Source organism: Methylobacterium sp. Gmos1 (genome assembly GCF_053764715.1).
In genome coordinates this window covers 1-56,238 of the sequence record NZ_JBSNCC010000026.1, presented here as the reverse complement: position 1 = coordinate 56,238, position 56,238 = coordinate 1, and the positions used below count along the sequence as shown (strand labels likewise).

The 56,238-nt window shown below is 69.6% G+C and carries 53 protein-coding genes and 2 pseudogenes (1 of these 55 only partly in view); 22 read left to right on the top strand and 33 right to left on the bottom strand.

The features are described from left to right. The 4 genes from ACS5PV_RS29430 to ACS5PV_RS29415 all read left to right on the top strand — a co-directional run. Positions 1-417: the 3' portion of a DJ-1/PfpI family protein gene (locus ACS5PV_RS29430; RefSeq protein ID WP_455398881.1), read on the top strand. The gene continues 276 nt to the left of window position 1, outside the view; 417 of the gene's 693 nt are visible here — the last part of the coding sequence; its start codon lies beyond the left edge, outside the window; it ends in the stop codon at positions 415-417. A gap of 28 nt (positions 418-445) precedes the next feature. After that, positions 446-1,669: an ABC transporter substrate-binding protein gene (locus ACS5PV_RS29425; protein WP_455398880.1), complete on the top strand. Its 1,224-nt coding sequence runs from the start codon at positions 446-448 to the stop codon at positions 1,667-1,669. Between the two features lie 120 nt (positions 1,670-1,789). After that, complete coding sequence (locus ACS5PV_RS29420; RefSeq protein WP_455398879.1) at positions 1,790-3,277, top strand: amidohydrolase family protein; 1,488 nt, start codon at positions 1,790-1,792, stop codon at positions 3,275-3,277. After that, on the top strand, positions 3,274-4,242 hold the full coding sequence (locus tag ACS5PV_RS29415) for a CobW family GTP-binding protein (protein WP_455398878.1): 969 nt from the start codon (positions 3,274-3,276) through the stop codon (positions 4,240-4,242). The genes ACS5PV_RS29420 and ACS5PV_RS29415 overlap by 4 nt, the downstream gene beginning before the upstream one ends. Here the strand turns inward: ACS5PV_RS29415 and ACS5PV_RS29410 are convergent. From ACS5PV_RS29410 to ACS5PV_RS29385, 6 genes are all read right to left on the bottom strand, one after another. Next, positions 4,223-5,455, bottom strand: coding sequence for an NAD(P)/FAD-dependent oxidoreductase (locus tag ACS5PV_RS29410; RefSeq protein ID WP_455398877.1), 1,233 nt, complete (start codon positions 5,453-5,455; stop codon positions 4,223-4,225). The two genes, ACS5PV_RS29415 and ACS5PV_RS29410, sit on opposite strands and share 20 nt — an antisense overlap. Positions 5,456-5,523: 68 nt before the next feature. Next, on the bottom strand, positions 5,524-6,510 hold the full coding sequence (locus tag ACS5PV_RS29405; RefSeq protein WP_455398876.1) for an ABC transporter ATP-binding protein: 987 nt from the start codon (positions 6,508-6,510) through the stop codon (positions 5,524-5,526). Continuing rightward, a complete protein-coding gene (locus ACS5PV_RS29400) occupies positions 6,507-7,499 on the bottom strand; it encodes an ABC transporter ATP-binding protein (RefSeq protein ID WP_455398875.1) in 993 nt (330 codons plus the stop codon). Before ACS5PV_RS29400 ends, ACS5PV_RS29405 begins: the two co-directional genes overlap by 4 nt. Before the next feature lie 5 nt (positions 7,500-7,504). Next, positions 7,505-8,455 (bottom strand): ABC transporter permease, encoded by a 951-nt coding sequence (locus ACS5PV_RS29395; protein ID WP_455398874.1) that lies wholly within the window; start codon positions 8,453-8,455, stop codon positions 7,505-7,507. Continuing rightward, positions 8,452-9,393 (bottom strand): ABC transporter permease, encoded by a 942-nt coding sequence (locus ACS5PV_RS29390; RefSeq protein ID WP_455398873.1) that lies wholly within the window; start codon positions 9,391-9,393, stop codon positions 8,452-8,454. Before ACS5PV_RS29390 ends, ACS5PV_RS29395 begins: the two co-directional genes overlap by 4 nt. Positions 9,394-9,633: 240 nt before the next feature. Next, on the bottom strand, positions 9,634-11,214 hold the full coding sequence (locus ACS5PV_RS29385; protein WP_455398872.1) for an ABC transporter substrate-binding protein: 1,581 nt from the start codon (positions 11,212-11,214) through the stop codon (positions 9,634-9,636). A gap of 322 nt (positions 11,215-11,536) precedes the next feature. Between ACS5PV_RS29385 and ACS5PV_RS29380 the strand changes: the two genes are divergently transcribed. From ACS5PV_RS29380 to ACS5PV_RS29370, 3 genes are all read left to right on the top strand, one after another. Continuing rightward, a complete protein-coding gene (locus ACS5PV_RS29380; protein ID WP_455398871.1) occupies positions 11,537-12,241 on the top strand; it encodes a helix-turn-helix domain-containing protein in 705 nt (234 codons plus the stop codon). Positions 12,242-13,843: 1,602 nt separating this feature from the next. Continuing rightward, entirely contained in the window at positions 13,844-14,089 is a 246-nt protein-coding gene (locus ACS5PV_RS29375) for a hypothetical protein (RefSeq protein WP_455398870.1), read from the top strand. A 44-nt stretch (positions 14,090-14,133) separates the two neighbouring features. Beyond that, a complete protein-coding gene (locus tag ACS5PV_RS29370; RefSeq protein WP_455398869.1) occupies positions 14,134-14,550 on the top strand; it encodes a DUF1236 domain-containing protein in 417 nt (138 codons plus the stop codon). A gap of 102 nt (positions 14,551-14,652) precedes the next feature. On the opposite strand, the gene ACS5PV_RS29365 is transcribed toward ACS5PV_RS29370, so the two are convergent. Then, entirely contained in the window at positions 14,653-15,351 is a 699-nt protein-coding gene (locus ACS5PV_RS29365) for a sigma-70 family RNA polymerase sigma factor (RefSeq protein WP_455398868.1), read from the bottom strand. Between the two features lie 78 nt (positions 15,352-15,429). On the opposite strand from ACS5PV_RS29365, the gene ACS5PV_RS29360 reads away from it, so the two are divergent. From ACS5PV_RS29360 to ACS5PV_RS29345, 4 genes are all read left to right on the top strand, one after another. Beyond that, positions 15,430-15,813 carry an ArsR/SmtB family transcription factor gene (locus ACS5PV_RS29360; protein WP_455398867.1) on the top strand — a complete coding sequence of 128 codons (384 nt, stop codon included), beginning with the start codon at positions 15,430-15,432 and terminating at the stop codon, positions 15,811-15,813. 146 nt (positions 15,814-15,959) lie between these two features. Further along, complete coding sequence (locus ACS5PV_RS29355; protein WP_455398866.1) at positions 15,960-16,544, top strand: phospholipase A2 family protein; 585 nt, start codon at positions 15,960-15,962, stop codon at positions 16,542-16,544. A 462-nt stretch (positions 16,545-17,006) separates the two neighbouring features. After that, the gene (locus ACS5PV_RS29350) at positions 17,007-17,408 is read left to right on the top strand and encodes a PRC-barrel domain-containing protein (RefSeq protein ID WP_455398865.1); all 402 of its coding nucleotides are present in this window, start codon (positions 17,007-17,009) and stop codon (positions 17,406-17,408) included. 218 nt (positions 17,409-17,626) lie between these two features. Further along, positions 17,627-17,845, top strand: a complete 219-nt coding sequence (locus ACS5PV_RS29345; RefSeq protein WP_455398864.1) for a hypothetical protein — start codon at positions 17,627-17,629, stop codon at positions 17,843-17,845. 515 nt (positions 17,846-18,360) lie between these two features. Here ACS5PV_RS29345 and ACS5PV_RS29340 read toward each other — a convergent pair. The 20 genes from ACS5PV_RS29340 to ACS5PV_RS29245 all read right to left on the bottom strand — a co-directional run bounded on the left by ACS5PV_RS29340 (position 18,361) and on the right by ACS5PV_RS29245 (position 37,294). Continuing rightward, positions 18,361-19,224 (bottom strand): hypothetical protein, encoded by an 864-nt coding sequence (locus ACS5PV_RS29340; RefSeq protein WP_455398863.1) that lies wholly within the window; start codon positions 19,222-19,224, stop codon positions 18,361-18,363. 219 nt (positions 19,225-19,443) lie between these two features. Beyond that, positions 19,444-20,382 carry a hypothetical protein gene (locus tag ACS5PV_RS29335; protein ID WP_455398862.1) on the bottom strand — a complete coding sequence of 313 codons (939 nt, stop codon included), beginning with the start codon at positions 20,380-20,382 and terminating at the stop codon, positions 19,444-19,446. A gap of 54 nt (positions 20,383-20,436) precedes the next feature. Then, a complete protein-coding gene (locus ACS5PV_RS29330; RefSeq protein ID WP_455398861.1) occupies positions 20,437-21,894 on the bottom strand; it encodes a hypothetical protein in 1,458 nt (485 codons plus the stop codon). Positions 21,895-21,964: 70 nt separating this feature from the next. Further along, on the bottom strand, positions 21,965-22,228 hold the full coding sequence (locus ACS5PV_RS29325) for a hypothetical protein (protein ID WP_455398860.1): 264 nt from the start codon (positions 22,226-22,228) through the stop codon (positions 21,965-21,967). Between the two features lie 44 nt (positions 22,229-22,272). Beyond that, positions 22,273-22,560, bottom strand: a complete 288-nt coding sequence (locus ACS5PV_RS29320) for a hypothetical protein (protein WP_455398859.1) — start codon at positions 22,558-22,560, stop codon at positions 22,273-22,275. Positions 22,561-22,571: 11 nt separating this feature from the next. Continuing rightward, positions 22,572-23,546: a hypothetical protein gene (locus tag ACS5PV_RS29315; RefSeq protein WP_455398858.1), complete on the bottom strand. Its 975-nt coding sequence runs from the start codon at positions 23,544-23,546 to the stop codon at positions 22,572-22,574. Positions 23,547-23,578: 32 nt separating this feature from the next. Continuing rightward, positions 23,579-24,526, bottom strand: a complete 948-nt coding sequence (locus ACS5PV_RS29310; protein ID WP_455398857.1) for a hypothetical protein — start codon at positions 24,524-24,526, stop codon at positions 23,579-23,581. A gap of 29 nt (positions 24,527-24,555) precedes the next feature. Continuing rightward, positions 24,556-25,398 (bottom strand): OmpA family protein, encoded by an 843-nt coding sequence (locus ACS5PV_RS29305; protein WP_455398856.1) that lies wholly within the window; start codon positions 25,396-25,398, stop codon positions 24,556-24,558. A gap of 105 nt (positions 25,399-25,503) precedes the next feature. Continuing rightward, complete coding sequence (locus ACS5PV_RS29300; RefSeq protein WP_455398855.1) at positions 25,504-26,376, bottom strand: trypsin-like serine peptidase; 873 nt, start codon at positions 26,374-26,376, stop codon at positions 25,504-25,506. A gap of 224 nt (positions 26,377-26,600) precedes the next feature. Then, positions 26,601-27,767: a hypothetical protein gene (locus tag ACS5PV_RS29295; RefSeq protein ID WP_455398854.1), complete on the bottom strand. Its 1,167-nt coding sequence runs from the start codon at positions 27,765-27,767 to the stop codon at positions 26,601-26,603. A 7-nt stretch (positions 27,768-27,774) separates the two neighbouring features. Continuing rightward, positions 27,775-28,299, bottom strand: a complete 525-nt coding sequence (locus tag ACS5PV_RS29290) for a hypothetical protein (RefSeq protein WP_455398853.1) — start codon at positions 28,297-28,299, stop codon at positions 27,775-27,777. After that, positions 28,296-29,702 (bottom strand): hypothetical protein, encoded by a 1,407-nt coding sequence (locus ACS5PV_RS29285; RefSeq protein ID WP_455398852.1) that lies wholly within the window; start codon positions 29,700-29,702, stop codon positions 28,296-28,298. Before ACS5PV_RS29285 ends, ACS5PV_RS29290 begins: the two co-directional genes overlap by 4 nt. 79 nt (positions 29,703-29,781) lie before the next feature. Further along, positions 29,782-30,285, bottom strand: a complete 504-nt coding sequence (locus tag ACS5PV_RS29280; protein WP_455398851.1) for a hypothetical protein — start codon at positions 30,283-30,285, stop codon at positions 29,782-29,784. A 39-nt stretch (positions 30,286-30,324) separates the two neighbouring features. Then, the gene (locus ACS5PV_RS29275; RefSeq protein ID WP_455398850.1) at positions 30,325-31,668 is read right to left on the bottom strand and encodes a hypothetical protein; all 1,344 of its coding nucleotides are present in this window, start codon (positions 31,666-31,668) and stop codon (positions 30,325-30,327) included. Beyond that, on the bottom strand, positions 31,665-33,767 hold the full coding sequence (locus ACS5PV_RS29270; protein ID WP_455398849.1) for a caspase family protein: 2,103 nt from the start codon (positions 33,765-33,767) through the stop codon (positions 31,665-31,667). The genes ACS5PV_RS29275 and ACS5PV_RS29270 overlap by 4 nt, the downstream gene beginning before the upstream one ends. A gap of 202 nt (positions 33,768-33,969) precedes the next feature. Further along, the gene (locus ACS5PV_RS29265) at positions 33,970-34,230 is read right to left on the bottom strand and encodes a hypothetical protein (RefSeq protein ID WP_455398848.1); all 261 of its coding nucleotides are present in this window, start codon (positions 34,228-34,230) and stop codon (positions 33,970-33,972) included. 123 nt (positions 34,231-34,353) lie between these two features. Next, a complete protein-coding gene (locus ACS5PV_RS29260) occupies positions 34,354-34,761 on the bottom strand; it encodes a hypothetical protein (RefSeq protein WP_455398847.1) in 408 nt (135 codons plus the stop codon). Positions 34,762-34,779: 18 nt separating this feature from the next. Further along, positions 34,780-35,367: a hypothetical protein gene (locus tag ACS5PV_RS29255; RefSeq protein WP_455398846.1), complete on the bottom strand. Its 588-nt coding sequence runs from the start codon at positions 35,365-35,367 to the stop codon at positions 34,780-34,782. A gap of 13 nt (positions 35,368-35,380) precedes the next feature. Further along, complete coding sequence (locus ACS5PV_RS29250; protein WP_455398845.1) at positions 35,381-36,139, bottom strand: hypothetical protein; 759 nt, start codon at positions 36,137-36,139, stop codon at positions 35,381-35,383. A gap of 852 nt (positions 36,140-36,991) precedes the next feature. Then, positions 36,992-37,294, bottom strand: coding sequence for a hypothetical protein (locus ACS5PV_RS29245; RefSeq protein WP_455398844.1), 303 nt, complete (start codon positions 37,292-37,294; stop codon positions 36,992-36,994). A 96-nt stretch (positions 37,295-37,390) separates the two neighbouring features. Here ACS5PV_RS29245 and ACS5PV_RS29240 point away from each other — a divergent pair, with 96 nt between their 5' ends. The 5 genes and pseudogenes from ACS5PV_RS29240 to ACS5PV_RS29220 all read left to right on the top strand — a co-directional run bounded on the left by ACS5PV_RS29240 (position 37,391) and on the right by ACS5PV_RS29220 (position 43,021). Further along, positions 37,391-39,487 carry a M48 family metalloprotease gene (locus ACS5PV_RS29240; RefSeq protein ID WP_455398894.1) on the top strand — a complete coding sequence of 699 codons (2,097 nt, stop codon included), beginning with the start codon at positions 37,391-37,393 and terminating at the stop codon, positions 39,485-39,487. 18 nt (positions 39,488-39,505) lie between these two features. Further along, positions 39,506-40,015 (top strand): hypothetical protein, encoded by a 510-nt coding sequence (locus ACS5PV_RS29235; RefSeq protein ID WP_455398843.1) that lies wholly within the window; start codon positions 39,506-39,508, stop codon positions 40,013-40,015. Positions 40,016-40,148: 133 nt separating this feature from the next. After that, positions 40,149-40,622 carry a hypothetical protein gene (locus ACS5PV_RS29230; protein ID WP_455398842.1) on the top strand — a complete coding sequence of 158 codons (474 nt, stop codon included), beginning with the start codon at positions 40,149-40,151 and terminating at the stop codon, positions 40,620-40,622. Between the two features lie 10 nt (positions 40,623-40,632). Continuing rightward, a pseudogene (locus tag ACS5PV_RS29225) lies at positions 40,633-41,265 on the top strand (serine endopeptidase); the annotation flags it as partial. A gap of 97 nt (positions 41,266-41,362) precedes the next feature. Next, complete coding sequence (locus ACS5PV_RS29220; RefSeq protein WP_455398841.1) at positions 41,363-43,021, top strand: ISL3 family transposase; 1,659 nt, start codon at positions 41,363-41,365, stop codon at positions 43,019-43,021. Positions 43,022-43,819: 798 nt separating this feature from the next. Here ACS5PV_RS29220 and ACS5PV_RS29215 read toward each other — a convergent pair. The 5 genes from ACS5PV_RS29215 to ACS5PV_RS29195 all read right to left on the bottom strand — a co-directional run bounded on the left by ACS5PV_RS29215 (position 43,820) and on the right by ACS5PV_RS29195 (position 48,798). After that, on the bottom strand, positions 43,820-44,686 hold the full coding sequence (locus ACS5PV_RS29215; protein ID WP_455398840.1) for a shikimate dehydrogenase family protein: 867 nt from the start codon (positions 44,684-44,686) through the stop codon (positions 43,820-43,822). After that, the gene (locus ACS5PV_RS29210) at positions 44,676-45,866 is read right to left on the bottom strand and encodes a dihydrodipicolinate synthase family protein (protein ID WP_455398839.1); all 1,191 of its coding nucleotides are present in this window, start codon (positions 45,864-45,866) and stop codon (positions 44,676-44,678) included. The genes ACS5PV_RS29215 and ACS5PV_RS29210 overlap by 11 nt, the downstream gene beginning before the upstream one ends. Next, entirely contained in the window at positions 45,863-47,485 is a 1,623-nt protein-coding gene (locus ACS5PV_RS29205) for an acyl CoA:acetate/3-ketoacid CoA transferase (RefSeq protein WP_455398838.1), read from the bottom strand. Before ACS5PV_RS29205 ends, ACS5PV_RS29210 begins: the two co-directional genes overlap by 4 nt. 70 nt (positions 47,486-47,555) lie before the next feature. Continuing rightward, entirely contained in the window at positions 47,556-48,251 is a 696-nt protein-coding gene (locus ACS5PV_RS29200) for a TetR/AcrR family transcriptional regulator (protein ID WP_455398837.1), read from the bottom strand. 58 nt (positions 48,252-48,309) lie between these two features. Then, positions 48,310-48,798: a MaoC family dehydratase gene (locus ACS5PV_RS29195; RefSeq protein WP_455398836.1), complete on the bottom strand. Its 489-nt coding sequence runs from the start codon at positions 48,796-48,798 to the stop codon at positions 48,310-48,312. Positions 48,799-48,867: 69 nt separating this feature from the next. Here ACS5PV_RS29195 and ACS5PV_RS29190 point away from each other — a divergent pair, with 69 nt between their 5' ends. The 5 genes from ACS5PV_RS29190 to ACS5PV_RS29170 all read left to right on the top strand — a co-directional run bounded on the left by ACS5PV_RS29190 (position 48,868) and on the right by ACS5PV_RS29170 (position 54,081). Then, positions 48,868-50,037, top strand: coding sequence for an ABC transporter ATP-binding protein (locus ACS5PV_RS29190; RefSeq protein WP_455398835.1), 1,170 nt, complete (start codon positions 48,868-48,870; stop codon positions 50,035-50,037). 111 nt (positions 50,038-50,148) lie between these two features. Beyond that, positions 50,149-51,426, top strand: coding sequence for an ABC transporter substrate-binding protein (locus ACS5PV_RS29185; RefSeq protein WP_455398834.1), 1,278 nt, complete (start codon positions 50,149-50,151; stop codon positions 51,424-51,426). Further along, positions 51,423-52,367, top strand: coding sequence for a carbohydrate ABC transporter permease (locus tag ACS5PV_RS29180; RefSeq protein WP_455398833.1), 945 nt, complete (start codon positions 51,423-51,425; stop codon positions 52,365-52,367). The genes ACS5PV_RS29185 and ACS5PV_RS29180 overlap by 4 nt, the downstream gene beginning before the upstream one ends. Next, positions 52,367-53,218, top strand: coding sequence for a carbohydrate ABC transporter permease (locus ACS5PV_RS29175; RefSeq protein WP_455398832.1), 852 nt, complete (start codon positions 52,367-52,369; stop codon positions 53,216-53,218). Before ACS5PV_RS29180 ends, ACS5PV_RS29175 begins: the two co-directional genes overlap by 1 nt. A gap of 2 nt (positions 53,219-53,220) precedes the next feature. Further along, on the top strand, positions 53,221-54,081 hold the full coding sequence (locus ACS5PV_RS29170; protein WP_455398893.1) for a sugar phosphate isomerase/epimerase family protein: 861 nt from the start codon (positions 53,221-53,223) through the stop codon (positions 54,079-54,081). Between the two features lie 847 nt (positions 54,082-54,928). On the opposite strand, the gene ACS5PV_RS29165 is transcribed toward ACS5PV_RS29170, so the two are convergent. Beyond that, the gene (locus tag ACS5PV_RS29165) at positions 54,929-55,762 is read right to left on the bottom strand and encodes an SDR family oxidoreductase (protein WP_455398831.1); all 834 of its coding nucleotides are present in this window, start codon (positions 55,760-55,762) and stop codon (positions 54,929-54,931) included. 91 nt (positions 55,763-55,853) lie between these two features. Here ACS5PV_RS29165 and ACS5PV_RS29160 point away from each other — a divergent pair. After that, positions 55,854-56,114: pseudogene (locus ACS5PV_RS29160) on the top strand (LysR family transcriptional regulator); the annotation flags it as partial. Positions 56,115-56,238 lie beyond the last annotated feature (124 nt).

The following is a 56,238-nucleotide window of genomic DNA, read 5'->3' as shown; positions in this document are numbered from 1 at the left end:
GCCGGCGCCCGCTACGTCACCTCGGTCTGCAACGGCTCCCTCCTACTGGGCGCGGCGGGCCTGCTCACCGGGTACAAGTCGGCCTGCCACTGGATGTGGCGTCACTACCTGACGCAATTCGGTGCGGAGCCGGTCGCGGCGCGGGTCGTGCGGGACCGCAACCGCATCTCGGGCGGCGGCGTGACCTCCGGCATCGACTTCGCATTCTCACTGGCGAGCGAGCTGGCGGGCGAGGAGGCGGCCCGCATGATCCAGCTGGGTCTCGAATACGACCCGCAGCCGCCGCTCGACAGCGGTTCGTCCGACAAGGCCGGGCCCGAGCGCGTGGCGCGTGCCCGCGCCGCGCTCGAGCCCTCGCGCCAGCACATCGAGGGCCGCATCGCCGAGGCCGCCCGCCGCCTTTCGCTCGCGCCCTGATCCGAACGCCGGACCCGCCGGAGGCCCCATGAAATTCGTCATTCTCACCTGTCTCGCGGTCGCCGCGGCGCTGACCGCGCTGCCGGTCGCCGCCCAGATCTCGGACGGTGTCGTCAAGCTCGGCGTGATCAACGATCAGTCCGGTCCCTACTCGTCGTTGACGGGGCCCGGCGCGGTCCTGGCGGCTAAGATGGCGGTCGAAGATCTCAAGCCGCGGCTCGGCGACATCAAGGTCGAGATGCTGACCGCCGACCACCAGAACAAGCCGGATGTCGGCTCGGCGATTGTGAAGCGCTGGTTCGATGTCGAGAAGATCGACGCCGTCGTCGACGTCTCGAATTCGTCCGTGGCGCTGGCCGTCCAGTCGTTGATCAGGGAGAAGAACAAGGTCGCCCTCTACGGAATTGTCGGCACCACCGAGCTGACCGGCAGGCAATGCGCGGCCACCGGCTTCTCATGGGTGCACGACGCCTACGCCCTGGTCTCCGGTCCGACGAAGACACTCACCAAGGGAGCAAACGACACCTGGTACTTCATGGGTGCCGATTTCGAATTCGGAAAGAACATGGTGAAGGTCGCCAAGACCTTGGTCGCGGATCATGGAGGCAGGACCCTGGGGGAGATTTTCCACCCGATGAGCGAACTGGACTACAGCTCGTATCTGCTGCAGGCAAAAAGCTCGCAGGCGACATTCGTCGCGTTCGCCAATGCGGGCTCGCAGCTCGTCAACACGATGAAGCAATGGCAAGAGTTCGGCATGCAGGACGGCAGGCAGAAGCCGATCGCGACGCTGCTATCCATTGCCGACGTACACGCGGCAGGGCTCGACGTCATGCAGGGCCTGACGGCGACCACCGCCTGGTACTGGAACCTGGACGACGACACCCGCGCCTTCGCGCATCGGTTCTTCGAGCGCTTCAAGGCCATGCCCACCGAGTCGCAGGCTGGGATGTACTCGGCCGTCACGCACTATCTCAAGGCCGTGATCGCGACCCGGAGCGATGCCACGGACACGGTGGTCCGGTGGATGCGCGCGACGCCGGTCAACGACATGTTCGCCCGCAACGCGAGGCTGCGCGAGGACGGCAAGCTCGCCCACGACTTCCTGCTCGTGTCGGTGAAGTCCAAAGCGGAGTCGAAGGTGCCCTGGGACTACTACAGGATCGACGCGGTCGTCCCGGCGAGCGACGCGTTCCTCCCCCTCGATGCGAGCGATTGCCCATTGGTGGCCGGCGCAGCAAAGTCGCGGTGACGGGCCGGACGCGGCCGGGCCTCGGCGACGAGGCCGTCCGGGCTCCGATCCGACGATCCGGTTCCACCACCGGCGCGGAAGGCCGGGCCGACCTCATCCGCAATCGCGAGGTGCGAGCACATGCATGACCTTGTTCTGAGCGGCGGCCGGATCGTGGATCCGGAGAGCGGCTTCGATGGGATCGCGGACCTCGCCGTTGCCGGCGGCCGGATCGTCGCGATCGGGGACGCGCTCGGCACCGCCCGCCGGACGCTGCCAGTCGACGGGCTCGTGGTCGCACCTGGCTTCATCGACCTGCACGCCCACGGGCAATGCGTTCCGTCCGACAGGATGCAGGCCTTCGACGGCGTGACGACGGCCCTCGAACTCGAGCTCGGGGTCTGGCCCGTCGCGCGCTGGTACGACGAGCAGGCTCTGGCCGGGCGCGTGCTCAATTACGGCGCCTCGACCGGATGGGTCTTCGCCCGCATCGCCGCTAAAACGGCGCAGCAGACGGAATCGAGCATCGCCGGCATGGGCCGGGCGATGCAGGACAGGCGCTGGGCGGACGAGGTCGCGAGCCCGGCCGAGACCGACGACATCGTCGAGCGCGTCCGCGTCGGCCTCGAGCAGGGCGGTCTCGGGATCGGCTTCCCGAACGCCTACGCGCCCGGGGCCGGCGTGAAGGAGATCTCCGCGCTCTGCAGCCTCGCGGCGGCGGCGGGCACGCCCACCTTCACCCACATCGCTTACATGTCCAACGTCGACCCGCTGAGCTCGGTCGAGGCCTATACCCGGCTCATCGGCCTCGCGGGGTCGACCGGCGCCCACATGCATATCTGCCACTTCAACTCGACGAGCCTGCAGGACGTCGAGCGGGCTGCCGAACTCGTCCGCACCGCCCAGGGGCAGGGCCTCAAGGTCACGGTCGAAGCCTATCCCTACGGCACCGGATCGACGGTGGTCGGGGCGGTGTTCTTCGCCGATCCCGCATTCCCGGAGCGCACCGGCGGAGGCTACGACTCCATCCAGAGCCTCGCCTCGGGACGTAGGTTCACCGATCGCGAGGATGTCCTCGCCGCCCAGGCCGAGGATCCGGGTGGGCTGGTCCTCTGGCATTTCCTCGACGTCGCGGCCGATGAGCGGCACCGCGAACTCCTTGACGTCTCCGTGCTGTTTCCCGGCGGGGCGATCGCGTCGGACGCCGTCCCGTGGCTGCTGCCCGACGGATCGACCTATCTCGGGCAGGCCTGGCCGCTGCCGGAGGACGCCGTCTCGCATCCGCGGTCGAGCGGCACCTTCACGCGCTTCCTGCGCGAGTGGGTCCGGGAGCGGAACGCCGTGTCGCTGGCGGAAGGCCTGGCGAAATGCGCTCTCATCCCGGCCCGGATCATGGAGGCCAGCACGCCCGCGCTGCGCCGGAAGGGACGGCTCCAGGCCGGGTGTGACGCCGACATCGTCTGCTTCGATCTCGGCACCCTGACCGACCGGGCCGATTTCCGGCATTCCAATCGCGCGTCCGAAGGGGTGCGCCACCTCCTGGTCGGGGGCGAGCCCGTGATCGCGGACGGCGGCCTCGTGCTCGATGCAAGGCCGGGCCGGCCGGTTCGCAGAACCCCTTCCGCATGACCGTCCCCGTCCTGCTGGTGTCCGGGTTCCTCGGGGCCGGAAAGACCACGCTCGTCAGCCATCTCCTCGCGCATGCGGAGGGCCGGCGCATCGCGGCGGTGGTCAACGATTTCGGTGCGATCGACATCGACGCGGCCCTGATCGCCCAGTCGACCGGCACGGTCGTCAGCCTCAAGAACGGCTGCATCTGCTGCAACCTGCAGGGGGACCTGATGCGCACCCTCGTGCAACTGATCCGGCGCGACCCGGTGCCGGACGCCATCGTGATCGAGACCAGCGGCGCATCGGATCCGGCCGAGATCGTCAGAACCCTCCTCGATCCGGTCATCTACGCCGCCACGCCGCTCGACACCGTCGTCAGCGTGATCGATGCCCGCCACCTCGCCGACCGTCCTGCTCTCGCCGACGATGCCCTGTGGCGTGCGCAGCTCGCCGCGGCGGACTTCGTCATCGTCGCGAAGACCGACCTCGTCGACGCGGCGGAGCTCGCCGGCATCCGCGCGGCGGTGGCGCAGTGGAAGCCGCCGCGCTCGACCTTCGAGGCCGTTCGGGGCGCGGTGCCCCTCGATCTCCTGTTCCACCGCGGCGAGCCCGCGGCGGCGGCGCCGCGAGAAGGGCGACGGCTGCCGGCGGCGGAGCGCTTCGACTCGCTGAGCTGGACGGCCTCCCGTCCGCTGTCGCTCGCGCGCTTCCAGGCCGCCATCGGGCGCCTCACGCCTGGCCTGCTGCGCGCCAAGGGCTTCGTGACCTTCGACCACGCGCCGCACCGGCCGATGCTGTTCCAGCTGGTCGGCGCCCGCGCCACGATCATCGCGAGCCCTGTCGCGGCCCGCGAGGAGGTCTGCGCCCGCCTCGTCCTGATCTGGGAGGCGGGATGCCTCGACCGCGACGACGCGCTCCGCCTCCTCGGCGACGCGGTCGCTCCCGCGGGAGAGGCGGCGGGCCTCAGTACCGCCCGGGCCTGAGCGGGAGGGGCACCACGAAGGGCGGCGTCCCGGACATCATCTCGGCCAGCAGGCGCCCGGTGGTGGGCCCGAGGGTGAAGCCTTGATGCCCGTGGCCGAAATGCAGCCACAAGCCCCGATGACGGGGCGCCTCGCCCACGACCGGCAGCATGTCGGGCATGCACGGCCGCGTTCCGATCCAGGGCGTGTTCTCGCGCGGAGCGCCGAGATCGACGAGTTCCCTTGCCGCGGCTTCGGCGCGCAGGAGCTGGACCGGCGTCCCCTCCGCCTCCGGCGCGGCGAATTCCGCGCCGGTCGTGATCCGCGTACCCTGGACCATCGGGGCCATGACGTAGCCGTTCGCCGCATCCATCAGCGGCAGGTTGAGCCCGCGTCCGGAGCGCCAATGCCGATGGTAGCCACGCTTGCGGACCATCGGGAACGCGTAGCCGAAGCGGCGCAGCAGCTCGGGGGACCAGGGGCCGAGCGCGACGACCGCGGCCGATGCCTCGACCGGCCCGTCCGCACTACGCACGGCCCAGCCGGTGGCGGTCCGGGTCAGGGTCTCCGCTTCGCCCCGCACGAGGCTGCCCCCGCGCCGCCTGAACAGGTCGGTATAGGCGGCGACGAGGCGGCCCGGATCGCTGATGGACCAGGCGTCGAGCTGATGGATGGCGCCTTCGCCGGCGACTTTCAGCGCGGGCTCCAGCGCACTCAGGGTGGCTGCGGAGAGAGGCTGTGAGCGGACACCGTAGCGCGCACGCAGCCGTTCCGCCGCCGCCGCCGCCGCATCCATCGCGCGCGCCGTGCGGTACAGGATGCGAAACCCGCCGCGGTCGACCAGGTTCGCCGCGCCGGCCTCGCCGATCAGCGCGTCGTGCTCGGCGGTCGCGTGCGCGATGAGGCCCGCATAGACCTCCGACGCGCGCCGGTGACGCCGCGGCGAGGAATGCCACCAATAGCGCAGAAGAGGGCCGAGATGGTGCGGGAGCGCGCGGACATCGTAGTGCACGTCGTTGCTCCGGCCGAGCGCGATCGCGAACAGGGTCGCTAAGTCCCGCGGCATGGCGTAGGGCTCGACCGCCTCGCCCTGGATGATGCCGGCATTCCCGTAGCTCGTCTCCGAGCCCGGCGCCGACCTGTCGACGAGGGCGACGATCCAGCCGCGCGATTGGAGGTGGAGGGCCGCTCCCACGCCGGCCATCCCGGCCCCGAGAACAAGGACATCGCGCACAGGTCGCTCCGTTCGTGCCGCAAGTTGGTCGATCGCGTGATCGGCGCCGCCGGTCAGGGGCGGCCGTGTCACGCGAGATGGCACGCCGCCAGGTGATCGCGACCAATCGGATCGAGGCGCGGCTCCTCGATCTTGCAGCGCGCGACGACGTAAGGACAGCGGGTGTGGAAGCGGCATCCCCGCGGCGGATCGATCGGGCTCGGCACGTCGCCGCGCAGCACGATGCGGCTGCGTCCGGCCCCTGGATCGGGAACCGGGACGGCAGAGAGGAGCGCCCGGGTATAGGGATGCCGGGGATGGGCGAAGATGTCCCGCCGCGGGCCGATCTCGACGATCTTGCCGAGATACATCACCGCCACGCGATGCGTCATGTGCTCGACAATGGCTAGGTCGTGCGAGATGAACAGCAGGGCCAGGTCCAGCTCCTTCTGCAGGTCCTGCAGCAGGTTGACGATCTGCGCCTTGACCGAGACGTCGAGGGCCGAGACTGCCTCGTCGCAGATGATCAGGTCCGGCTCGGCGGCGAGGGCCCGGGCGATGCCGATGCGCTGGCGCTGGCCGCCGGAGAACTCGTGGGGGAAGCGCGACAGGGCCTCCCGTGGCAGGCCGACTCGCTCCATCAGGGCGGCGAGGCGCCTGTCGAGATCGGCGCGGTTCTTCGCGAGGCCGAAATTGCGGATCGGCTCGGCGAGGATGTCGCGCACCCGCATCCGCGGGTTGAGCGAGGAGAACGGGTCCTGGAAGACCATCTGGATGCGTCGGCGCAAGGGGCGGAGCGTCCCTGCCGGGAGGTCGTCGATGCGCCGGCCCGCGAGCGTCACCTGCCCCGAGGTCGGCGAGACGAGGCGCACGAGGGTCCTGGCCACGGTCGACTTGCCGCAGCCGGACTCGCCGACGAGGGAGAGCGTCTCCCCCGGCGCGACGGCGAAGGAGATGCCGTCGACCGCGCGCAGGGTGCGGGCCTTGCGCAGGACGCTTCCCCCGACGCGGAAGTGCTTCGTGAGGTCGCTGACCAGCAGCAGCGCGGGTGCCGGCGGACGAGGAGAGGGGCTCACGCGGCAAGGGCGTCCTTCGGCGCGTAGTGGCAGGCGGCGAGATGCCGGGGCGCTTTCGGCTCCAGGGCCGGAGCGAAGCGTCGGCAGAGATCGGTCGCCTCCCGGCAGCGCCCGGCGAAAATGCAGCCCTCGAGCCGCTGCTTCAGGCTCGGCACCATGCCGGGGATCTCGGCGAGCCGCCCGGGCTCATCCGCCCGCTCGGCTGCACCGAGCCGCGGCATCGCGCCGAGGAGACCCCGAGTGTAGGGATGCCGCGGCGTGCGGAAGAGGTCCGCGACGGCGGCCTCCTCCACCTTTCGCCCCGCATAGAGCACGATCACCCGGTCGGCGACCTCGGCGACGATACCGAGGTCGTGCGTGATCAGCAGGACGGCGGCGCCCGTGCGCTGCTTGAGGTCGCGCATAAGGTCGAGGATCTGGGCCTGGATCGTGACGTCGAGGGCGGTGGTCGGCTCGTCCGCGATCAGCAGCTTGGGCGAGCAGGCGAGCGCCATCGCGATCATGGCGCGCTGGCGCATGCCGCCCGAGAGCTGGTGCGGGTACTCGCGCACCCGCCGCCCAGGCTCGGCGATGCCCACGAGCCTCAACAACTCGACCGCGCGTTCCTTCGCCCCGTCGCGGGAGAGGCCCTGGTGCAGGCGCAGCGTCTCGCCGATCTGCCGCCCGATCGTGAGCACGGGATTCAGGCTCGTCATCGGTTCCTGGAAGATCATCCCGACCTTGTTGCCGCGGATCTCCCGCATCTCCGGCTCGGACAGCCGGAGCAGGTCGCGCCCTTCGAACCGGATCGCGCCGGCCGTCGCGGCCGGCGGGCGGTGCAGGAGACCCAGCACCGCCATGGCGGTGACGGATTTGCCGCAGCCGGACTCGCCGACCACCGCCAGCGTTTCGCCGGCGGCGACCGTGAACGAGAGGCCGTCCACCGCACGGTTCACCCCGTCCGGCGTGCGGAAATGGATCTGCAGGTTCTCGACGGACAGAAGCGGCATCGGGATCACACGTCCTTGGCAGTGCGGGCGTCGAGTGCGTCGCGTACGCCGTCGCCGACGAGGTTCACCGCGAGAACGGTGAGCGAGAGGAAGATCGCCGGGAACAGGATGATGGTGAACTTCACCTGCCAGAGCGCCCGACCCTCGGCCATGATGTTGCCCCAGGACGGGGTGGACGGCGGCACGCCCGCGCCGATGAAGGACAGGATTGCTTCCGCGATCATCGCGGAGGCGCAGATGTAGGTCGCCTGCACGGTCATCGGCGCCAGGCTGTTCGGCAGGATGTGGCGCCAGATGACGGTCGAGGGGTGCGTGCCCGAGACGATGGCCGCGTCCACGTAGGGCTGCTCGCGCAGGCTCAGCACCACCCCGCGCACGAGGCGCGTCACGCGGGGGATCTCGGCAATGGTGATCGCCACGATGACGTTCCCGATCGATCCGCGCGTGAGCGCCATGAGCGCGACGGCGAGGAGGATCGGCGGGATCGACATCACCCCGTCGACGATCCGCATGATGATCCCATCGGCCCGGCGCATCATGCCGGAGACGAGCCCGATCGCCAGGCCCGCCGTCGAGGCGAGGGCGGCGACGGAAAATCCGATGACGAGGGAGACGCGCGCCCCGTACACGACCCGCGAATAGATATCCCGGCCCAGGAGATCGGTGCCGAACCAGTGCAGCGCCGAGGGAGCGCGGGTGCGCTGCGTCGGCGAGAGCGCGGTCGGGTCGACGGTTCCGATCCAGGGGGCAAGGAGTGCCATGGCGAGGACGACGGCGAGGAGGACGCCGCCGATGACGGCACCGGGGTGGCGCGCCGCGAGGCGCCGGGCCCGTCCACGGGCCTTGCGCGGCGGGATGATGTCGGGCAGCGGCTCGGCGATGGCGAGGCCCGGAGGAGCGGACGCCCGGATGCCGTCGGCGGCACCGGGCGCGCGGGGCACGAACGTCGCGCTCAATAGCGGATCCTCGGGTCGATGAGGGTGTAGAGGAGGTCGATGGCGAGGTTCATCAGCACGTAGACGGCGCTGAAGAGCAGGACGACGCCCTGGATCACCGGATAGTCGCGCCGCAGGATCGCATCGACGGTGAGCCGGCCGAGGCCGGGGATCGCGAAGACGGTCTCGGTGACGACGGCGCCGCCGATCAGCAGCGCGATGCCCATGCCGATCACCGTGACGATCGGCACCGCGGCGTTCTTCAGCGCGTGGAGGAACAGCACGGCGCGCGGGGCGAGGCCCTTGGCCCGGGCGGTGCGGACGTAATCCTGGGCGAGGACGTCCAGCATGGCGGCGCGGGTCACCCGGGCGATCAGGGCGACGTAGACGAAGCCCAGCGTCGAGGCCGGAAGGATCAGGTTGGCGAACCAGGGCCCCAGGCCGAGCTCGATCGGTGTGTAGCCCTGGACCGGCAGCCAGCCGAGCTCGACGGCGAAGACGTGAGCCAGGACGTAGCCGACCACGAAGACCGGGACGGAGAAGCCGAGCACGGCGAGCGCCATGACGGACCGGTCGACGACGCTGCCGGCCGTCGCGGCGGCCGCCACGCCGAGAGGCACGGCGATGGCGATGGCGAAGGCCAGCGTGACCAGCATGAGCGAGAGCGTGGGCTGCACGCGCTGGGCGATCAGCTCGGTCACGGGAATGTTCGTGAAGATGGAGGTGCCGAGATCCCCATGCAGGATACGCCACGTCCAGTCGCCGAGGCGCACTAGGAACGGCCGGTCGAGACCGAGCGTCGCACGGATGCGCGCGACATCGGCGGGAGACGCCTGGTCGCCCGCGATGATCGTGACAGGATCGCCCGGTGCGAAATACAGGAGCGAGAAGACGCAGAGCGCGACGACTGCCATCACCGGGATCGTCGCGACGAGGCGCCGGACGATGATTCCTAGCATGTCCTTGATCCCTGTCGATTCAGCATGTCTTCGACCCCGGCGGAGGACGAGGAGGTGCGTTAGGGTGCGGGGCGGCCGCGAGGCGCCGAACGGTTGGCAGGCATCGTCGCCTCGGACGATCCCGAGGGCGTGAAGTGTTGGTGCGACACTTGTAAGCGCGACGACATGAAATGGTTTTTGTCGTCAGATCTGCCGCCGGACAGCCGACCGGACCGTTCACGCTGCGCGTGGAATGACGATCTACTTGTCTAAGTTCCAGAACAGCGGTGCGCTCGCCGGAACGATGCCGCGGACCACGTCGCGGTACACGGTCGGCTGACGGACCTGCCCGAGCGGAACGTAGGGCGCTTGTGCGAAGGCCTCGCGCTCCATCGCCGCGGCGATCCTCCGCTCGGCGGCATCGTCCTCGGCGGCGAACCAATCCGTGCGCAACGCCTCCATGGTCGGATCGGAGAACCATCCCGACCAGCCCGCGCGCCCGGTGCCGCGCAACCCCAGATGCGAGGCGGGGCTCATGAATTCGGGAGCGACCGCGAAGGTATGGAAGATGTTCCAGCCGCCTTCCGCGACGGGCTTCTGCGAGGCGCGCCGCGCCAGCAGCGTCCCCCAATCCGTCGTCACGAGATCGACCTGCATCCCGAGCTTGCGGAGCAGGTCGGCCGTGACCTCGCCGACGGGGGCGAGCAACGGTTGGTCGGCCGACGCGATGACGACGACCTTGCGCCCGTCATAGGAACTGGCTTTGAGCATCTCGCGCGCGGCGTCGAGCCGGGCATCCATGACCTCACCGCCGGCCCCGGTGGAGAGAGGTGTTCCGCAGGGGAAGAACGCCTTGCACTCGCGGTAATAGGCTGCATCGCCGGCCATCGCGGCGAGATAATCTTCCTGGTTCACCGCGCGCAGGACGGCGCGGCGCACCGCTACGTCGTCGAAGGGCGGCAACAGGGAGTTGAAGCGCAGCAGCATGTATGTGCCGAGCGGATCGAGCGTCGAGACCGTCACGCCCTTCTGGCCAGAGGCGAGGGGAAGGAGGTCGGGAGTGGTGGTCTCGAGCCAGTCCACCTCGCCCGTGCGCAGGGCCGACATCGCCGTCGAGGGATCGGCGATCGTGCGCCACTCGACGCGCGGGACGTTGACGTGCTTGCCGCCGGCCATGCCGTCCGGCTTCTCGTCGCGCGGCAGGTAGGCGTCAAAGCGCGCATAGGCCGCTGATGCGCCCTGGCGCCACTCGTCGGGCAGGAAGCGGAACGGGCCGGAGCCGACGGCCTCGCGGATCTGCTGGTTCACGTCGGTCGTCGCCAGCCGCTCGGGCATCATGAACGGGACGGGGCTGGACAGCTTGCCGAGCGCCTGCGTGAGGAGAGGGAAGGGCGCTTTCAGCATGAAACGGAGCTGACGGTCGTCCAGGGCGGACAACTCGTCGGTGTGCGCCATCAATGTCTGTCCGAAGCCGTCGCGGGCCGCCCAGCGCCGGATCGAGGCGACGCAGTCGCGAGCCAGAACCGGGGTCCCGTCGTGGAACCGGAGACCGGCGCGCAGCGTGATCGTGCACGTCCGGCCGTCATTCGTCACCTCATGGCCGTCGGCCATCTGCGGGCGAACGCGGAACGCGCTGTCGAGAGCGTACAGCGTGTCGAAGACCATGTAGCCGTGGTTTCTGACGACATAGCCCGTCGTCCAGATCGGATCGAGCGCCGCGAGGTCGCTCTGCGGGACGAAGCGCAGCGTCCGCGCTCGGGACTGCGCGAGGGCCGGCCGGCCGATCGGCATCGCGGCCGCGGCCGTCACGGCCAATGCTGTGCGTCGGGTGATCAGCGGCATGGGACGTTCCCGTCAGGGCTTCGCAATCCGGGTGCAGAGAGACTCCGGTCTCTGAGCCGCCCTTCGACGTTCGGGCGGCTTCGCCCTTCGCCGGCATCGAGAATGTGAGGGATCGGGCAGGCGGCGTTCGGAGCATGGGGCCCTCGGTTTTCTCGGCGAACTTGCGTCTCGGCGAGTTCGCTGCCGCATCGGTGACACGCCCTCGCCAGCACGCCCCCTTGCGAGCGCCCGGCCATCGGGTACGCATAAAGCCGACCCTCCACCCATTTTCGACTCAGAGCATTATTTAGCGCATGAGTCAATCTTTTTAGCGGAAACGCCAATGTCACAACTCCGTGCCGCCAACCCCGAAACGCCCGGTCTCGGCGACTGCCTGAGAAGCGCGAGGCGTGGGCGCGGCCTCACATTGAAGCAGGTATCGGAACGAACGGGAGTCGCAGTCTCGACGCTGTCCAAGGTCGAGAACCATCAGATGACGCTGACTTACGACAAACTGCTGCAAATCAGTCGTGGGCTCGAGATCGACATAAGCGAGCTGTTTCATTCTCCGGATTCTTATAATTCGCCCAAGCAATTCAACCGCCGCAGCGTGTCGCGGCGTGGCGAAGGGCAGGTCGTCCGGACGAAGTCATACAATTATCTCTACCAGCACACTGACCTTCTCGGCAAACAGATGTCGCCGATTATTGCCGAGATGAATGCCAGAACAATCGAAGAGTTCGGCCCTATGATGAGGCACGAGGGAGAGGAATATTTACTGGTCATCGAAGGGAAAATTATGGTTCACACTGAGGTTTATGCCCCGGTTGAGCTGAATGTCGGCGACTCGATATTTATCGACAGCACGATGGCGCACGCCTACCTCAACGTGGGCGATGGCGTCGCCCGCGCCGTGTGCGTTTGCAGCGCGAGTTCGTCCGCTCTGATGGAGGCCCTGCGGTTGATCGAAAATCGCGAAGCGGCGAGCGCGACCAAAGCCTCTCCGGAGCGCGGCACTCCAGGCAGGCCCGTCAAGGCTCGTCGCTGAGCACCAACATGGGCAGGATGATCCCGTCTCGCGACGCCGCCCGGACGCGTGGCAAGTCGTCGGTCTGGTGCGAGCCCAGATATGGCATGCGGATGCTCCGGAGAAGCATCGGAAATGCCGCAGGGCAGGCCTGCCTCCTTCGCGTTTGCATAAGTGAATATTTTCATAGGATGGTGTGTAATAATTAGATATTATCATGATAATATGATATTTCAGGCATAGCACCTAATGTCGATCTTCGCTTTGATGATGCATCTATCTAGGCAGGAAACCGCCAGGTGAGAAAATTATATTGTAATATCAATGATAAATTCTACTTAACTTACAATTCGCGCGTATGAGCGGGGATCTGGGCGGTCATAGTTGTTCGGTACGGCGCCCCTTTTTCTCTTAGTATGGCGATACTGCTAACTCCCACAGGCTGCGGCGGCCCGGATCCAAGGCGGCAGGGGAGGGGATCCGGGCAGATGACTACGCGAATGCTAACACCTGACCCCTTGCAGACCTTCAAGCACCACAGCCCCTATGTCCGCTTCGTAGGAAGAAGCGGCCCTTTGAGCGGCGGCCACGACATGCTGATGTCGTGGCCCATTACCCGGACCCGCGCCGGTCAACACCGCCCGGGGCGGCGAGCGGTCTCGGTCGCCCAACGCCCGTCTCACCTCGCGTGATACCATTCGTCGAGCACGGACCGGTGCCCACCTCGCGCGTCCTTTGCTGCTCGAAGCAACCGTGGGGGCCAGCCTGGGCTTGGGGATGAAGTGCGTAGTCGCCACGTCCGAGGCCATCGACCCTGCCAAGCTTCGCGGATCGGCTGACGGCCCTGGATCCGGACGCACACGCCGCCTGCCCGGGTGCACGGGGCTGCCTTCGTGGATCGCCAGCCATCGGGCCGCCAGGGTCGTGGTTCGCAAGCCGCGTCGAGTGCGTGTGCCAGGCTTCCGAGAAGCCGTGTCCGAGCTCCGCGGGCCCGTGTCTCAAGCGAGTTCGAGGGCGAGGTCGGTCAGGTAGAAGGCGATGCGGCGCCCCGCCTCGCGGTCGGCGCAATCGATGCTGAAGGCGACCGTGAGCGTCTCGCCTTCGTAGCGTCGCATGACGGACTCCGCCATGAGAGCGACCTCGCGCTCCGCCGGCGCGCTCAGCACGCGCCGACCGTCACGGGTTTCCAGCGTCACCTGGAAATGCGCCTGGTGCATCAAGGTACGCTTCCCTCGGTCAGGGCGGGTGGGACCCCGGACCCGCGAACGGCCCTCAACGCCCGTAACGGGAAACCGATCCAGCGCCGCCCAGCAAACTTCATACCAACGCTACGCCCTGCCGACACCGTCGTCCCGAATCTCACGAGGATCGACTCGGGACGCCACCGTCAGGGCCTTCTACGCGGCGTGCAAGCTTGCCTCGCCCGAATGACACGCAGGAGCGAGCGGAACCGCGAATGTCGCGATCCGGCACGGCTGTATCCCCGCATCCCGGTCTCTCTTCGGCCAGCGTTCACGGCGACCGCTCGGGGCGAGCATCCACTGCCGGAAGTTCGGGCGGAACCCCCTGCCCAGGTTCCCCGTTGCTGGCCGTCATCGCCCGCGGGCAGAAATGGAGACCCCCATGCGCAAGATCGTCGCCCTCTGCTTCGCTGCCGCCACCCTGGCCGGAATGGCCGCTCCCGCCTCGGCCGAGGAGACCACCGTCATCCGTCGCGACAGCGCCCCGGGCGTTTCGGTCGAGCGTCGCGAGGGCGTCGTCGAGCGTCGCGAGATCACCACCGGCAGCGTCGATTGCGGCTCGAAGACCGTCCACAAGGAGGACGGCCTCGGCAACTCTAAGACAGTTCACAAGGAAGGCTGCAACTGAAGCGTCCGCGACGCCTCCGACCTGAACCCCAGGGAGACGAGACCATGACCAACAAGCTTCTTCTCGCGTTGACGACCGCCGGCATGTTCGCCCTGCCGATGGCCGCCCAGGCACAGGGCACCCTGCGCGGCGCCGCGGAGGGCGCGGAAGCCGGGGCGAACGCGGCCGGGCCAGTCGGCGCCGTCGTCGGCGGGGCGGTCGGCGCGGCCACCGGCACGGTCGGAGGAATCCTCGGCGTCGACGACCGTCCGCGCTTCCGCTCCTACGTCCGCGAGCGCGGCGTGAGCTCCTACCGCTGGGGCGGCCCGGTGCAGGTCGGCACCGTCCTGCCGGAAGACGGGGTCACCTATTACGACGTGCCCACCGAGTACCGCGTGCGGCCAGGCTACCGCTACACCATCGTGAACGAGCAGCCCGTGCTGGTCGATCGCGGTCACCGCATCGTCGAAGTCATCGACTGACGCGACGCCCGCCGGCCCGGCCGGCGCGCCGAGCACGCGAAGCCCGCCCGGCGGAACCGCCGAGGCGGGCTTTCGCCATCGAAAACTGGGCGTGCGGCGAACTCAGGCGAACTGCCTTTCGTCCCCCAGCCCGAGGCGCTCGGCCAGGAGGGCGCGGGCGCGGCTGACCCGGCTCTTCACCGTGCCGACCTGGCACCCGATTAGAGCCGCCGCTTCCTCGTAGGTCCGGCCCTCCGCCCCAACCAGGAGCAGCGCCTGCCGCTGCGCGGCGGGCAGGCCGCTGATCCGCTCCCAGACGACCTTGAGCGTGCTGGCGTCCTCCTGGTCGGCCGGCGACAGAAGCTTCCCGGCCTGCACGCCCTCGGCGTCCTCGACCTCGCGCTTGCGCTTCCTCACCTCCGTGTAGAACTGGTTGCGCAGGATCGTGAACAGCCACGCCGTGAAGTTCGTGCCCGGGGTGAAGTGGTGCCACTTGGCCCACGCCCGGGCGAAGGTTTCTTGCACGAGGTCGTCGGCCCGGGTCACGTCGCCGGTGAGCGAGAGCGCGAACGTGCGCAGGGCCGGCAGCGCCTTCACGAGGTCGTCACGGAACTCGTTCGTGATGGCGTGCCCGTCACGGGCGGACGCCGCCTCGAACCGCGCAACGAGGTCGGCGAGGGCGGCCGGCAGCCGCTCGACCTCGATATGGCTGAAATACTCGCGCAGGGGAGCGGCAAGGTAGCTCGACAGGGCGCCCGTGGAGCTTGAGTGCTCGACCGAGGCCGAGCCTGTCTTAGTGTCCTCTTGCGATCCGTCGTGCATGATGAAATCGACCCTGGGCGGCGCGTGCGCCACACTTTTTAATCCCTCCAATTTCGATATCCATTGAAACATGAACCGATGCTAAATGAATACGATGCGTTAACGGTACTGTGGGCCCTGGCTCAGGAAGCTCGGCTGCGGGCCATGCGCGCCCTGTTGCGAAACCATCCGGCAGGCTTGGCCGCCGGACGCATCGCGACCGAGGTCGACGGCACCCCCTCGACGATGTCGTTCCACTTGGCGCAGCTGGAATGGGCGGGCCTGGTCCGCTCGCAACGACAAGCCAACCAAGTGATCTACACGGCCGTGCCGGAGGCGCTCGGCGGCCTGCTCGGTTACCTATTGGACGAATGTTGCGGCGGCCGGCCCGAACTGTGCGGGGATGTCGTCAAGGCAGCCTTGGGCGAGGACCCGGTCGCCCTCCCAATCTCGTGCTGCGGACCGGTGCGTCCGAAGGCCTAGGACTTCGGCCCTTGAGCTTGACAATGTAAAGGTCAGCCAAGAGCCGACAGAAATGCGAGCACTTCGCCCGTCACCATCGCGGGAACATCGTCGGAACGGAAACGCCGAGCTTCGAGTTGAGGGAGCCGCTGATCCGGGAGCCGTCCTTGAGACTGTCCTTTCTCGCCCTGCTGGTGTTGCTGCTCGCGGCCTGCCCGCATCCTGTCCTCGCCCAGGACGTCCACGAAGCGCCCGCCGCATCCGTCGAGGCGGACGCGCCGCGCCAGGGGCCGCCTCCGCCGCTCCCCGAGCTCTCCGATCCGAACGGGCGCGGCGGCGAGGCCCTGAACGAGCCCGGCGGGAAGTCGGGTATCCCGAAGGCCTTGCGCGCCTCCGGCTCCAAGGCGGGCGGGCCGGCCAACGACCTCAACCCGGGCGGCCGCGCCGAACCGCCGGCGCCGCCGAAGGGCGACCTCGGCCGCGTCGTGGCCGGCAAGGAGCTCTTTCACGGGAACTACTGCGGGAAGGGGCAGCGCGGGGAAGGGTTGCCCCCGACCGACGACCTCGACGCAGCCTGCATGCGCCATGACGCCTGCTACGACACGGCAGGGTATCATTCGTGCGCCTGCGACGCGACGCTTAAGCGCGAGGCGACCGTCGTCTCGGACAGTTCGAACACGTCGCTGGAGGTGCGCCGGAGGGCCTTGAGCGTGATCGAGGCCACGGCGGCGATGGATTGCCGGGCGCCGTAAGGAGCCCTGCCCGCGAGCGGGGAGCCACGCCCGGGTGCCCGACAGGCCCGGGCGAACGGAGCCTGGACCGGCCCATAGGGCTCGGGCCAAGGGCCATGCGCCACCTTCCGCAACGTCGCGCGCAAGGCTTCGCTCCCGGTCCGGGAGCCGACAAGGGTCACACGATGCAGTCCGACACGCCTCGCCCGAGCGACGACCCGTCGCCGCCTATCGGCGACCCTCCTCCGGACCCGACGCCGCCAATGGGCGATCCACTGGCACCCCAGCCGCCCGGGCCTATTAACGCGACCTAAGGGCTGCCCGGGTCGTGTTCATGGGCGAGGAGCGTTGCGGGCTTCGACAGTACCCACAACGCTGCGCCGAACCTGTCGGGACCGGTGGCGGCCAGTGCCGTACGACGGGCCGAAACCGAATCGGCTCGCCGGCCATTCCTGGCCCCCGATCCGGGTCCAGGAGACCATCATGCGTTCGCTCGTCCTCACCGCCATCGCCGCCGCCACCCTCGCCGGTCCCGCGCTTGCCAAGGACGAGGCTCCGCCGCCCCCCGCGGCCGTGAAGTTCGCGCAGGTCCCGGGTGATGCCGTCCTCAGCTACAACCTCATCGGCCTCAACGTCGTCGACGGCTCGAACGCGAACGTCGGCGAGATCAAGGATCTCGTCATCGAGAAGGGCAGGTTGACGGGCTACGTCCTGTCGGTCGGCGGCTTCCTGGGCATGGGAGAGCACTACGTCTCGGTCGAGCCCTCCTCCGTGGCCCTGACCTACGACGAGGGCGCCAAGAAGTGGAAGGCGTCCATCAACGCCACCAAGGATCAGCTCAAGGCCGCGCCCCAGTTCAAGTACGAGGGCAAGTTCAAGCGCTGACCGCGCGCTAAGCCTTTTCGCAAGCTCCGCTTGACCCGGATACTTCCACGTGCCGCGAGATGTGGCGCGTGGATGAACCTCAAGTGAATGGATTGATTTGGGCTTGTTGCGAGGAGGCTGGAACCTAATACAGGTATAGCACGTTCATTCGACAATTGTCGGAACGGAGAAATACCTTGAAGAAACTTGCTTTGACCCTTGCAGTCGGCGCAGCCCTCATGGGAGCAGCTTCTGCCGCCCAGGCCCATGAGTGGGGCAGCGGCTATGGGTACGGCTACGGCCCGGGCTACGGCCATTCGCGCGTCATCGTTCACGAGGGCTACCGTGACGGGTATCGCGGCATCGGCTTCCGCCATCGCGACTGGGACCGCCCGGGAGTGCGCGTGATCGAGCGCCGGGGCTACGGTTACCGTCATCACCACGACTGGGACGACTGAACCGTCAGCACAACGAGGTTGGAGAGGGGCGTCCGCGACGGCACCCCTTTTCGTTGGACATAGCCTCGACCGAGACAGCGCCTTCCGCGGCGATGCCAACAGAACCGACCATCTGGTAGCCTACTGCTGTCAGGTGTTCTGCGTGGCGACGGTGGGTCCCGTGCGCACAGGACGGCGTAACGAGCCGGCGCTTGCGACCTGAGGACGTTGTGGCTGCCGGGATCTGCATTCCATGCCAATGGCAGCTTTCGGAGGCTAAGCGGCTATTCCCCGCAGCTCTGTTCGAAGGGCCGCTTATGGCGCATAGCTGACCTGGACGATTAGACCCCGTTTCATAACGGGTGCGTAGCTTGACGGTTTGGTGAGCGGCAGGCGTCGCGGTCGTTGAAAGAGTGTCTGACGCTCACCCGAAAGACCCGATGTGGAGCCTGGAACTTCTTCGCTGGCAGCCCAGGCCTCGTCACCTCCATCACAATCCGCGACTGGGCACAGGTCACGTTCCAGGGCCGTTGGTACTAGGCCTCGTGGAAGAGATCGTCCACCGCTGGGAGACGATGGTTCAGCTCCATCAACGATCCGGAGCGGATGGCGGCATAGAGGAGTGTCTGGTCGCCGGGATCGGCGCAGACGAGATCGCGCGGATCCTCCGACCTTCCGAAGCGCCCGAGTGCTGGGATGAGATCGGCCGGCGGATACTTCCAGAGATATTCGCAGTTCACCGTCTGGGTGCGGCCCTCGATCGCGAAGGCGACCCGAGCCGTTCCCGGATTACCCTCCGGCGGCAGCGTAACCGTGATGTCGTGCGGCTGCACGGCATGGCCGAGCGAGGCGAGCGTGCAGGCCGTGATCTCGGCGAGAAGGGGGGCGTCGTACTCAGTGTGAGCAGGAACGAAGATCAGGCGCCCGATGCGCGGATGTCCATTGTCGTGAAGCGCCGCGAACGAGCCGATGGCCTCATAGATGCCGATGGGCTGTCCGGGATCGAGCCGCCGGGCCGCTCTCCAGAGCGAGGTTGCATCGATCTCGCCGCGCTCCAGGCCACCGACGGCCTCGAGCGCGGCGATCGTGGTTTCGAGGATGCGCAGTTCGTCCTGCGACGGATCGCCGATCGGAATGTCCTCGAGCGGCGCGTCGCCGATCGTCCAAGGCAGCTCGGGTGTCGCGGGATCGTCGATTTCCTGTCGCCCGACTTGGATGCCCGGCTTCACGAGGCCGATATCCGGCTTCAAGAGGCCGCAGCAGGCGAGGACCACGAAGGCGACACAGCCGGCAAGGCTTGCCCAGCCGACGAAGTCGAACGGGCGCCGGAAGAAGACGAGTGCGCCCGCCGCAAGCGCGAAGAACGCCATGCCCGCCCAAAACTCACGGTTCGAGGGCATGAAGGCCTCCACGCTTTGGCGAGCCGATCAGGGCATGCGCGACCCGCGCTGAGCGTCCCGCAACGGATGGGCGATACCGCATCAAGGACGACACGCTCGAATTCGTCGGCGCCGACGGGGACGACTGAGCGCCGCTCGATCTTGGCGCCGGATACGGGATCGGACCGTCTTCTTGTGATCGACGGATCGAGCGACCTGAAGCGGGAATGATGGCCGGACTCAACGCTTGGCCGCGGCGCGCTTCTCCAGTGCCCGGATTGCGGCGGCCGTGCCCCATGGGTCGTCGTCCAGTCCGGGCAGTTCGTCCTCGCGAAGCGGTGTCGCCTCGATGAGGCTCACCGGCCCGAACGGCAGCCCCTCGATCGAGCGCAGGTCCATGCGGAGGGCCATCCGCGTCATCGGCCGGCAATCCTCGGCGAGGCGGCAGAACAGGATCGCGCCGTTGGTTTGGACATCCCGCAAGACGCGGTAGCCGTCGGCGACGAGGTCGCCGACGGCGATCAGCACGTCGGACCAGAGTGCCACCGAGGCCTCGTCCGCGACGACCGAATTGCCGGCCCCGCCGAGCCGCATGAAGACCTCGCATTCGACCCCGTTCTCCCGCGCCGTCACGCCCGCCCAGGGTGTCGAGAGGCCGTCGGTCGCCAGCAGCACCGCGTCGCCGTCCTCGATTTTCAGGATGCGGCGATGGGGCTGGAACCACTTCGTCTGTCCGTGGATGTTGGCCGCATCGCGTTCGGCGGCAAAGCCCGGGTCGACGGCTCCGATTGAGTTCCAGAAGCGGCGGCGCGCATCGGCCGCGATGGCGTAGACCGGATCGTCGGGACCACGCGGAACCAGCGCGGCATCGAAGGCCGTTTCGACGGTGACCCGACCCCGTTGCCAGGGCAGCGTCGCCCGGGTCCAGTGGACGCTCACGACGTTGAACGGCGTCGCGGCGTTCAGGCCGAGTCGCTCGACAACCTCTTCGAAAATGTCGAACTGTGGTGCGTTCGAGGCCACGACAGAGCCGTCGCGGCGGTGATAGCCGCCGCTACAGCTGGAATGGCCGGCTTGCATGGTCGTCACCGTCCAGTCTCCTCGGACGGCGCCCGCCGGCGCCTCATCCAGCGCAGCCCGGAGATCGCGTTCGGCATCGTCGAGGGAATAGCTCGCCATCGCATTCTCCGTTCTACGCCGGGCTTCGCCCGGCAGTCCGAGGGCGTCGTGCCCTCAATCGGGGTTCGTGAACACGCTGCCGCCGATGAAGGCCATCTCGCGGTCCGGCTGCGGCGGATCCTTCTGCGAGCCGTAGGCGAAGAACAGGCGGCGGCTGCGCCCGTCGGCGCCGGTCAGGGTGAGCGTGTGCCGGTCGAGGCCGTAGCGCCCGCCCTCCGGCGGTTGCCGGCGGCTCATCGCGGAACTCACGCCGCTGGTCGCGCCGGAATTCGTCGCCCCGGTCGAGCCGCCGCGGCCGTAGGTGCCGTCGGAGCGGAAGTCGTAGCGGTTCGAGACGGCGATCATCACGTCGCCACCCATCGCCGTGTTGCCGCCGCCCGACATGCGGCGGTAGGAGCGGGCAATAGTCCGCTCGCTGGCCTCCGCCGGGTAGGCCTTGAAGAACGAGCCGTCCTGGAGCCTGTAGTCCTGCGGCTTCCCGCCCGTACCGGTAAGGACGTACGAGTCGCCGGAGCGGGTCCAGCGGCCGAAGCGGCGCGGCTTGGCGGCGCGCTCTGTGGCGAGGTCGACGTCCTCGAGAGCGGCATCGTCGATCTCGTAGTAGCTGCCGTCGCGAAACAGGATCAGCGGCTCGAACTCGATCACGACCATGCCGCCGACCCCGACGCCGGTGGTCGAGCGGAAATACACGCCCTCGACCGCGGCCCAGTTCGCGGCGTGGCGCGGTTCCGCCGGCGGCTCGGCCGCCACGGGCGGAGCGTTGCCGGGGGCGACGGGCGCCTCGGGCAACGCGTCACCCGCCGTGGCCCGGGCCGCCGAAGCCTTCCGGCCGCCCTTGCCCACCAGACCGTCATCGGTGAGAGCAACCGCCCGCAGCTTCGCCGGGGGAATGAAGTCCTTCGACAGGCCGGCGACGAAGCTCGGCACCATCCCGAGGCGCTGCGCCGCCTGCCAGCCGGCGTGGTGCAGGACCGTGCGGAGTTTCACCTGCTCGGCGAAGGCGGCGCGGGTGTACGCCTGCAACAGGGGCGGCTTGTCGGCCATCGGCGCCACCATCTGGCGCCGCACCGCCCGGAGCGCGGCAGGGCTCGGCTCGGCCTTGGTGTCGTTGGCGACCATCCATTGCAGGACGATGAAGGCAGTGAGCACGTCGCCGGCATCGTCCGGCCGCAGGGCGGTGTCGGAGAGGAAGCTCCGGAAGATCGCGTCGTAATCGTGTCGGGCCATCTCCCGGGCGACCTCGGCCGCGGCGATCGGGTTGGTGGCACGCAGCTCCCGGACGTGGCGGGCGACCGTGGCGGCCCGCAGCTCCGCGTTCGAGGCGAAGGGCAGGGCGGGGCCGGCATCCCCGCTCTCCGACCCGGCAACCTCGCCGATGGGTCGGGCGTCGAGGGTCCGGAACCGCTGCATCCCCTGGAGGATGCCCGTGCCGACGTCCTGGGCTGGCGCTGTGGCGGCCAGCAGCGGGATCAGGGCGGCGGCGACGGGGACAACGGCGATCGTGCGGGTCATGGTGCGCTCCGCGGTCGAACGACGATGGGGGACGGCCCGTCGGCGGGCGGCGTCGGAGCCTGAGCCCGCCTCACGGCCAGCGGATCCCGAACAGCGCCAGCACGCCGGCGACGGCCGCGCCGATCAGCGTGAGCGCCATGAAGGGCAGGAGCGGGATCACCAGCCAGCCCATCATCATCAGGGTGTAGAGCAGGCCGCCGATGTCGAGGCCGGCAATCCGGCACGGCTGCGCGCGAGCCTCATTGACCGTGCACCCCGTCAGGCGGGCGACGATCAGGGAGAGGACGAGCAGCAGGAACGGGGTCCAGACGATCAGCACGCCGAGGAGGAGCATGGGCCGGTTCCTTCCGCGCCGGGTTCCGCTCGGCGGTACCGCACTCATCGCGAGATCCCGGCGCAGGGGCGCCAGACCCGCTGGTATCCGGCATCGCCGGGCCGGCCGTAGCACCATCCTGCCGCCTCGAGCCGCCGGTCGACGGCCTCGCGCCGGGTGCAGGCGTCGAGCGTGGCGGGATCGTCGCCGCGCCCGCCCCGGCAGGCGGTGTTGAGGGCGGCCCAGTCCCGCACCAACCGCGGGACGTCGGCGACCGGACCGGCCCGCGCGACGCTTGCCGCCGCGGCGAGGCCGAGGAGCGCGGCGGGAAGCAGGGTGACGCGACAGGCCACGCGCGACCTCCTTAGCGCATTGCGACCGAGGCGGCCACGCGCTCGGCGCGGGCGAGCGCCTCGGGCCGGTCCGCCGGTGCCAGGCCGAGGACGCGCAGGTAGGTCGATCCTTCGAACCGGATCACCTGCGTGACGGCGACCGGACGGCCGCTCCTCGCATCCGAGCCGGTGGCGCGCAGGCGCAGCACCACCGCGCCGTCGCGGGTCGCGCGGTCCTCGTCGGTGACTTTGACGTCCTTGATCTCGCGGAAGGTGGCGAGCGCCTTGCGGGCGAAGGTGCCTTCCTGGCCCTCCGGCACGGCGGCCCGCCCCATCGAGGGGGCGACGACGACCAACGGCTGCGCGCCATCGGGATCGACGTCCTTCGGACCGTCGGTGAGCATCAGGGCGTTGCCCATCAGCGCGCGCACCGGCCGGAAGCCCGCGAGGTCGCCGACGGTATAGGGCAGGACCGCGATCTGGTCAGCGAGGCTGCCGGGCGCCCGGAACGCGATCGTCGAGAGCGCCGCCTCGACCGCCTCGTCCGGCATCTGCCCCCGCGCCGCCTCGGGCACCTGCACGGTGACGAGGCCGGTACCGGAGGCACCGCGCACCACCGCGACCCACTTGGCGTAGGTGATCCCGTTGGCCGCCTGACTGCCGCGCAGAAGCCGGCCCTCGCCGCCGGCGACGCCGAGCGCGATGCCGGAACCCCGAGCCTCGAAGCAGGTCGCGCGCAGGGCCTCGGGGGTGAACCGCTCGACGAGCGGACCGTAGGCCTCGGCCGGCATCTCGGTGATGAGGATCGATGCGCCCGAGCGATGCTCGAACCCGGCAAAGCCTTTCGAGGGCGTCATGCCGGGCGGCGGCACCAGGCTGACCGATCCGGCGGCCGGGAACACCGCCTCGGCGGCGAGGGCGGGCGAGGCGAGGAGGCCGAGGACCGCCAGGAGCCGGCTGACGGCGAGAAGGGGCAGGCCGGCGGCGCGGGGCAGGAAGGATGCCATTGCGGAATCTCCGGGAGTTCAGTGCGAGGGGTTCAGCGCGTCGCGACGCGGCTGAGCACGAAGGTGTTGCCGGAGAACTGGACCTGGCCGGGCGCGCTCATGTGCTCGAGCATCAGGCGCAGGTTGCGGCCGAGGCGGGCGGAGTCGGAGCGGGTCTCGTACCAATACTCGGCGGCGGACGCCCCGGCCCGCACCGGGCGGTGGTGCTCGTAGCAGCGGAACGCTGCCATGTACTCCTCCGCCGCCTGGACCTCCTGGGCCGAGAACCCGTTGAGCCGCACGACATAGGCCGTCGGCAGCCCGCCGCAGGCCTCGACCGTCGGGCCGCCGGCGATCGGCGCCGCGACGGCGCCCGGGATGGAGGCCGCGCCGGGATCGGCCCCGCGGCGGGGCGCCACTACCCCGTCGAGCTTCGCGGTGAGCGCCGCGGCGACGTCGCCGGCAACGACTTTCGCCTCAGCGCCGACCCGCTCGAGCAGGCATTCGCGGTCGCACCCTTGCGGCAGCGGCGGCAGCTGCACGCCCGCGACCTCGAACGAGCCGAGGGACTGGCCGGTGCGCACGTTGAGGAGCCGGCCCGGGATGCGCACCTCCGGCCGCACGATGTCGGAATAGGTCGATTTCGACGCCGAGGCGTAGATCTGGAACACCGCGACCACGTCGAGGGGCGGGCTCGAGACCGCGCGGGCGACCTCGATCAGTTCGGCGTCGCGCCGGCGCACCCGGTTCGCTTGCGTGAAGCCCATCGCCACCGCGGTCTCGTCGTAGACGTTGTAGCCGCGCAGGTTCATCGTCTCGGAGAGTTCCGCGATCACCCGCTGGAAGATGCGGTTGCCGCGCGGCACCGAATCCTCGTCGGCATCCTCGCCCATCACCACCACGGTGGGTTTGGGCTGAGCGAGGGCCGGGCCTGCGAAGAGGAGGCCGAGGGAGAGCGCGGCGAGGGCGGCGCGGCGCGCGGCGGCACGGATGGGCGGCATCTTGTCCTCCTGTTGGTCGGATCGGTCGGTCACTCGGAGCAGGGCAGCGGCGTCGGCGCCGCGTCGAAATCGTCGAGGTCGAGGGCCACGCGCCGGCGCGGGTCGGCCAGGGTCGGGCCGGGCGAGGCCGGGGCCGCACAGGCCGCCTCCGCGGCCGGCCCGGGGAAGCGCAGCCCGCCGTGGCGGAAGGGCGCGATCAGGCTGACCTCGACCCGCCGGTTGACCCGCGACAGCGGGGCGGCCGGGTCCTTCGGGCGGGTCGGGCCCCAGCCATGCACGCGCAGCCGCTCCGGCGCGATGCCGTAGGTCTCGACGAGGTGGGCCCGCACCGCCTGGGCCCGGGCGAGGGACAGGCGCCGGTTGTGGGCGGGCGCACCCGCCGCGTCGGTGTGGCCGGCGATGAGGAAGCCGTGGCCGGCGAGGTCGCGCGAGGCGAGCGCCTGGCCCAGCGGCTTGAGCTGGATCCGCGCCTCCGGCGTCAGGCGGGAGCTGTCGTAGGCGAAGAACACCGTGAGATCGACCGTGCGGGCCGGGTCGACACGGACGGAGGGCCCGCCGTCGTCCGGGCTGAGCGCCCGCGCCGGCGCGCCGGGGGCAAGTCCCGGATTTCCATCGGCGAAGGGGGCGAGGGAGTGGATGATGGCGGTCGCCGACGGGTTGCGGGCCTCCGCCTCCGCCGGCCCGGCTTCGTCCGGCCTCTCCCGGGCGCCGGGCGCCTCGATCAGCGGGTTTGCCCGCGCCGCGCCGCCGAGGGCGACGACGAGGCTCAGGGCCATCGCGAGGCAGGAGCGGCCGAGGCGACGCCTGGCCGTGCGCTGCAGGGCGGCGTCCGCGATGATGGTCGGCCGCGCGGGCGCGTCGTCGATCCGCATGGTTCCGTTCTCCTCCGGGCCTTGCTTCTTGCCCGTCACACCCCGTGCCTGGACGAGCCAGAGCGGTTTTCGCCGCGCCGGCGCACAGATTGTCTCGAGAAAAGATCAGCGCCCGCGCAGGATCGTGTTCATCCGACCCGGATCGAGCGGGCCGTCGGGTGCGGCCGGGGCGGCTGCAGGTGAGGCGGAGGGCCTCGTCGCCGGCGCGGCCGGATGATGGGCCGGATCTGCGGCCGCCGCGGCGGCCGGACGGCCCTGGCGCGCCGCAATCTCGGACAGGATGCGGCTGCGGCCGAGGATCGCCGAGAGGCGGGTCGCGGCGTTGAAGCTCGACGGGTCCTTCGGGTCGAGGCCGCCCTCCTTGTGCAGCGCGATGCCGGCCACCGAGGCGTCGAACATCAGCGAGCCCGAGGAGCCGCCGAGCGTGTCGCAACGGTGGCGCAGGTCCGGTCCCTCGCCCTGCTCCTTGAGGGCAAAGCAGCGGAAGCGGCTCATCACCTTCGGCCGCCCGAGGGGATGGTGGATGACGAGCATCGAGCGGTTGCCGGGCACCGCCTCGCCCGAGAGCCGGGCCGCCCCGTAGGTCGCGGTCGGGTTGCCGGCGGCGCGGGCGAGGACGTAGTCGAGGCGTGCGTCGAACTCGACCGGCTTCGGGTCGATCTCGAACCGTCGCGAGCCCTGTCCATCGAGGGTCAGGTAATCCATCAGGATCGAGGCCTTGACCGGGGTCATATCGCCCGATTGCGGCAGGCAGTGGTGGTTGGTCAGCACGTAGTCGCCCGGCAAAAGCGCGCCGGTGCAGGAGGCGCCGACCGTCTGGCCGGTGCGGGCGTTCTTGAGCACGATGTCGACCCGGCCGATCGGGCGAGCGAGGGCCGCCAGGCCATCGCGCGGATCGAGTTCGGCGATCGGCTCGAACGCGCCCTTGTTGCGGTCGACATAAGTTGCCGCGTCGCCGGTGGTCTGCCGCGGCGGCAACTGCGCGCGACCGTAATCGGCAGGATCGAAGCCGACGCTCTGCGCCCGCGCAGGCTCAGTTGCGCCGAGCGCGAGGATCAGACTGAAAAATACCCAAGTTTCCCCCTTGGTCGAGCGGCATGTCCGGTGGCTTGTGGCCATCGCTGTCCTCCTCTCGGCGGCGGCTTTATGCCGTCTGCCGGTCCGCAAGTCAAAACAAGTCGATCCCGGTCCGGGAACAGTCCTTATGGGACGAGGCCGTGGACGAGCCGATCGGAGGTGCCCGACGGGTTTGCGGCGCCCGGGTCCGGTATGACCTGGACCGTGTAGACGAGGTTTCGCCGGGCGCCCTCACGCAGGAAATAGGCCAGCGCGCCGTCGGACAGCCGGGTCGGCGGCAGCGCCGCGGCGGCGAGCTCCGGACCCACGGCCACCCGCCCGCCGGGTACCGCGGCGCGGAAGGCGAGGCCGCACAGGTCCGGCGCGAGGCGGCTCGCCCGCAGCCGGCCGGGCGCGTCTGCCGGGACCGGGCGCCGCACCGGCAGATCCGCCCCGAACGCGACGCGCCGGCAGGACGAGCTCGCCGGAGCGGCCAGTTCCTCCACGACGGCGGCACCCGCCGTGGGCTCCGGCGCGGGGGCGACGGCCGGGCCGGGCTCGACCGGGGCGGGCGCCGCCACGGCGACGACCGGCCGGTCCGCCTCCGGGCGTGCGCGGAGCATCGCGAATCCGGCGGCAAGCGCCGTGGCGGCGAGAAGCGCGACGAGCGCGGCCGCGAAAGCGGGGTGCCGCCCGGCCGCCGGGGCGCGGGATGGCTCTGGCCGCGCCAGAGCCGCGAGGGCGGCCTGCACGCTCGCGGCCGGCAGGATCACCGGCGGGCGCGCCCGCGAGAGGGCGCGAAAAGCCAACGCGGCCTCCGCCGTCTCGGGCCCGTCGGGCAGGAGGACAGCGAGGTCGGCGCGCGCCGCCGCCGCGAGCAGGTCGCGGGAGCGCGCGAGCTTGTCGAGGAGCGCGTAGTCGCCGGGCAGCACCGCGAGGTCGAGGTCGACCGCACCCGTCGCCCACAGGACGAGGTCGGCCGCCTCCGGATCGGCGGTGAGGCTGTGACCTCGCGTCAGAAGGCCGTGGGCGAGGCAGACCGGCACCTCCCACGAGCGCCCGGCATCGAACGAGCCGGAGAGCCGCAACTCGTAGGGTTCGGAAGCCTCGCCCGCGAGGCGCGACAGCGGCCCGCCGGCCGCAGCAAGCCGCGCGTAGTCGCCCGACCAGGGCAAGGGCCGGTAATCGCCCGCCGCGAAGGCGGCGGAGGCCGGCAGGCCGGGGCGTTTCTTGAGGCTCCGCAGCACCACCGGGCCGCCGGTCGTCGGCACCACGACCAGGATCGAGGCCGGATCGATCGAGGCCGGCTTCATGCCGCCGTCACAGCAGGAACACCGCGCAGGCCCGGTCCCGCAGCATCTCGCCGAGCCGGGCCGCCTCCGGCACGCCCGGGTCGAGAGCGACGAGGACCGCGCCGTCGATCGCCGGCGGCAGCGCGAGCCGCACCGTCTCGTCGCCGAGCATCGCCTCGATGGCGCGCGGCGGTCGCGCCGCGCTGCCGCGCAGCACCAGGAGCGGCGGCGCGTCCTCGTCCGCGGGCAGGATCTCGAGGGTGAAGGGGCCGACGCGGCGCGATGCGACCGCACCGTCCGAGGCCGCCGCGGCGATCGGTGCGTGGGCGATCGCCCGGCCTGCGAGCAGCGCCCGGTAGCGCCGGGCGGTCGCCGGATCGGCGCGGATCGCCCGCACCACCGCGAAGTCGACCGGTCCGTCCGTCGCGCGAGTGGCGTGGGCCCACAGTTCCGCGGCGCCCGGGCGACGAGACGTGTCGCGCGCGGGTTCGCTCGCCCGCATCAGGGCGCGGGCGGCGTGGATCTCGGCGAGCAGGCGCGCCTCGTCGCTCACGCGGTCGCCTCCGCGGCGTAGGCCTCGGCGAACGTTCTGGCGAAGACATCCCGGTCCGTCGCGAAGGCAAGCTCCAGCGGCCGCTGCCGGGCGAGGCCGGCGACGGCGCGGGCGAGCCGGCCGGCCTCCTCGGCGAGCCGCAGCAGGGCGGCGTCCGCGGCGGCAAATCCCGCCGCGAGCCGGTCGGGGTCGTCGAAGCCGGCGCGCCGGATCCGGCGGATGTCGGCGCGTGCCGCCGCGAGGGCGTCGCGGGCCTCGGGGGGAAGGCCATCGGCCTCCACCGGGACCCGGAGCGCCGCCGCGATCCGCAGCATCCGGTCGAGATGCGCGGTCAGCGCCGATACCCGCTCGGCCAGCGCCGGGTAGGTCTCGGCCTCGGCGCAGGCCGTGCGCTCGGCGATGCTCAGGCCTCCGCCGCCGCGGCGCAGGCGGTTGGCGAGGCCGGACTGCACCCGCCCGAAGCTCGCGGCCCGCAGCGTCGTGAGCGGGCGGGTACGGTGGAACGGCTCGAGGCGCAGGAACTCGGCGAGGTCGTCGCGCTCCGCCCCCGTCAGGATCTTCGGCCCGTCGGGCAGGGTGGCGAGCAGGGCTGCCAGGGTCTCGGCCGGCTCGGCCGCCACGAGGTCCGCCAGCGAGGCGTCGAGCCGCTCCTCCCAGCCCTCGACCGCGTCGAGCGAGGCGGGAGAAGCCAGCTCCGCGAGGCCGCCGAGCAGGGCGGAGGCCGCCTCGAAGGTCACGAACTGCTCGGCGGCCGTTCGGAAGCCCGGCCGCTCGCCTTCGCTCATCTGCCCGCGCCAGAACCCCAGGATGTCGTCGTCCGTGAAGGTGCGGCGCCCGTCGAGGAAGCCGAGGATCGCCCGGAAGCGCCGCTCCAGCGGGGCGAGCGGCAGGTGGGCGTGGCGATAGGCGGCGAGGTGGCGCGCGAGGCGACGGCTGAAGGATGCGGCGCCCTCGGCGTCCGGCGCGGCGGCGAGGTCGTCGAGCCAGCCGGTAACGGCAGCGAACTGCGCCAGGTCCTCCGCCGTCAGCACGAACTCGGCCAGCGCGAGGAGCCGGGCGAGGCCGGACCAGGTCGTGCGCCAGCCCGCCTCTCCGTCCTGAAGGATCGGGCCGCGGGCATCGACGGCAGTGCCCGTACCAGCGAACCGGGCCTCGAGCCGGTCGACCCGGGCGAGCCCAGGATCGAGCGCGAGGGTGACGAGGTCGCGCCCGTCGCGGGCACCGGTGAGTCTCGCCAGGGAGGCGAGGGCGTGGGCGAGGTCCCAGAGCGGCTTGTCGCGGTTCGGCCGCACCGCGCCGGCGACGACCCGGGCGAGCCAGGCCCGGTCCTCGCGGGAGAGGTCGCGGCCCTCGGCCACGGCGGCGAGGTCGGCTGCGCAAGCTTCGTCGTATCCGCCGGTCATGCGCCCGCCCTCAGCCCCGCGCCCGTCCGTCGCCCACCGATATCGCCGGCCCGCCCGTCCGTCACCCCCAGGGCCACCGTCAGCGGCCGACGATGCGCGGCGCGACCCTGCGCGCCAGGACCTCGATCTGACGCGCCGCCACCTCGCGGCTGCCCGCAAGGGCCCGGATCGTGAGAAGGTCGCCGTCGCGCAGGATGACCGCGGTCGCGCCCGCGCTCGACCCGATGCCGTAGGTGGTGACCCACCCCACCGCCGGATCCACCGACAAGCCGGACAGCCGGCAATCCGGGCTGCGCGACCGGCAGATGTCCTCGAGCTGTGCCAACGAGGTCCGGCCCGCGCGCACCCGCTCCTCGGTCCCGTCGTTCTGGCGCCCGAGCAGAAGGTCGACCATCGGCGCGCCATCGCAGGTCGTGCACATCAGGGTGAGCCGCTCCGGCGCGGCCCGTGCCGCGTAGCCCCGGCCAAGGGCCGCCCCGGCTTCGTCCGCCACCGCCGTGAGGTCGCGCAGCGCAAAGCCCCCGGCGCAGGCCGGCGCGGCCGAGAGGCACAGGAGGGCGGCGAGAAGGCTTCGCACAGTCATTCTCCCTGGAAGTGAGGGCGGTAGTGCCCGTCCGCCTCGTCATCGCACCACGATCCTGGCGGTCGCCTCGGTCACGCCCGGCACCGCCCGGATCCGCTCGACGAGGTCGAGCACCTCGGGCGGCCGGAGCAGGCGGGCCTCGCCGTCGGCGCCCGGCGCGGCGGCGAGCCAGCGCTCGGCGAGCTCCGGCGGCAGGCCGCCGGCGACGCCGAAGCAGGAGAACAGGTTCTCGAACGGATCCCCGGCGACGATCTCGTCGAGGCCGTAGCCGCGCGGGTAGCGCCGGACGTCGCCGGCGGCGAGGGGCGTCAGCGAGGCGGCGTTGCCGCGCACCGGCAGCGCCACGAAGGCGGTCTCGTCGGGGGCCACCACCCAGCAGTACAGACTCTGGCGCGCCCGCGCGTCGATGCGCAGCTCGAGGCGCTGGCCGCGCGCGAACGGGGTGGCGGTGGCGGCGACCGCGAGCCGGCCGCCATCGATGCGCGCCGTCGCCGCCAAGTGATCGAGGAAGGGGCGCGGGGTCGGGTCGCACCCTAAGCCCTCGATGGCGATGCGCCGTCGCCCGGTCGGCGCCAGCACCGCGCCATCGCGCTGGAACTCCACCTCCATCCAGGAGCGGCGCTCACGGTCAGTGAGGAAGCGCCCGCGCGCCGTCACCGGACCGGTGCAGGTTGTGCCGGGCGGGCGGCGGCGCACCTCGAGGCGCGCGCCCTTGAGGAGGCGGTTGGCCGAGCGCGCCTCGGCGTCGAGGGCGATGAGCAGGCGTTCGGTGAGCGCGCCGGCGCAGGACGAATGGCCGCCCTCGGCCTCGAACGGGCAGACCTCGACCGCGGCGACGGTCGGTGCCGCCTGCCCGAAGGCCTTCACCGCCCGCTCCATCTCGGCATCGATATCGACGACGCCGGCGCCCACGCGGATCGGCACCGTCAGGGGCTCGCTTGTCGCCTTGCAGGAGGCGCTGCGGGTGATTGCCTGGAGCCGGAACGCCGCGGTCTCTCCGGCGCGGCGCGGCTCGACCAGGAACACGCTGGCCTCGCCCGCGAAGGCGGCGCCGATCTGCGCCTCGGCCTCCGGGCCGGACAGGCCCGTCGTCCCCTCGCGCAGGGCCTTGATCCGCACCACGTCTACGGCCGCGGCGAGGCGCACCCGGCCAGTGCCCAGCAGCCGGCTCTCGACCGCGAGGCGCACCTCCTCGGCCTGCTCGCGCGACCACGCGGTCTGGCCGGGCTCGGGCCCGATGACGGCGAGCGAGAGGTCCGGTCTCCCGGCGCAGGTCGCGACCGCGTCGAGGAAGGGCGCCAGCGCGTCGGTGCCGGGATCGGCGCGGGCCGGCAGGGCCGCGGCGAGGATCGCGGCGAGCGCCGCGGCAAGAGAGTGCCTCATTCCGCCTCGTTCGCCTTGGCGTACTGATCGAGGGCGCGCACGAAGACCGGGTTGAAGCGTCCGTCGAGGGCCCCCGGATAGTAGTCGGCCTGCTTGATCGCACGCTGCACGGTGCGGATCGTCTCGGGCTTCAGCTTCTGCGCCGCAGTATCGGTGGCCGAGACCGAGGCGGCGCCGAGCTCGCCGCGCTTGAGCGCCCGCAGCACCATGTCGGCGGCACTGACCCCCGGGAAGTAGCGGGCAAAGCCGTTGTCGATCAGGGTGGCCATCGTTGCCATCGCCACGGGATCGCCCTTCTCGGCCGCCTTGCGGAACAGGTCGAAGCCCTGGCGCAGGTCCCTCGGGAAGCCGTGGGCGCCGGTGGCATAGTGCGGCACGAGCTTGCTGATCGAGGGCACGTCGCCCCCGTCCGCGGCGCGTTTGTAGAGCGCCACCGCCTCGGCCTCGTTCTTCGGGACGCCGTTGCCGTATTCGAGCATGCGGGCCGCGTTGGCGAGCGCCACCACGTTGCCGGCCTCGCCGGCCTGGCGGTAGAGGCGCAAAGCCTCGCCTTGCGAGCGCTTCACGCCCTGGCCGTTCTCGTAAAGCGTGGCGAGGTTGTTCATCGCCGCGGTGCTGCCAGCTCTGGCCGCCCGGTCGTAGGCCGCGAAGGCCTCCTTCGCGCGGTCGGCCCGGTCGTAGGCGCGGCCGAGCTGGTAGGCGAGGCGGCGCAAGGACGGATAGGCGGCAGACGCCCCCCGGCAGGCCTCGATCGCCGACGCGGCCTCGATCCGGCCGTACTTCACGCCCGGGACAGCTTTTGGCCGGTCGGGATCGTCGGTGCCGGCGGCGAGCGCGTCGCAGGTCTTCACCCGCGGGTCGCCGCTCGGGTCGGAGCTGCCGAGATAGCCTTGCGCAAGGCCGCGATAGGCGCAGGTCTCGGTGCAGGAATCGAGATAGGCCTGGTACTGCCGCGCCGCGCCGAACCTCGCCCAGTTCTCCTGGTCGATCGCCGCCGCGTCGCGCTGCCGACCGGCCAGCAGCCGGTCCATCGCCTGGGGCCGGTAGGCGCAGACCTCGCCGCAGGTGCCGATATAGGCCTCGACGGCCTCGCGCGTGCCGGCGCCCTCCGCCCGGCTCCACGCCGCCTCATCGCGCACGGACGCGACGCCTCTCGCCACCGCGTCCACCGGCAGCGAGGCCTTCAGCACGATCGGCGCGTCGTCGACCTCCGGCACCTGCTCGCGGCCGGATGCGCGGCGCGCCGCCTCCTCGACCTCGCGCTTCAGGTAGCCCTTCAGCTCCGCCCAGGTGATCCGGCCGTCGCCGCCGCCTGGCTGGTCACCCGCATCGGCGAGACCCGAGACGCCCATCAGGAAGCGGCTGGTGAGGAGGCCCAGGCGGTTGACCTCGTCCCAGTTCGCCGGGGTCGCGCCCGACGTCGCCACCAGCCGCACGATCCCGCTCTCCGCCTTCGGCTGGGCCGGGGCGAAGCCGGGGGCCGAGACCGCGAGCAGGCTCTCCCCCTTCCGCCCGGTCTCGCCGGTGAAGCAGGCATCGACCATCACGACGAGCTGGCGCCCGGACCCGATCTTGCGCTTCACGAGGTCGAGGTTGCGATAGAGCGTCTCGAGGGCGTAGCCGCTTTCGCCCTGGTTCGGGTTGCCGTCCTCCGGCAGGAGGAAGGGCTGGCGGCTGGCGAGGTCAGGCACGCCGTGGCCCGAATAATAGACGAAGACGTTCGAGCGCCCCTCGCGCACGCTGCGCCACAGCCGGCCGGATTGCGGATTGCGCTCGGTGCCGAACACCTGGTTGAACTCGTTGAGCGTCGCATCCTTGAGGACGAAGACGTTGGCGTCGCGGTAGCCGAGGCGCTGGACGAGGTAGGCGCGCATCGCCTCGGCGTCGTTGTGGGCGTAATCGACCGGCACCGTCTGCTTGTAGCTCCGGTTGCCGATCACGACGGCGACCGAATCGCCGTTATCGGTAAAGGCGGAGGTTTCGGGAGCGTGCGCGTCGGGGACGGCCCGGGCCGTGACCGGGGCGAGGATCGCCGCCTGCACCAGGAGGGCGAGCGCGGCGCGGGCGAGGTGCGGCCGCAACACCGGAGCCTTCGTCATGCGCGTTCTCCTTTCTCGAGGGCGATGGGCTGCCGGCCGTTGATCCTCGGCGACCGGCGTTTCGGCCAGGGTGGCCGAACGGTGGAAACGAAAGCCGGCCGTTGCATGGCGTCGCGAGGGTCTAGCCGGCGATGAGAGCGAGGGCGAGGCTGAGAAGGGCGAGGTGGAGCGGCGAGAGGGTGGCCTGCATCGCGGGGCCTCCTCAGCGCAGGTAGAGGCCGCGCCCGCACCGGCGCACCCGCCGCGGCTCGATGTATCCGGTAGCCCGGTTGAACACCTCGACCGTGCGATAGAGGCAGTAACGCCCGGAATCGCGGCCGTTGTAGTAGACCCCGCCGGTATCGAGATCGACGCCGATGAATTCCTGGTTGCCGCGGCTCCCGTGAGTCTCGCCATCCTGGGCGATTCCCGGGACCGTGCAGCAGAGCAGGGCAATCGCGGCGAGGATCGTGGTCTTCGTCATGGCGCATCTCCGTTCGGGCGCTGTCCGCCCTCATCGAGGCCATGGGTCGGCCAGACCGGTTTTCGCGAGCGCTGAGCCGGCAGGAACGAAAAATTCCGATCCGGGCGGCGGCGGAAGCACGCCTCACAGGGTGAACACCGCGACCCAGACGCGTCGAAGGCCGGGTCCGGCGGGAGCAACTGCCAACTTGCGGGCGCGCCGGTCCGCTACCAGCGCCTCGCCGCCGGCCGCGCCCTCCGGCAGGGCCGTGAGCCATCCGTCGAACCTGCTGCCGAGGAGCGTGATCCCCGCACCGTCGCCGGGGGTGAGGCCGCCGGGCACGAGCCGGGCCGCGAACTCGGCGGCCTCGACCTCGATCGCGTCGAAGGTGAGCCGCATCAGCCGGTCGATCCCGGCCTCGTCGGCGCTCCGCAGGTCGCGATGGCCCGACGGCAACGGCACGCCGATGAACGCCTCGATCTCCGCGACGGGAACCGGACGCCCAGGCGTGCAGGCGGCGAGCAGGGCGGTCGGGAGCAAGGCCAGACGCAACGCCGATCGCACGCGCGCTCACCGGCCCGGCCCCCGCAGGTAGGCCCGGATCTGCCGGGCATAGTCGCGGGCACCCCGCGCCTCCGGCCCAGTTCCGCGGGCGATCCGGTCGAGGGCGGCGAGCGCCGCCCGGCCGTGGCGCCGGCTGGCGAAGAGGGCGAGACCCTGCTCGGCGACGAAGACGTCGAGCCCGGTGAGGCCGGCCACGCAGGCGAGGTAGGCGGCAGCGTTCTCGACCTGCCCCGGATCGAGGTCGAGCCGCTCGACCGAGGCCTCGCCGACGAGCGCCCTCGGATAGCGCGTTTCGAACGCCGCCACGAGCGCGGCGTCGAACAGGGCGTCGGCGCGCACCTCGGCGCAGCCCGGCAGCGGTAGGCCTGTGACCGGTGCGGGCACGGCCCGGGCGGGGCCGGGCAAGAAGAGGGCGAGTGCGAGGAGGGCGGCAGCGCGCATCTGCGTGCGTCGCCCGTTACTCGCAGGCCGCGCCCGGACCGCTCCCACGGGGAAGCGGCCGAGAGCGGCGAGGCATGGCTCCACGGTGTCGAGATCCTGCACCATCTCCCGGTCGGCGAGCCGGCGCAGATCCGCCTGCGTATGGATGCTCATCGCCGTCGCTCCTTCACGGCGTGCGCCGGTAGACGCCCCGGAACGTGACGTTCAGGCCGCCGCAGGCGAGGTTGTCGTCGACGACGAGCCAGGGGCCGAGCCGTCGCAGCCAAATCTTGCAGTCGGTCTCGGAGCCCTTCTGCACCGGCAGGGTACCCGTCTCGCCCACGGCGAAGCTGGCGGCGTCGCCGACGGGCACGACCGTGCCGGACATCTCGCCGGTATGGATCCCGCCGCGGCTGACCCGGTCGGGGTCGCCCGCGCCCCAGGTCGCGTCGCCCGCGACGGCGAGTGTGCCGGCCTTGTCCCCGAGCGTCACCCGGATCTGCGCCTCCGCCTGCTTCCACGTGCCGAGCCATCCCTCGACGGCGACCGACGCCGCCGGCTCGACCGCCACCGCCTCGGCCGGGATCCAGCCGGACCGAACAACATCCTCGTCCTTCGCGCTCCGGTAGGTCGCGCACAGGAAGGCGCCGCGGCGCTCGCCGAGGATCACGGCATCGCCGGTCACCAGGTAGGCCCGCTCGCGGCAGGCCGGGCCCGGATCAGGGCAGCCCGCGCGGGCAAGGCCGTCCTTGACGAAGGCGGTGCGGCCCGGGGCCGAGACCCGTCCCAGGGCGAGGACCGGGCCGGCGGAGAGGGTGGGCGCGCGCCGGCACTCGTTCTCCTCCGCCCGCCCGCCCGAAACGCCTGCCGCCGAGGTCAGAACCGCGAGCAGGACGGCGCGGCATGACCGGCGGGTGGTCCTGAGCGTAGGATGTGCGGGTCTCATGGCAAGGTATCCGGATGCGGGCGGCGGGCTGGCGGTGGACCGCGGCGGGCGCGGTCGCGATCCTTCGTGCGACGGCGATCTGGCGGCTGCGCGAGGTTGTCACCCAGGACGCCTGCCTCAATGCAGGCGGGGCATGGCACGGTGGAGCATGGCGAGACGGTGGCTGCCGGCACTGACGGCGGTCCACCGGGGGCGCTCCCGAGCCGGCTTCCGGGCGCGAGCAGCCGGTGGCGGACGAGACTGTCCGGCCGCGTGCGGGCAGCGTCGTTGTCCGGCAGGTCGGGTCGGCCGAGCACCGCGGCGGTACCTGCCTCGGACAGGTGCCCGTGCGGGGGTAGCACGCGCCGGGCGGGCTCCCGCACCGTGGGGGAATTCGGTCGAGGGATCACCGGCGCGTAGTCCTGGATGGTCACGATGCGCCGAGGCGTGTATTCGCGCTGCCTCCGGACCCGGTAGACGCCACGCGCGAGAGTGATCGTGCCGTGCTCGTCATGGACGATCCGCGCCTGCTCTCCGCACATCGAGGGAGAAGCAGCCGTCTCCGGCGAACAGGGAGGCGGGGGCGGCGACCCGGTGGCCGCGGCCGGTCGGCTCGCTCCGGGCGGGCACGGTATGCAGTAGCGGCCGCTCGTCGGCCTCCCGCGACAGGATCCGGATCACTGAATGAAGATGTCGCCCTGTCGCCACTTGGCAGGCTCCGCTGGTGGTCGAGATCAGCGATCGGCTCCACGCCGAGCGTCGATCCTCATTCGGCTAATGATCAGTGCGTAATCATTGGCAGCCGAGCCTCCATAAGCGAGGCCATCAGGATCGTCTTTCCCCAGTCACGCTAACCCGAGGATCGACTGGGGGTCAACCACAGTTGCGCAACCGCTGCGATTGAGAGGTCACACGCCCGACCAGGTCAGAGAACGGGATCGCAACGCTTGGCGTCCCGACGCCCGACGACGGGTCGCGAGTTGCCTCTTCGACGACCGCCGGAAACATTGGGTTGACCTGCACGCTCATACCGGTAGAAATCCTACCACCTTCCGAGACCTCGGACGTGCTGCGCCCGATCTCCCGCCGCTTTTCCGGCACTTCGACCGGCGTACCCTCGACGGTGGCGCCCGATCGTCTTGCGATCGTCTCGCGCACCCCATGCCGCATCGGCATCTGATCTCCCGCACCAAGGAGGCGACCATTCCCGAGGCAACGATTTCGCACGTGCCCTCGCGGCCGCGCGCCTTCGCCGGTCTGATCGCCGCCACCGTGCTTTTGCCGCTCGTCCTCCTGCTCCTCGGCCTGTGGGAGCGGCAGCGCGGCGCCGACGACTGGGCCGAATTCACGGCCGAGCACGATCGCCTCGCCCGGGTCGTGGCGGATCTCGAGGCGCGCACGCCGCGCGACGGGCGCCCCGATTTCAGCCTGCAGTTCCGCCGCGACGGCAAGAATTACGGCGGTCCCCTCGCCGTGGTGATGGCGCGCGAGGTCCGGGACCGGGCCGGAACGCTTGTCGCCGTAATGGACTGGCGCCGCTGGCTGCCGCCGGTCGCGATCGCGGGCGGTGGGATCGCGGCCGGGCTCTCGCTCCTCGTGCTGCTCAGCGGGGCCGCGCTCGCGCGGATCGGGCGCGGCTCGCGCGACGCGCTGGTGGGCGGCTTCTCGCTGGTGCGCCGCCTGCTGCCGGCGGTCCTCGCGGCCCAGATCCTGGCGGCGACTGCCGGCTTCGTCGCCGTCGTCGCCTTCGAGTCGGGGCTGCTGCTCCAGGGCGGCCTTTCCGGCGACGGGATGAAGCTCTTAGGGATCGCCGCCGTCGCGGTCGGCGCCACGCTCCTCGCGGCGGGCGGGGCCCTTCTCGGCCTACGCCGCGCGCTCGACGCCTTCGAGCCCGACCCGCTGACGATCCTCGGCCGGCCGATCGCGCCCGCCGAGGCGCCGGGACTGTGGCGACTCGTCGAGGGCCTGGCCGAGCGGATGGGAGCGCTGATGCCCGAGGCCTTGGTCGTCGGCCTGACCGAAGGCTTCTTCGTCACCGCCGGCCCGGCGGTACTGGAGCCTGGCGGCGCGCGGCTCTCGGGCCGCATCCTCCACTTGCCGCTGCCGCACCTCGCCCTGATGCGTGGCGACGAGACCGCGGCAATCATCGCCCACGAGCTCGCGCATTACGCCGGCGGCGACACCGCCTACAGCCAGCGCTTCCTGCCGATCTACGCCGGGGTCGCGCGCTCCCTCGACGTGGTCGCAGCGCGCGAGGGTCACGCCCTCGGCCTGCTCGGGCCGTCGGTGCGGCTCGGCGGGTTCGTGATGGAGCGCTTTCACCTCGCCGTGCGCCACTGGAGCCGGGTGCGCGAGTTCGCGGCCGATGCGGCCGGCGCCGGGGTGACCTCACCCGAGGCGGCGGCACGAGCGCTCCTGCGCAGCGGCGCCCTCACCCCACGCATCGCCGAGACCCTCGCCGCCGCGGCCGAGGCCCCCAAAGCCGCGAAACCCGACCTCGTGGCGGCGTTGCTTGACCGCGTCGTCGCCCTCGGCCTCGACGACCCGGCCCTCCACATCGAGGCCGAGCAGGCCCATCCGACCGATACCCACCCGCCGACCCGCGAGCGCATCGCCGCCCTCGGCCAGGCCATCGACGTCAGCCTGCTGAATGCCGCCGGTCTCACGCCGCCGCCGCACGCCCTCGGCCAGCTCGCCGCCTACTTCGCCGATCCGGCCGGGCTGTGCCGGGCAACGAGTGCGGATTTCCTCGACGCGGTGCGCGAGCGCGATGCGGCGTTCCGCGCCCGCCTGGAAGCGACCGCTGCCGAGGTTGGTACCGAGGAGCGAGTGCTGCGCGCGAACTACCGCCCCCGCGGCCTCGTGCTGGCTGTGGCCGGCAGCCTTTTCGGCCTGGTAGCTCTGGCCGTGGCCGTGTTCGGCATCCCCGGGCTCCTGCCCCGGGAGGCCACCGTCGTCCTCGCCGCGTCGCTTGCAATCGCCGTACTGATGGGCGGGGCCGGAGCGTTGGTCCTGTCGCGAGGCGAGCCTGTCATCCTGGTCCTGAGGCCCGAAGGCCTGACCGCGCCCGGGCTCGACCGGACAATCGCCTGGAGCGACATCGCCGATCTCGACCTGACCGGGAATCATGGCGGCCTCGTCATGCGCGTGCTGCTGCCGCCGGCCGTGCCCTGGCCCGAGCGGCGGCCGGGCCGCCCCGCCGCGAAGCTCGATCCGAGGCGCCGCATCGTCACGCTGCCGCTTCCCATGCCGCGCGGGATGAACCCGCAGGGTTTCGCCGACCTGATTGCCACCTACCAGTCGGCGGCGCAGGCCCGGTCGATTCTCGCCGGGACCGCGGCCGCTGCGCCCGTGACCGAGCCCGCCTGACACACCGTGAGAGGATTCATGACCAGAACGCCCGAGACCGCGTCGTCCTACCGCCCCGACGCCCTGCGGCTGCCGCCCCGGGGGCACGGGTGGATCAACACCTTTTGGGTCCTGTTCGGCGTGGTGGCGCTCGGAGGCATCCTGGTCGCCTGCGCGGTCTACACGGCGCCGGCGGTGATCTCGGACTGGCAAGTCCGCGCGGCGGCGAAAGCCGCCCCCGACGCCCGCGTGAGCGAGGGCAAGTGCAGCGCCAAGCTCGTCATCCACATCTGCGACGCGACCCTCGCCCTGCGAACGCCCACCGGAACGGTGACGCGGCGGGTGAACTACGTCTTCACCGGCCTACATGCCGGCGACTACCGCGTCGGGGTGATGGCCGACCCGGCCCGGCCGGACCTCGTCACCACCGATCTCGGCCTCGACCGGCTGTGGAACCGGACGATCACCCTTCTGGTGGGCATGGGTGCGATCACGGCCTGCATCTTCGGGGCGCTGCTCTCGCTCCTCCGCAATCGGCGCACGGCATAATCCCGGCAATGGCTGCTCGCGACGGCGAAAATCGGTCTGCACGGCGCACGCCCTGTTGAGCGCTGAAAGATGCGGCAGCTTGGCTCTCATCGGGCGCGTCCGATGAGACGTTCATCATGGGGAGTTCGAACACATGATCATCTGGTCAGGTTGGGGCATGCTCTCGGCCCTCATCGCGGCCGCGGGCCTTGTCGGCAGCGTGCTCCTCGATCCGGCGCTCGCGCGCATCGGGATCCCGACGCCGACCGGGGTCGTCCTCGTCTGGGTCGTCGCCGCAGCGTTCAACTGGTGGCTCGGTACCCGGCTCAACAATCGCCCAGGTCGCGAACTCGTCGATCCGCGCACGGGACAGATCGTAATCCTGCGTGGGCGCCACACCCTGTTCTGGATCCCGATGCAGTACTACTCCGTGCTCATGGTGCTGCTCGGCGCCCTTTCGGTGCTCGGCGCCATGCATGGCGGCTCTCCCGGGCGCAAAGCCGGCCAAGCCGCACGAGCCCATGCCCCCGCTGCTGGCGTTCCGCTCCGCGTCGCTTTGACGGACACGACGCCCCCCAAATGGCCCCGCGGGTGCCGTAAGGTCGCATGGACTTCGGCGAGCGTCTGAGGCTGGAAGCGTGCGATCCGCATCTCGCCTCCCCGAACGCTGGTTCAACCTCGTTCTCTGGCTCATCGCCCTCGCGTTCGCGATCTTCCTGATCGGCTTGGGCTCGCTCGTAGTCGGCGACCTGCCGCAAGTCGAGCAGCGCTACAGCCTGGAACAGTTCCTCGATCGTGATCCGGCTGCGGCATCGGCCGAGACTCTGAAGCGGCTTCAGCGCGAGCAGGAGGACGTTGGTCGCCGGGTCGAGCAAGCCCGCCTCGCCCTGGAGGCGGCGCAGTCAGCCTCCCGCGCCGCCCGCGAAACCTTCGGCAATTGGCTGCAGACCCGCGATGCAACCCAACGCGTCGATCATGATCCAGGCTTGCTCGCACGTACGGAGCAGCTGGACCGGCTCAAGGCGGGCGAGCGCGCGGTGGAAGAGCAGCTCGACGGGCTGAACAGGTCGATGCTTGCGCTCGCAGACCAGGAGACGGAGCAGCAGCGGGTCGAAAAGGCGCTTCGTGCCGCCGCCCAAAACAGGCTCGATGCCGCCGAGCGGGAACAGGAACTGCGGGTCTTCGCCTATCGCTTGGTGCTTACACTGCCGCCGCTCGCGCTCGCGGGCTGGCTCCTGATGAAGCGGCGGCACACGCGCAACTGGCCCTGGGATTGCCCCGGATCGGGTTCTTGCTCACTTTGCGTGGATGGCGGTGGATCGCCTCGGGCCGATGATGGTCTGATCCGCCCTCCCCATCGTGGGAGGCATGAACATTCCCTTCGCCATCCCCGAGTGCCGCGTTGCGCATCTCGTCGAACGACACGACGATCACCTCGTCGTCCCGGTGCGACTGGAGGCAGCCACAAGCTGCTGCCCAGAGTGCGGGCAGGCGAGCCGGTCCGTCCATAGCCGCTACCACCGCCATCCCGCCGATCTGCCGCTGTCAACATCGCAGACCAAGCTCCGCATCGAGGTGCGGCGGTTCTACTGCCTCAACCCGACCTGCCGACGCCGCACCTTCGCGGAGACGCCTACGGACCTCCTCGCACCGCACGCCCGGCGCACGCGGCGGCTTGGCGAGGCGCAGGCCAGGGTCGGCCTCGTCTGCGGCGGTGCAGGCGGCGCGCGTCTTCTCGCGCACCTCCACATGCCGGCAAGCCGCGCGACCGTGCTGCGGCTCGTCACCCGCATGCCGATGCCCGACACGCCGGCTCCCATTCGGGTCGGCATCGACGACTGGGCGATCAGGAAGGGCAGCCGTTACGGCACGATCGTCGTCGACCTCGACCGTCACCGCGTCATCGATCTCCTCCCGGATCGCACGGCACCCACGCTGGCCGGCTGGCTCGAACGGCACTCCGGCGTCGAACTCGTCGCCCGGGATCGCTCGACCGAGTATGCCCGAGGTGCAAGCCTCGGCGCTCCCCAGGCGCAACAGGTCGCCGATCGCTGGCACCTGCTCACCAACCTGCGGCAGGCCGTCGAACGCTGGCTCCACGGTGCCCATGCCCGGTTGCGCAGCCTGCCGCTCCTCCCTGGCTCGACCGCTCGTCCCGCCCGGCGCAACCGCGCCTTTGCCCGCTCTGCGACGGAGTTGGAAGCGGGGGCACAGAGCCGAATGCGATGGCAGGCTGTCTACGACGAGGTCCGTCGTCGGCACGCCGGCGGGGAGCCCCTGCTCGCGATCGCCCGTGCCCTGGGGCTGGCTCGTGCGACGGTGCGCAAATATGCGAGCGCCGAAGCGTTCCCGGCGCGGTTGCCTCACGGTGCCGGGCCGAGCCTGCTTGATCCGCACGTCGCATACTTGGCGGAGCGGATCGACGAGGGCTGCGAGAACGCGATGGCCCTGTGGCGCGAGATCCGGGAACGGGGCTACCCGGGGACGAGCCGGCAAGTGCATCGCTTCGTCGCCGAGCGCCGAACGAGGTCGGTTCGATCAGGCCGTAAGGCCCGCAGTGCCAAAGCTTCCGCTTCGGAGCCGCCTGGATCGGAAGCCCCGTTGCCGCCAGCACGGCATCTGGCGTGGCTGCTCGTGCAGCCGACCTCGGTGTTGGATGAGAGCGAAGCGGCTGTGGTGAGCCGCGTCGAGCAGGACGACACCGCGCAGGCCGTCACGGGACTGGCCCGCCGCTTCACCGCACTCGTGCGCGCCGCCGGGAAGGGCAAGCCTGTGGCCGATGATCAGGACGCCGCTGCAGACATCGAGGCTTGGATCACGAAGGCCCGGACCTGTGAGGCTTCTGCGATTGCGACGTTCGCCTTGGGATTAGAGGCGGACATCGCTGCCGTCCGGGCTGCTCTCATGGAGCCATGGAGTAGCGGCCAGGCTGAAGGCCAGATCAACCGGCTCAAGCTCATCAAGCGCCAGTGCTACGGACGGGCAGGCCTCGATCTCCTGAAGCGCCGCATGGTTCTTGCCGCCTGATCCACGCAAAGTGAGCAAGAACCACAGAAACGGGGCAATCCCAATCCCAGTTGTCAGCAGTGGCGGGGCCTTCATCTGGCCCCGCGCACGAACTCACGCATTCTCGTTGCCCAAGCAGACGTCGCCCTGGATCGGCACTCCTCAGGGCAAGCGCAGTGCAACCCTGTGAACATCTCGCTGCTGGTTCCATGCGCCAAGCTTACACGAATGAGCGCGGAGGCTTTAGCAAGGCTGGCGAAGCTTGAAGATCCGGTCTTGGGGTACGAGTTGCCGTTCGGACGACCCTGACGGCAAGTCTGCAATTGACGCATAACCGACACGGAGTATTGGAGAGTATTCCTCAACAACAATCTGAGGTGCTTCCGTTCATTCGAAAAATGTCTTTGCCTTGATGCTAGTGATAGATAAGCGTCTATGAAGCTCTTTGAGGTTATGGCGGTCCGTCGCTGTTCCTGGCGAGCCAGGACATCCTTCAGCTGCTGTGCTGATCGACCTGGGCGACAGCAGCAGAGCCTTCCAGGGCTATGCTGCTACCATGAGCCGCGAACGCACAGAGATGTCGAGGGCCCGCAGCGAGCAGCATCAAAGGGCGTCGGAGCGCCGGTATGACCCGCCGAGGGGAGGGCGCCCGGCACTGATGCGCCAGGAGCGCCGTACAGCGCGCTCAAGAAGACCCTGCTTCATGCATGCTGCTGTACTGCCTCGTCGGCCCTGGAGCATCCCAGGACCAGCACGACAATTTCAACTTCCGGTAGCAGCCTGCTGGCGGTCGAGCGGCGTCAAGAGTGTCGAGTGTGACTACGTATCTCGAATCTCGTCGGCAATAGAGATGGAATCGAGCCCGAAGAAGTCGCAGATCGCGCCGACTTGCGCGGCCAGCATATGGGATCCGGAATGCGTCGCGCAGCCGCGGGCAGCCGCGCGCGCCAGGAAGGGCGTCACTTCCGGCTTGAGCACGATATCGACGGCGACGGTCCGGCTGTCCATTCGATCTAGCTCGACCGGAAAAGCATCTCCGGACTTCATGCCGAGCGACGTACAGTTGACCACCATGTCCATGCCGGCCGGGTCGCGGTCATCGGCATGGATGGGCAGGTCTGGGTGACTCTCACCGATGCGTCGGGCCAGATCCGCTGCGCGGACGGGATCGACGTCGAAAAGGTGCAGGGCGCCAGGACGCTGCTCGGCGACGGCAAACGCGATGGCGGTGCCGGCGCCGCCGCACCCGACGATCAGGATGGAACGGCCGGCGATCGTGAAGCCGCGCCCGTGCAGCCCGCCGACGAAGCCGGCGCCATCGAAGTTCTCACCGAGAAGCCGGCCGTCGGGCAGGCGGCGGACGGCGTTGACGGCCCCCATGCGACGCGCCGTCGGCCCGAGTTCGTCGACGAACCGCAGAACATCGATCTTGTGCGGCACGGTGAGGACGAGCCCGTCGAGGTTGGCGACGGTCCACAACCCTTTGAACGCCGTCTCCAGGTCCGCAGGCGGTACCCGCATCGGAACGAGCACGCAGGGTACGCCGCGGCGGCGGAACTCGGCATTGAACAGCGCCGGCGATCCGGCCTGCGCGATCGGATCGCCCAGGATCGCGAAGAGGCGCGTCTCGCCCGTGAGGGGCAATGGCAGGCCGGGCGCCGCCGGCACGACGCGTTCAGGCGACACCGCGGACCGCCATGATCGCGCTCATCCGGGCTGCGGCCTGTGCCGGGTCGAGCAGCAGACCCGCCCGGTCGGCCAGGCGGAACGCCTCGGCGAGGTGGAGGGTCGAGCGCGCACCTTCCTGCGCCCCGAGCATGGTGAAATGGTCCTGGTGACCGTTTAGGTAGGCGAGGAAGACGATGCCGGTCTTGTAGTACTGGGTCGGGCTGCGGAAGATGTGCCGCGCGAGCGGCAGCGTCGGCGCGAGCTGCGCGAGGAACCGCGAGCGGTCCCCCTCGGCGAGCCGGACGAAGGCGGAGGACGCGACCGGCGCGATCGCCGCGAAGGCGCCGAGCAGCGCGTCCGAATGGCCCTCGGCGTCGCCCGCGATAAGTTCGGGGTAGTTGAAATCGTCGCCCGTATACATGCGGACCCCCGCCGGAAGCCGGCGGCGCATGGCGATTTCCTTGTCCTTGTCGAGCAGCGAGATCTTGATGCCGTCGACCTTGTCGGCATGCGTGCCGATGACGTCCAGCGCGACTTGCATCGCGTCGTCGACGGCGTCATGCCCCCAGTAGCCGGCCAGCGCCGGGTCGAACATCGGCCCGAGCCAATGCAGCACGACGGGTGCGCGGGCCTGCCGCAGCAGCCGCTCGTAGACCGCGGCGTAATCGTCGGGACCGCGGGCGACGCGGACCAGCGCGCGCGACGCCATGACGATCAGCTGGCTGCCGGCGCCCTCGATCGCCTCGGCCTGCTCCTCGTAGGCCCGCACGACGTCGTCGAGCGAGCGGACATCCTGCACCGCGAGCTGATCGGTGCCGCAGCCGGAGGCGAGGCGGGCGTCCGGGCGCGACCGGGCGAGCTCGGCGGAGCGCCGGATGAGCGCGAGCGCGTCCGGCCAGCCGAGCCCCATGCCGCGCTGCGCGGTATCCATCGCCTCCGCGACCCCGAGCCCGAGGTCCCACAGGGATGCGCGGAACGCGAGCGTGCGCTCCCAGTCGATCTGCGATCGGTTGAAGGGATCTGTCTCGGCGAGGGGATCAACTACCACGTGGGCCGCCGCGTACACGACGCGGTTGAACGCGCGGGGCGGCGGGACCGGCGCGACGGGGCGCCCCGAGAGTCGGTAGGCCTCGACGCTGCGATCCGGACGGGGCAGCAGAACCGTCGGCGCGTCCACGGCGTTGCTCACCATGCTCATCGGCCCGCTCCCGTTCCTGCCGGGACCCCGCCCTCCGGCGACAGCCGCGGATGCGGCGCGCGTGTGCGGCCCGCGAGCGTCGCGGCGAGTCCCATCGGTCCGGGCCTAAACAGCCGCGCGTCCATCGTCCGGAGATCGTCCGCGACATGAGGCCGGAAGTTCATCTGGCCGAGAACATCCCGTTCGAGATCCATGCCCGGTGCGATCTCGATGAGTTCCAGCCCACGTTCGCCCGTCTGGAACACCGCTCGTTCGGTCACGAACATCGTCGTCTGGCCGCGCTCGCGCGCATAGCGGCCGTTATAGGAGACCTGCTCCAGCTCAGGGACGAACTTGCGGTGCTTGCCCTCCTGGACGATCACGAGGCGCCCGTCGTCGGCCGCGACCTTCAGGCCGCCCGCCGTCAACGTGCCGCCGAACACCATCTTGCGGGCGTTCTGACTGATGTTGACGAAGCCGCCGATGCCGACGACCCGGCCCGCGAACCGGCTGATGTTCACGCTGCCCTGTGGATCGACCTCGACGGCGGAGAGGAACGCGATGTCGAGCCCGCCGCCGTCGTAGAAGTCGAACTGGTAGGGCTGGTCGATCATCGCCCAGTAGTTGCGCCCGGCGCCGGCGTCGAGCCCGCTCGCCGGGGCACCGCCGATCAGCCCCTGCTCGTTGGTGAGCACGATGGCGTCGAGGATTCCCTCCTCGGCCGCGACCAGGCCGATGCCGGTACAGATCCCGGAGCCGATGTTGCAGATCGCGCCGGGCGCGAGCTCCATCGCCGCGCGGCGAGCCACGATCTTGCGCTCGTCGAGCGGCAGGCTCGGAAACGAGTCGAGGGGGATGCGCACCTCCCCCGCGAAGCTCGGATCGTACGAGGTCTGGTAGGTCTGGGCCTGATCGGGCACGACGACGACGGCGTCGACGAGCATGCCTGGGACCTTGACGGCCTTGCCCGGCAGGGTGCCGCGGCGCGCGAGCCGCTTGACCTGGACGATCACGAGGCCGCCGCAAGCCCGCGTCGCCTGCGCCATCGACAGCATGTCGCCGAAGATGGCTTCGTGCTCCATCGAGATGTTGCCGTCCTCGTCCGCCGTCGTGCCGCGCAGGAACGCGACGTCGACGTGGAACGGCTTGTAGTAGAGCCACTCGCGGCCCTTCATTTCGACGAGCTCGACGAGGTCCTCCGTCGACCGGGCGCTCTGCCGGCCGCCGGCCTGCCGGGGATCGACGAAGGTGTGCAGCCCGACATGCGTGATGAGCCCCGGCCGTCCGGCCGCGATCTCGCGGGTGAGCTGGGACAGCGCGCCCTGCGGCAGCGTGTAGGCTTCGATCTCGTTGCGGGCGGCCATGGCGGCGACCGAGGGGGCGTCGACGATGGTGCCGCACACGATCCGCTTGAGGAGGCCCGGATGCGCGAAGCGCGAGGCGCCGCGCTCGCCGCGATCCCCGAGACCGACCGGATGGATCGAGGTGATGTCGCGCGGCGCGCGCTCCGCGAGGAAGCGCCGCTCGACCGCCTCGATCAGCCCTTCCGGGACGGCGTGACCCGAGCCCGAACCGCCGATGAGTACCGTGTCCCCGTCGCGAACGAGCGCGGCGGCCTGGCTTGCCGTGATGACCTTCACTGGAATTTCCGTCCGCAACCAATCCGCTCCAGTGGTACCCTTACTTACTAATAAGTCAAGCATGCCGGCGTCAGGTCGGCGCGGGGGCGCTCGCCTGGAACGATCGTGGGGCGGTCGGCGCCGTCGGCTTCACGAGGTAGAGGTCGAGCATCACGCGCTCGAAGGCCCCGAAGAACTGCTCCAGCCGCTCGAAGCTGCCGGCATCCTGGGTGAAGACGGACGAGCTGTTGACGAGGTTGACCACGAGCAGGGCAAGGTCCTCCCGCGGCGCGTCCTTCACGAGTTCGCCCGTGGCGGCCGCGTGAGCGAAAGCTTGGTCGATGGCCGCGTGGACGGTGATGGTGAACGACGCGAGGCTAGCCCGGGCGGCGGGGCTGAGCACGTCGCTGTCGAGGCGAAGGCGGCCGATCAGGCTCCAAGGGCGCCCGCTCACCTTTCCCCGGTTGAACCGGCGATAGCGCTCGTGATTGTACGCCACGACGCTGCGCAGCTTGTCCGGCAGCGACCGGTTCTCGTCGAGCCAGATGGCTCGGTGACGAGCCCCGGTCTCCTCGACGTAGTCGGCGACGATTTCCTCCACCAGCTGCTGCTTGCTGCCGAAATGATAGTGGATGTTGGTCGTCGTGATGTCGCAGCGCTCGGCAACGTCACGGAAACTCATCCCGTGGAATCCGTGCTTGATCAGCAGTTCCGTCGCGACCTTCTTGATCTTGTCGCGCATGCCGGTGCGGGCGAGCGGCGCTCGCACCTTGGGTGTGGACGGCATCGCTTCCCCCGGGTTGCCATCGATCCGACCGGAGACTTGCGGCGATGCCGAAGGGTGGTCAAGCGAGGGCGCGACGTGACATCAACAGCATCGACTCGCCCTCCTGCACGGTGTCGCCGTTCTGCTTGACGATCCGCATTGCCAGGGTGGCGATCCCGCGCTCCGGCCGCTTCGTGGCCCGCACGGCAGCCACGGCGATCCGGACGGACATCCGGTCGCCGATGAGGAGGGGGGCCCGGAACGACCAGTTCCAGCTCAGCGTGGCGACACCGAGGAGGCGGACGGGCGAGCGCGTCTTCAAGCCGTCCGCAAGCGACAGGCCGAGAAGGCCGTGCGCGATCCGCCCGGGAAAGCCTTCGCGCCGGGCGAACTCGTCGTCCATGTGCACGTCGAACAGGTCGCCCGAGAGGCCGGCGAAGCCGACCACGTGTGCCTCCGTGACCGTCACGCCGGCGGTCTCGTACCAATCGCCCTGCGCCAGGTCGTCGTAACCGTACTCGCCCGGTGCGAGCCGGCGTCCCGCGCCGCCCTCGAATGTCGCGTCCATGGCACCTCTCCCTTACTTGCCGATCAGTAATTAGAGCGTTGACGTTCGTGTGCGTCAACGCCTATTTAGGTGGCAACACCCCAAACGGGGCGACGAACAAACGGACGGCTTCGTCCGTCCATCAGGGAGGCGCGCTTGGCCACGGTCGGCATCGTTGGGGTCCGCAAATCGTACGGCGCGACGCCGATCATCCGCGGCGTCTCGATCGACATTCAGGATGGGGAGTTCGTGATCCTGGTCGGTCCGTCGGGCTGCGGGAAATCGACCCTGCTGCGCATGATCGCGGGGCTTGAGAACATCACGGCGGGCGAGATCCGGATCGGCTCGCGCGTCGTCAACGCGGTGCCGCCCAAGGAGCGCGACATCGCCATGGTGTTCCAGAACTACGCGCTCTACCCGCACATGACGGTGAAGGACAACATGGCCTTCTCTCTCAAGCTGAGGAAGGCCGCCAAGGAGGAGATCGAGAGCCGGGTCGGCCGCGCCGCCGCGATCCTCGGCCTCGAGAAGCTCCTCGACCGCTACCCGCGCCAGCTGTCGGGCGGCCAGCGCCAGCGCGTCGCGATGGGGCGGGCGATCGTGCGCGATCCCCAGGTATTCCTGTTCGACGAGCCGCTGTCGAACCTCGACGCCAAGCTGCGCGTGGCGATGCGGGCCGAGATCAAGGAGCTGCACCAGCGGCTGCGCACCACCACGGTCTACGTCACCCACGACCAGATCGAGGCCATGACCATGGCCGACAAGATCGTGGTGATGCATGACGGCGTGGTCGAGCAGGTCGGCGCGCCGCTCGAACTGTACGACCGGCCCGACAACATGTTCGTGGCCGGCTTCATCGGCTCGCCGGCGATGAACTTCCTGAAGGGCAAGGTGGCGGATGACACCTTCCGCACTGACAGCGGCCTGACCCTGCCGCTGCCGACCCGCGGGGCGCGCCCCGCCGACGGCATGCCGGCGGTGTACGGCCTGCGGCCGGAGCACGTGCGCCTGGCCGAGGGCGGCGTGCCGGTGGAAGTGGCGGTGGTGGAGCCGACCGGCTCCGAGACGATGGTGCTGGTGCGCCCGCCGGGCGGCGGCGCCAAGGACATCGCCAACGAGGTCGCGCGAGACATCGCCTGCGTGTTCCGCGAGCGAATCGGCGCCGGCCCGGGCGAGCGGATCGGCATCACCGCCGATCCCGCCCTCGTCCACCTGTTCGACGCCGAGAACGGACGGCGCCTCGGAGCGTTCCCGGGATAGGTCTGTTGACTTATCGACAAGTAAGTTTAGCGTTCGTGACAGAGGCAGGCGAGTGCTGGTCCGGAACCCGGTCCGTCCTCGCGCCGCAACCAAATCTCAGGGGATGGAACGATGACCGGCGAGTGGTTCGAGACACGGCGCGGTGCAGGCCGCCGGCTGTGCCGAGCGGCGGCAGCCCTCGCGCTGACCGCGGCCATCGGCCTGGTGGGCAGCCACTCCGCCTCGGCGCAGTCTCAGACGTTGACGATCAACACGGATCGCAGCGGCGCCGGCCAGAAGGCGGCAATGACGAAGATTGCGTCCGAGTTCGAGGCCAAGAATCCCGGCGTCAAGGTCGCAATCAATTTCAGCGACGTCGAATCCTACAAGACGTCGATCCGGAACTTCCTGGTCACGACGCCGCCGGATGTCGCCTTCTGGTTCACGGGCGCCCGCATGCGCACCTTCACCAAGCGCAATTTGTTCGAGGACCTGACCGGGTTCTTCGCCGAGCAGAAGCTCGACGAGCCGATGAAGCCGTTTCTCGCCGCCGTATCGGACGGCGACAAGCGCATGATGATGCCGACGAACTTCACGACCTGGGGGTTCTACTACAATAAGGAGCTCTTCAAAAAAGCCGGCGTCGAACCGCCCAAGACGTGGGCCGATCTTATGGCCGCTGCCGCCAAGCTGAAGGCGGCCGGCCTCATCCCGTTCACGATCGGCACGCGTGACCTGTGGGCGAACGATCTCTGGTTCGACTATCTCGACCTGCGCGAGAACGGGCTCGATTTCCACATGCGGCTCATGGACGGGAAGGAGTCCTACACCGATCCGCGCGTCAAGAAGGTCTTCTCGCTCTGGGCCGAGCCGGTGACGAAGGGCTATTTCCTGGAGAATGCAAGCTCCTACGGCTGGCAGGAGGCGATCCCGCTGCTGTCCCAGGGCCGGGCGGCGATGTACCTGCTCGGGCCCTACGTCCTGACCTCGCTTCCCGCCGAGCTGCACGACAAGATCGGCTTCTTCCCGTTCCCCACCGTCAATCCCGCGGTGCCGAACTACGAGGAACTGTCCGTCAACGGTGTTGCCATCCCGAGCGGAGCCAAGAACAAGGCGCTCGCCCGCCAGTTCCTCGCCTTCCTGGCGCAGCCTGACAACATCGCGGCCTTCGCCAAGGCTGGCGCCGTGCTGCCGGCCCGCACGGACGTTACGCTGGACGATCCGTTCTCGGCGTCGCAGGTCGAGCTAGCGAAGGCCGCGAAGGGCTCGTCGCAGTTCTACGATCGGGACACCGATCCGGAGATGGCGCAGATCGGCATGAAGGGCTTCCAGGAATTCCTCGCCAATCCCGATCGGTCCGACGCCATCCTGCAACGGCTCGAAGCGGCCCGGGCGCGGATCTTCAAATGAGCATCCGATCGAACGCCATTCAGTCGATCGCCCGCAAGGTTCGGCTGCCGGTCCAGGCCCGGCAACGGGAGGCCGCGGGCGGTGACTGGCTCACGCCCACCCTCCTGCTCGCCCTGCCGCTCGGCCTCTTCCTGCTGCTGATCATCGGGCCGATCGTGCAGAGCATCGCGATCAGCCTCTACGACTGGGACGGCACGGGTCCGGCGAAGTGGGTCGGCTTGGGCAATTACAGCGAGCTTTTCCACGACCCGCAATTCTACGTTTCCCTGAAGAACAACGTGATCTGGTTGGTTCTTTTCCTGCTCGCACCGGTGATCGGACTCGCCCTCGCGCTGTTCCTGAACCAGAACCTCGCCGAGATGCGGCTGATCAAGTCGCTCTTCTTCATGCCGTTGGTGCTCGCGCATGTCATCATCGGCGTCGTCTTCACATGGTTCTACGATCCGAGCTTCGGCATCCTGGCGATCGCCTTCAGGGCGATCGGCTTGCCGGCGCCGGCGATCCTGTCGAACGAGGCCTTCGTCACCTTCGGCATCATCGCGGCCGCACTGTGGGCGCAGGTGGCCTTCTGCCTGGTGCTGTTCCTCGCAGGGCTGTCGCAACTCGACGGCGAGATGATCGCCGCGGCCCGCCTGGACGGCGCCGAACGCTGGTCGCTGTTCCGGCACATCGTCCTTCCCCAGCTCCGGCCCGTCGCCTTCGTGGCGACGATCATCACGATCATCATGTCCCTGAGGAACTTCGACATGATCGCGGTCATGACGCAGGGAGGGCCTTACGGAAGCTCGACCGTGCTCGCCTACCAGATGTTCGACGCGACCATCTTCAGCTATCGCGCCGGCTACGGCGCGGCAATCGCCACGGTCCTGTTCGCCATCATGAGCGTCTACATCGCCGTCTTTCTCCGCCACTCCCTGAAGCAGGAGGCTCGGGAGCGCTGATGTATCCGACCCCGATCCAACTCGCCCCCGCGCCGACGCAGGCCGCCTACCGGGTGCTGCTCTACGCCGTGCTCGTTGTCTGGATGGCGCCGCTCATCGCCATCATGATGACGGCGATACGCTCGCAGAGCGACCTGCTCGCCGGCAACTACTGGGGCCTGCCGACGGCGTTCTCGCTCTCCGCGAACGTTCGCGAGGTGTTCACGACCTCGCCGATGGGAATCTTCTTCATCAACAGCCTGATCGTGACCTGTGTCACTGTCGCGTCGGTCCTAGTGCTCAGTACGATGGCGGCGGTCGCGCTAGCCAAGTACCGGTTCCCTGGTCGCACCGCGCTGTTCGCGATGTTCATCGCGGGCAATTTTGTGCCGTATCAGATCCTGATGATCCCGGTGCGCGATCTCGTCCTGCACCTCGGCGCCTACGACACGGTGTGGGGTCTGATCCTCTTCCATACGGCGTTCCAGACCGGCTTCGCGACGCTGTTCATGCGCAATTTCATCGTCGCCCTTCCCGACGAATTGTTCGAGTCCGCGCGGCTGGAGGGCGCGAACGAGTTCCAGATCATCACCAAGATCATCGTGCCGCTGCTGCGGCCGGCCCTCGCGGGCCTGTCAGTCCTGCTCTTCACCTTCGTCTGGAACGACTATTTCTGGGCATTGGTCCTCGTGCAGAGCGACGCGGCCAAGCCTTTGACGCTCGGTCTCGCCGGCTTGAAGGGAGAGTGGCTGACGGCATGGAACCTGATCTCAGCCGGTGCGATCCTGGCTGCGATACCGCCGGTTGCCTTGTTCTTCCTCATGCAGAAGCACTTCGTGGCCGGCTTGACCGTGGGAGCGGTGAAGTCGTGAGCATGACGCCAGCAACCCAGTCGGCGCAGCGGTCGCTCACGGCAGCCGACTGCTCCATCAATACTGCGACCCTCGGGCACGCGGAACCGATCGGCACCGTTATCGAGCGCGTCGCCAAGCACGGCTTTGGCGGCATCTCGCCCTGGCGACGCGATCTCGAGGGGCACGACGTTCGGACGGTCGCGCGGCAGATCCGCGATGCGGGCCTTTCCGTGAGCGGCTATTGCCGCAGCACCTACTTGACCGGAGCGAGCCGGGCCGAGAGGCAGCAAGCCCTTCGAGAGAACCGGCAGGCGATCGAGGATGCGGCCGCGCTCGGATCGGCGTGCTTCGTCCTCGTCGTCGGCGGTCTTCCGGCCGGCTCGCGCGACCTCGCCGATGCGCGACGACAGGTCGAGGGCGGAGTGGCCGATCTCTTGGAGCATGCACGATCGGTCGGTGTGCCTCTCGCGCTTGAACCTTTGCACCCGATGTACGCGGGTGATCGCTCCTGCCTCACGAGTCTTGCTGAGGCAATGGCCCTTTGTGAGAGGTTGGATAGGCACGGTATCGGCGGTCTTGGCGTCGCCGTGGATGCTTATCACGTTTGGTGGGACTGGCGGGTCTCACAGGAGATCCGGGCTGCCTCCGGTCGCCTGCTGGCATTCCACGTATGCGACTGGCTTGTCCCAACGCGCGATATGCTCCTGGATCGCGGCTTGATGGGGGACGGGGTTATCGACTTGAAAGCGTTGAGGTCGGCAGTTGAGGAAGCTGATTTCAACGGCATGATCGAAATTGAGATTTTCTCTGAAGAGATCTGGCGGTGGGACCCGGAAACCATACTGAGTCGATGCGTCGAACGTGTATCCACCGCTTGTTGAATCGGCGCTCCAGTCATAGAAATTGATTCATTAATGTACGTTGATGTTGCCACAGGATGAGCGGCGACCTTTGCGGCCAACGTTACAGGCGAGCAAGTCCGATGTCGCCCAGCGGGGAAGAAAATACTGCAGGGAGCCTTGTGAGAGGGTCGCACGAGCGGCGACACCAGTGTGACACCGCGTGCTGGGGTAGGGGAGGGCGACCAGTGCAAAGTCACGCCGGGAGCGTCGCACAGCCCCTTTCACGCATCCCCCTTTCCAGGGATGCATCTGAACCGTCGCGGCGGTCCTGGGGCATCCTGACCCCAGTCCGATGACGGCCCCGATGGCGCACGGCCAAACACCAGACAAGCGAACTGTTGACCCAATGCGGCCCCTCCTTGAGTCAACTTCAAATGTCCGGTTCTTCGAAATTTCCGGACATTTGATTTTCACGACATGCTGTCATGACACCAGCTGTCACGCTGTGGTCTCATGTCAAAGGCGTCACTCGAGGCTGGTTCGAGCGGCGTGAGGATGGTCGGCAGCGCTGCCATCCAGGACCGCCGTCTCGACAGGCCCCGCCAGCCACCCTCAATCGTCTATGGCCCCGGTCTCATATAGCCGCCATTTTCCCTTCGCCGTAATCACCAGCTAGATCACTATCAGCGTGGACGTCGACGGCGAGAGCACTCCCTTCGTGCATCGCCGAATAGGTCCTCCGGCCGGGGAGGCCGACGGTGGCTGAAGTCTTGCCGCTCTCGGCTCGATAGATTCCTGCGGCCCCAACGATCACCTCGGCATGTCGCCTTTACAGGCCGCGTAACATCCTCTCCTGCCTTGCTCGGACTTCCGGCGAAGGATCGACTCACGGCGTCGCATCGGTCGACAAGGCGATGGTCTTCTGCGCCCGCAGGGCGGCCAAGCGCTCGGTAAGCGCTTTCTCGATCATCGCGTAGGCATCGCCGCCAAGCGCGATTCGCCTCGGTGCCGGGTCGATGTCCACGCTGTCGACGATGACTTGAACCATCTTGGCCACGTCACCCCTCGCGGCGGCTGGAGTCGAGAGCATCGTGCGCAGCGCGCCGATCGGCGTGCTCCGGTACGCCTCCACGTCCGCGCCGAGCAGCGTTCCGGCCGCCGCCCGGAAGGCGGTGCGTGCGGCACCGGGTTCGACGATCGTCACTCCGATGCCGAGCGAGGCAACCTCGGCCGCGATCGAATCGAAGAACCCCTCCAACCCCCACTTGCTCGCGTGATAGAGGGAGGCGCCCGGGTGAGTGGCCTGGCCGCCATAGGTCGACATCGCTATCAGGCGTCCGCCGCCTTGTCGGCGCAGATGCGGCAAGGCCGTCCTGACGACGTGGATCGGCCCAACCAGATTGGTCTTGATCTGGCGCGCAATCTGCTCATCGCTCAGACCTTCGACCGCCCCGAACTGGCCGTAGCCGGCATTGTTCACGACTACGTCGATCCGACCGAGGTCGTGGAAGGCACGATTCACCACCTCGGCGATCGCGTCGGTGTCCGTCAGATCGAGCCGTGCGGTCCAGAAGCGCGTGCCGTATCGGGCCGTCAGGTCGGCGACCATGTCCGGGCGCCGCACGGTGCCCGCCACGCGCTCCCCACGTGCGAGCAGCCGCTCCGCCATCTCGCGACCAAAGCCACTGGTCACGCCTGTGATGAGCCATGTCCGAACCATTTTTCGCCTCCAGCGTGTGTCGGCACGAATTAGCCTTCCTCACTGCTGGCGATAAGCGGTGCATTGCGGTATGGTCTGGTGGTGTTTGGCCATGAATGATCTGCCGTCACTGACCGAGCTGAGGGCGCTCGCCGCGATTGCGACGCACAGGAGCTTCCGGAAGGCCGCCGACGAGCTGGAAGTGGCGCCGTCGACCCTGAGCCACATGATGAGCGGCCTGGAGGCGCGGCTTGGCACGCGCCTGCTCAATCGAACCACACGCAGTGTCTCGCCGACCCAGGCCGGCGAGCGCCTGGTCGAGCGCCTGCGGCCGATCCTGCACGATCTCCACAGCGCGCTGGCCGAGATCGATGTGAACCGCTCCGGGTTTTTCGGAGGCTGTTTGTCTTGGGTTCAGGCGGCCAGGGCTTGGTCGCCGACGTGGGTATGATAGCGCGCTTCGGCCTCGGCGGGAGGGACGTTGCCGATCGGCGCGA

Excerpts from the sequence above, each read along its gene's own strand:
- ACS5PV_RS29345 (WP_455398864.1), top strand. The coding sequence starts at position 17,627 with ATGGGAGCAGCTTCTGCCGCCCAGGCCCATGAGTGGGGCAGCGGCTAT.
- ACS5PV_RS29400 (WP_455398875.1), bottom strand. The coding sequence starts at position 7,499 with ATGCCGCTTCTGTCCGTCGAGAACCTGCAGATCCATTTCCGCACGCCG.
- ACS5PV_RS29245 (WP_455398844.1), bottom strand. The coding sequence starts at position 37,294 with ATGCCGATGCGGCATGGGGTGCGCGAGACGATCGCAAGACGATCGGGC.
- ACS5PV_RS29310 (WP_455398857.1), bottom strand. The coding sequence starts at position 24,526 with ATGCCGCCCATCCGTGCCGCCGCGCGCCGCGCCGCCCTCGCCGCGCTC.
- ACS5PV_RS29370 (WP_455398869.1), top strand. The coding sequence starts at position 14,134 with ATGACCAACAAGCTTCTTCTCGCGTTGACGACCGCCGGCATGTTCGCC.
- ACS5PV_RS29305 (WP_455398856.1), bottom strand. The coding sequence starts at position 25,398 with ATGCGGATCGACGACGCGCCCGCGCGGCCGACCATCATCGCGGACGCC.
- ACS5PV_RS29210 (WP_455398839.1), bottom strand. The coding sequence starts at position 45,866 with ATGAGCATGGTGAGCAACGCCGTGGACGCGCCGACGGTTCTGCTGCCC.
- ACS5PV_RS29195 (WP_455398836.1), bottom strand. The coding sequence starts at position 48,798 with ATGGACGCGACATTCGAGGGCGGCGCGGGACGCCGGCTCGCACCGGGC.
- ACS5PV_RS29375 (WP_455398870.1), top strand. The coding sequence starts at position 13,844 with ATGCGCAAGATCGTCGCCCTCTGCTTCGCTGCCGCCACCCTGGCCGGA.
- ACS5PV_RS29180 (WP_455398833.1), top strand. The coding sequence starts at position 51,423 with ATGAGCATCCGATCGAACGCCATTCAGTCGATCGCCCGCAAGGTTCGG.
- ACS5PV_RS29235 (WP_455398843.1), top strand. The coding sequence starts at position 39,506 with ATGACCAGAACGCCCGAGACCGCGTCGTCCTACCGCCCCGACGCCCTG.
- ACS5PV_RS29280 (WP_455398851.1), bottom strand. The coding sequence starts at position 30,285 with ATGACTGTGCGAAGCCTTCTCGCCGCCCTCCTGTGCCTCTCGGCCGCG.
- ACS5PV_RS29335 (WP_455398862.1), bottom strand. The coding sequence starts at position 20,382 with ATGGCGAGCTATTCCCTCGACGATGCCGAACGCGATCTCCGGGCTGCG.
- ACS5PV_RS29185 (WP_455398834.1), top strand. The coding sequence starts at position 50,149 with ATGACCGGCGAGTGGTTCGAGACACGGCGCGGTGCAGGCCGCCGGCTG.
- ACS5PV_RS29200 (WP_455398837.1), bottom strand. The coding sequence starts at position 48,251 with ATGCCGTCCACACCCAAGGTGCGAGCGCCGCTCGCCCGCACCGGCATG.
- ACS5PV_RS29175 (WP_455398832.1), top strand. The coding sequence starts at position 52,367 with ATGTATCCGACCCCGATCCAACTCGCCCCCGCGCCGACGCAGGCCGCC.
- ACS5PV_RS29425 (WP_455398880.1), top strand. The coding sequence starts at position 446 with ATGAAATTCGTCATTCTCACCTGTCTCGCGGTCGCCGCGGCGCTGACC.
- ACS5PV_RS29415 (WP_455398878.1), top strand. The coding sequence starts at position 3,274 with ATGACCGTCCCCGTCCTGCTGGTGTCCGGGTTCCTCGGGGCCGGAAAG.
- ACS5PV_RS29220 (WP_455398841.1), top strand. The coding sequence starts at position 41,363 with ATGAACATTCCCTTCGCCATCCCCGAGTGCCGCGTTGCGCATCTCGTC.
- ACS5PV_RS29295 (WP_455398854.1), bottom strand. The coding sequence starts at position 27,767 with ATGAAGCCGGCCTCGATCGATCCGGCCTCGATCCTGGTCGTGGTGCCG.
- ACS5PV_RS29255 (WP_455398846.1), bottom strand. The coding sequence starts at position 35,367 with ATGAGCATCCATACGCAGGCGGATCTGCGCCGGCTCGCCGACCGGGAG.
- ACS5PV_RS29315 (WP_455398858.1), bottom strand. The coding sequence starts at position 23,546 with ATGGCATCCTTCCTGCCCCGCGCCGCCGGCCTGCCCCTTCTCGCCGTC.
- ACS5PV_RS29265 (WP_455398848.1), bottom strand. The coding sequence starts at position 34,230 with ATGACGAAGACCACGATCCTCGCCGCGATTGCCCTGCTCTGCTGCACG.
- ACS5PV_RS29165 (WP_455398831.1), bottom strand. The coding sequence starts at position 55,762 with ATGGTTCGGACATGGCTCATCACAGGCGTGACCAGTGGCTTTGGTCGC.
- ACS5PV_RS29230 (WP_455398842.1), top strand. The coding sequence starts at position 40,149 with ATGATCATCTGGTCAGGTTGGGGCATGCTCTCGGCCCTCATCGCGGCC.
- ACS5PV_RS29365 (WP_455398868.1), bottom strand. The coding sequence starts at position 15,351 with ATGCACGACGGATCGCAAGAGGACACTAAGACAGGCTCGGCCTCGGTC.
- ACS5PV_RS29380 (WP_455398871.1), top strand. The coding sequence starts at position 11,537 with ATGTCACAACTCCGTGCCGCCAACCCCGAAACGCCCGGTCTCGGCGAC.
- ACS5PV_RS29270 (WP_455398849.1), bottom strand. The coding sequence starts at position 33,767 with ATGACGAAGGCTCCGGTGTTGCGGCCGCACCTCGCCCGCGCCGCGCTC.
- ACS5PV_RS29275 (WP_455398850.1), bottom strand. The coding sequence starts at position 31,668 with ATGAGGCACTCTCTTGCCGCGGCGCTCGCCGCGATCCTCGCCGCGGCC.
- ACS5PV_RS29325 (WP_455398860.1), bottom strand. The coding sequence starts at position 22,228 with ATGCTCCTCCTCGGCGTGCTGATCGTCTGGACCCCGTTCCTGCTGCTC.
- ACS5PV_RS29250 (WP_455398845.1), bottom strand. The coding sequence starts at position 36,139 with ATGAGACCCGCACATCCTACGCTCAGGACCACCCGCCGGTCATGCCGC.
- ACS5PV_RS29390 (WP_455398873.1), bottom strand. The coding sequence starts at position 9,393 with ATGCTAGGAATCATCGTCCGGCGCCTCGTCGCGACGATCCCGGTGATG.
- ACS5PV_RS29170 (WP_455398893.1), top strand. The coding sequence starts at position 53,221 with ATGACGCCAGCAACCCAGTCGGCGCAGCGGTCGCTCACGGCAGCCGAC.
- ACS5PV_RS29385 (WP_455398872.1), bottom strand. The coding sequence starts at position 11,214 with ATGCCGCTGATCACCCGACGCACAGCATTGGCCGTGACGGCCGCGGCC.
- ACS5PV_RS29350 (WP_455398865.1), top strand. The coding sequence starts at position 17,007 with ATGCGTTCGCTCGTCCTCACCGCCATCGCCGCCGCCACCCTCGCCGGT.
- ACS5PV_RS29360 (WP_455398867.1), top strand. The coding sequence starts at position 15,430 with ATGCTAAATGAATACGATGCGTTAACGGTACTGTGGGCCCTGGCTCAG.
- ACS5PV_RS29420 (WP_455398879.1), top strand. The coding sequence starts at position 1,790 with ATGCATGACCTTGTTCTGAGCGGCGGCCGGATCGTGGATCCGGAGAGC.
- ACS5PV_RS29340 (WP_455398863.1), bottom strand. The coding sequence starts at position 19,224 with ATGCCCTCGAACCGTGAGTTTTGGGCGGGCATGGCGTTCTTCGCGCTT.
- ACS5PV_RS29285 (WP_455398852.1), bottom strand. The coding sequence starts at position 29,702 with ATGACCGGCGGATACGACGAAGCTTGCGCAGCCGACCTCGCCGCCGTG.
- ACS5PV_RS29330 (WP_455398861.1), bottom strand. The coding sequence starts at position 21,894 with ATGACCCGCACGATCGCCGTTGTCCCCGTCGCCGCCGCCCTGATCCCG.